The following is a 57,671-nucleotide window of genomic DNA, read 5'->3' on the forward strand; positions in this document are numbered from 1 at the left end:
GCAAGAGAGTCGTCCCGGCTGAAGAGCCCTCCGGTCCACTTGCCCAGGGCCACGACGCACGCCCCCGTGAGAGTTGCCATGTCGATGATGGCATCCGGCCTCATCTCGCTGGCCAGGGAGAGCGCATCCGCCAGGGCCAGGCGCCCCTCCGCGTCGGTGTTATTGATCTCGATCGTCTTGCCGTTACGGGCTCGGACGATATCGTCTGGACGGTACGCCGTGCCGGAGGGCATGTTCTCCGCAGCCGCGACGATGCCATGCACCTCCACCTCGGGAGCAAGCGCCGCTACCCCCTGCATGATACCCAGGACATTGCAGCCCCCGGACTTGTCGCCCTTCATGGTCGTCATGAAATCCGCCGGTTTGATGTCCAGCCCACCACTGTCAAAGGTCAGTCCCTTGCCGACGAAGACGACCTTTTTCTTCGCCCTTTTGGGCACATAGGAAAGACGAATCAGGCGCGGAGGGGTTGCCGATCCACGTCCCACGGCCAGAAGAGCGCCCATGCGTTCCTTCTCCAGACGTTTCTCGTTCCAGATCTCGCAGTCCAGGCCCGATGCCTCGGCGAGGGCCTCTGCCCGCCCAGCCAGAACGGGCGGGTTGATGACGTTGCCGGGCTCGTTAGCCAGCTCTCGCGTCATAATCTGCGCGGCCGCGAATTTCCGTCCCTCCGCAGCATCCTCCTCCGAGAGCTCCGTGACGAAGACCTCCCTGAGGCTGAAGTCCTTCTCGTCGTCCTCTTTTTGCTTGTACTTGTCAAAGACGTAGCCGCAGAGCTCCACAGCCTCCGCCATGAGGGAGGAACAGGAAAGGCCCCCCTCGTCGAACGCCAGTTTTCCGCCGCGCAGATGAGCGCAGGGGACGAGTGCCGTCCCGTTGTGCTGACGTCCCACAGTTCGCAGGGCGTAGGCCAGCATATCACGAACCAGAGCGGAACCACATTCCTTCTCTTTGCCCAGCCCCGCGAGGTAGAGGTTACGAACCGCCCCTCCGAAAAGAGGCACCTGAAGCAAGACCCCCTTCTTGCCCGTAAAATCCTTGCGCGAGACCAGCTCCTTGACGAGGTCCCCGCAGGGCAGAGTCGCCTCTCCTCCACAATCCTCCTCACGGAGGAGCAGAACCAGGGCATCGCCCTTCCATTGATTTGCAGAATCCTTGAATATCTTGATGTCGATCATCCGAGAGACCTCCTCATTTTACGCATCTCCGAAGGAAAGGGAGACAGGATATCTTCAGCTGCGTCATCACCATAGACAGCGCAGACCACGTCGTCGCCATCCAGGAACGGCATCTTGTACTACGCGTTGGCCAACGCGGTTCGTGCCGACGACACACGCATGAAGTTGATAGGATGGGCGACGTATCCGCCCTTCCCGTTACGTCGAACGTCGAAATAGCACAAAAACGAGACACGTTTCGAACCAGGGAAGCAATCGGCAAAGGCACCTCCATGGTTCGGCGCTCAGGCCTCGGTTGGTGCAGGCAGCAGGACACCAGGGCCGCAATACACCACTCGAATATGATAGAAAAGACAAAAACACCCGCCTCTCGGCGGGTCAGGTCTCCGTGGGGCTCGATATTTTTAAAAATGGAGCGGACAACGGGATTCGAACCCGCGACCCTTAGCTTGGGAAGCTAATGCTCTACCAACTGAGCTATGTCCGCCCGGCGACAAAAATTATAGACCGGGCGAGCCGGTTTGACAAGCCCTTCACAGGAGGTGCTGCGACAGTTTGTAGGTGTTCAATCATCTCACTCATTCACCTTGACATCAAACAGACCGTCTCCACATGGCAGGTCTGGGGAAAAAGGTCGAAGCTCCGCACTTGCCTCAGTTTCCATCCCTTGTCCATCATAATCCGAACGTCTCGGGCCAGGGTGGCCGGGTTACAGGAGACGTAGAGCAGCCGGAGGGCGGTGCTTTCGTCCACGGCATCCATGACCTCTGAGGCGCATCCGCTCCTGGGGGGATCGAGAACCACGGTCTGAGGTCGCTCCGCCGTGAGCTGAGGAAGAAGATCCTCCGCCCTGCCGCACAGAGCCCGTACGTTGTCCAGCCCATTTGCCTCCATGTTGAGGCTCAGACGCTCTACGGCTGGAAGCCATTCCTCCACGGCCAAGACCGATCGGGCCTGACGAGCGAGCAAAGACGTCAACGCCCCCACACCGGCGTAGAGCTCCACGACGGAACCGTCCAACTCGGCGGCCAGATGGGCCGCATACCGAAAGAGCGCCTCCACCTGATCCGGGTTCACCTGAAAGAACGCCGTCCCGTCATACTGAAGCATCGCCCCCGAAACGACCTCGGAGATCAGCCCATCTCCCCATATGGGAACGGTCTCGTCGCCCAGGATACGGTTTCCCTTTCGGGGATTGATGTTCCAAAGAGCTGAACCAACTCCCGAAAGCTCGGTCCGTACTCGGCGAAGTCCCTTCTCGATACGTAATCGCAAAACCCTGTCCCGAAGGGAGGTCACCACCGGCATAATCATCGACTGACCCGCTCGATTCCCCCGAAACACCACATGGCGAAGCATACCCCGATTCCGGCGCTCGTCGTAAAAAGCTCGGAACGAGCCGGACAAACTGGGGAGAAGTGTGGAGCGAAACGACCGATACAGGCCGTCGAGATGCGGCATAAGGACGGGACAACCATCGATGGGAACCAGCTCGTGGCTTCCGACTCGGAAAAAGCCGATCCGCCCACCCTTTCGGAACTGAACCGGAAAAGACGCCTTATTTCGATACCCCCATGCACTGGGACTCGGCTCACACACAATCGACTCCAGTTGAACCCCGGCGAGACGCTCCATCGCCGACCGAACGGCATTCTCCTTGATCCGAAGCTGAACATCGTAGCTCCCGTGCTGAAGCTGGCAGCCACCGCACCGACCGAACCAGGAACATCTTGGAGTCACCCGATGGGGCGATGGTTCCAGCAACTCGACCAGCCGTCCCACGCCATACCCCTTTTTCTCCGAGATGACGGCCAGACGCACCATCTCCCCGGGCAAAACGCCATCGACGAAATAGACCTTGCCGCCGTCATCGGGAACGAGAACCCCCTGCCCTCTGGAATTGACGTCTCGAACCGTCCCTATCATCACAACCCCCTGAAAAAAACCGAGTCAAGACGAGAAGATCTCGCCTCGACTCGGAGTTTTGCCCTCTCTGCTCTCGCTACATATGGATAGACTGGCTGTTTTTTAAAATTCTGTACCCTTCGTCAAAAGCCTTGCCGTTCATCTCCTCAGTCCCTTTGGGCACTCGTGCCAAAACGGCCTTTCGAACGGCCGCAGGATCCAGGACCTTCTCCAACTCCATTACCCGAGCAACCATGCCCAGAGAGACCATGTTCGTCACAAGCTCCCTGCCGATGACGTCCCGAGCTGTCCGAACGATCGGCAGATGATAGATATTCGCGTCTACCTGGGGAATATCCTGCACGTAGAAATCGTCCACGATGAGCCGGCCTCCCGGTTTGGTGTTCGTTGCGTATTTCTCACAGGCCTGAGTGGTGAGGATCACCTGAAGGTCAGGCTGAACTGGCATGGGGTAGTCGATGGGCTCACCGGAGATGACCACCTCGGCCTTTGAGCTTCCGCCACGGGCCTCAGGACCGTAGCTCTGGGTCTGAACAGCGTAGAGATCGTCGGCGTACAAGGACGCCGCCTCACCGACAACGACCGAGGCGAGAATCACACCCTGTCCACCCGATCCGGCAAAACGGATTTCAAAACGATCGTTCATCAGGCCTGCCTCACTCTCTCGACCATGGACATGTACTGGTCTGTATACTCGGGAGCCTCTTTGTTGACAAACTGGCCCACAACGATCTTTCCGAGGAGCTCCTCGGGCTCCATCTTCTGCGCTTTGGCCTGAGACACGGAGGCACCTTTGAGGAACTCGATGTTGGAGATAGGCGTCTTCCGCTTGTTCCTCCGGCCATACTGAGTATGACAGCTTGAGATAACCTCCACAACGGAGAAGCCTTTATGGGCGACTGCCTCGGCGATGAACTTCTCGGCCTGCTTCGGATTGGCGATAGTTGTTCTGGCGACGAACGTCGCACCGGCTCCCTCGGCCAGACGGCACAGATCAAACGTTCGGTCCACGACGCCGTAGGGGGCCGTGGTCGCCAGAGCACCGGCAGGGGTCGTGGGAGAGGCCTGGCCACCGGTCATGCCGTAGATGTTGTTGTTCATCACGATAGCCGTGATGTCGATGTTTCGACGACAGGCGTGGATAAAGTGGTTGCCTCCAATAGCCGAACAATCACCATCGCCCATGACGTCGATAACCGTCAGCTTCGGTCTGGAAAGCTTGATACCCGTGGCAAATCCCAGAGAACGGCCGTGTGTCGTGTGGAGTGTACAGGCGTCGATATACCCGGGCATCCGGCTGGAGCAGCCGATCCCCGAGGCGATAACCGTGTTTGTCGGATCCTTACCAGCTGCGACCAAGGCCCTGAGCAGGGCGTGAAGAATGATCCCGTGGCCACATCCGGGACACCACATATGAGGAAAAAATCGTGTCCGAAGCCAGCTGTGTACTTCCCTTGAGGGCATCCTAGCTCACCTCCTGCTCAATCTTGTCAAAAATGGTCTTAGGGTGGAACAGCTCACCGGTAACGAGCTCCATCTGAGCGATCCGTGCCTTGCCCTTCACCGCTCGTTCGACCTCAAAGAGCATCTGGCCACAGTTGAGCTCAGGAACAATGATGGTCTTCGCCTTGCGGGCCAGTTTTTCAAGCTCCTTGTCGGGAAACGGCCACAGGGTGATGGGACGGAAATGTCCGACCTTGATGCCCCTCGCCCTGGCGTCCTTGACAGCCCGAACGCTGGATCGGGCCACACTACCGTAGGAAACCACCAGGATCTCGGCATCCTCGGCAAAGACCATATCGTATCGGACGATATCATCCCGAAAACGAGCGACCTTTCTCATAAGGCGCTTCATCTTCTTCTCGATCTCCTCGCAGTCGTTGGTAGGGAACCCCCAGTCGTTATGGGTCAAACCGGTGACATGCCACCGATAGCCGTCTCCGAAAGCCGCCATGGGAGGAATATCGTCCTCGGGGTCCGCCTGATAGGGGACAAAAGACTCAGCCTCAACGGAAGGCCTTTTTCGATCCACTATCCGATACGTCCCCGGCTCTGGGATATGGATCTTCTCCCTCATGTGACCAATTTCCGCATCGCTCATCACGAGAACCGGCTGACGATAACGCTCAGCAGCGTTAAAGGCATCGATCGCCATGGTGTAACACTCTTCCACCGAGGACGGAGCAAAGGCGATCGTGGCGTGGTCGCCGTGAGTTCCCCACCGGGCCTGCATCACGTCCTGCTGAGCCGCCTTGGTGGGCACTCCCGTGGAGGGACCGCCTCTCATAACATCGACCAACACCATGGGCACCTCGGCCTCGTAGGCCAGACCAAGATTCTCCTGTTTCAGGGAGAAACCAGGCCCCGAAGTTGCCGTGAGAGATTTGAGACCGGCGATGGATCCCCCGATAGTGGCAGCGATGGCGGAAATCTCGTCCTCCATCTGTATAAACCTTCCGTTTACTTTTGGCAATTCTTCAGCCAACTTCTCAGCTATCTCGGTGGACGGTGTGATGGGGTATCCCGCAAAAAACCGACATCCGGCAGCCAAAGCCCCCAGGGCAAAGGCCTCGTTCCCCTGCAAAAAAGCGACGTTACTCATCAGCCTTCGCCTCCTTTTCCTTCACGGAGATGGCCAAATCGGGACAGATATTCTCACACTGACGACACCCAATGCACTGGTCCATCTTAAAGGGCTCGGATTTCTGCCGATCATCGAGAGCCAACACTTTTTTAGGGCAGATCTCAACACACAGAGAACACCCTTTGCACCAATTCTTTGTAATAAACACGTTAAAATTCTTCGCCAAAGACTCCACCTCCAGGCAACTCCAATCCCGTAAAAACGGGCCCCCCTCATCGAGACGAGCCATGAGCACCGAGGCCAGGGGCTCGATAGTATCGGGCCCGAAGGTTCTCGGGACTCGTGGCCGTCTCCCGGTGGCTCCAGGCCGTCGCAGCAACGGACAGGGCACCGATACAACACACTCTCTCAATGTCAACTGAATCGCCAAAAACACCGGGCTCGGGCAACGTTCGGTCCTCCGTGCAGCGAAGGAGGAGAGGCCCATCAAAACCCGAGAGCACGGAGCGCAACTCGTCAATGGAGCGTTCCCCCTCCTGAAGGACCAGGCTCAACTGCCCGGAGGCCCGACGAAAACCGGCACAGTAGACCTTCCCCTCTCCTGCCCTGATACAGGGGACGAGGAGTCCTCCATTCGGGCTGTCGGACCACACCAGAGCCGCCAGAGAACTCACCGGGATCACTGGCACGGACAGGCCGTCGGCCAGAGCCATACAGTACGCCATGGCGATACGAATACCCGTGAAATATCCGGGGCCCACCGTCACAGCCACGGCGGAGAGGTCCTCCAGAGACCAGTGGGCCTTCCGCAGGGCCTCCTGGACTATCAAAGGCAACCGTGCCGCCTGAGAGCGCCCCAAGTCCAGATTCGTCTCAACCACGAGAGCTCCGTCATCCATGATCCCCACGGACGTCCACCGGTTGGAGCAATCGACGGCCAGAATGCGTTCGCTCATTATGCTCCCCTCCACTGATCGGCATCATGAGCCGCAAGGCGCTCTTTGCTCTCGTCGTTCAAGGGCTCTACGGAGATCGTCCGACGATCGGGTTCCTCGTCAACCCCCTCCCCGTGAAAGCAGCGAAAGAGGACTCGAAACCCGCTACTCCGAGGGCAAACCGCAAGCCGCTCAGGCCATTCGACCATAAGCACCCATCCATCGTCCTCGTACTCATCAAGCCCCAGATCCCGAGAATCAGCCGTCTCCAAGCGATAGAGATCAGCATGAGCTACGGACAGACGCCCCTCGTACTGGTTCACCAGAGAAAATGACGGGCTCTTGACACTCCTCCCCCCCAGAGCCTCCGTCGCTCCCCTGACAAACGTGGTCTTTCCGGTTCCCAGATCCCCCTGAAGCAACACCCAGTCTCCCCCCCGAAGCACCTGAGCGAAGAAGCGACCAAAGGCCTCCGTCTCACTAGACGAGGCGGTCGTCACGGACCAACTCACCGGCGTCTCCGACGGAGCACGAAAATCACCAGAGCCAGGGCAAAGCCCACAGCGATGGCTGGCAGAAAAAAGCGAGAGACAGAGACATCCGGCTGATAGACCGATACTCCACCGATAACCGCTCCGGCAAAAATCAGGGACAGAGCCGATATTCCCCAGCCTCGACGCTGAATCCGTTTGGTCTTCTGAAGCTCCTTGTCCCAATCCACAGGCGGGCGGCGTCTCATGGAAGCCCTCCCATCACCGACGGGCAGACGGCGGCTATCTCCGACGCCAGGACTCCATCGACACCACGATGCTCCATCAGCTCCCCGGCGCGACCATGGACCCAGGCCGCAATCGCAGCGGCCTCAAAGGGCGCACACCCTCTCGTCATAAAGGCCCCCACAAGGCCGGAAAGGACATCCCCCGAACCCGGGACAGCCAAACTTTGGGAGCCTGCGGCGACCACCGCCTGATGAGTCCCGTCGCCGATAAGTGTTCCCTCGCCCTTCAACAGGGCGACCCCGTAGCGTCGGCCAAGCTCGTCCACCGCAGCCAACCGCTCAGTGGCGACCTCCCGAGAGGAGCACCCCAGCAAGCGACCGGCCTCCCCTTCGTGAGGGGTCAAGACTCGATCAGCCCGCCTCAAAGGATTCAGCTCACCGAGATAGAACAAGCCGTCTCCGTCGATCACGGAGGCCCCATCCCAGACCCCGAAAAAGGACGACGCCACCTCACGAGACCAATCGGAACGATCAAGGCCAGGTCCTAAAACAGCTACGGAACACCTGGGACGCCACCGCTCCACGACGGAGACCAGATCAGAGGGCGACTCCAGAGATTCAAAAATGCACTCGGGGATGGACGACAGGGACGAGCGCACCTCCGCGGGAGCTGCCACGACGCAGAGGCCGGCACCACCACGAAGAGCTCCCAGCGCACTCAAAGCGGCAGCGCCAGAATAGCGTGGCGAGCCAGCGATCAGGAACACCCCGCCACGGCTGGTTTTGTGAGCACATCGGGACGTCTGGGGAAAACGATCCGAGACGAACATCTCGTCGACCAATGACACAGCATCCTGGTCATCCAGGATGGCCGAGGATTCGACACCGATGTGGGTCACCGAGATATCACCACATCGCCAAAGCCCGGGGGATACCCGATGCCCGACCTTCTCAGCGATCATCGTGACAGTGGCATCGGCATCGATCGACGCTCCGGGAATCGTGCCGTCATCCAGATTGACACCGGTCGGGCCGTCGATGGCGAGGATACACGAGGCATCCTCAGCAGCGACGACGGCCCGAAGCACCGCCCCTTTGGGAGCCCCCGAGGCACCGGTGCCTAAAAGGGCGTCCACGACAAGAGAGGCCTGCGAAAGAGCATTCCGAAGAGCCTCGTCGGTCATATCATCAATGTGAGAGCAGGGAATCCGAAGGGAGGAGAGAATGTGGTAGTTCAGGGCAGCAGGGCCTCGAAGCCGTTCCGGTGAACCGGCCAAGATCACGGACGGCTCTCGTCCGAGGCGGGCCAGATGACGGGCCAAAACAAAACCATCTCCGCCGTTGCTCCCCACACCAGCGAGCACGACAACCCGATCGCCAGGCTTGGTCATGGAACAGGCCGCATCGGCACAGGCAATGCCAGCGTTCTCCATGAGGACCTCCGAAGGGATCCCCAAAAAGTCTACAGCACACCGATCAGCGGCTTGGACAGCCGCCGACCTATACAGTTTTTTACGGGCTTTCACGGTTTGGCCCCTCCTCCATCACCACAAAAGCAACGGCGTATTCCCCATCATGACTCAAAGAAAGATGAAATCGATGACCCTCAACAAGCTGACGAATCGACAAATCCATACACCCCAGCTTGATACTGGGCCCCCTGTCGGAGCGTCGAACCGAAACACCTCGAAACACAACCCGTGCCAGATTCACCCCAGACGCTTTGGAAAAAGCCTCTCGAGCGGCGAAGGACGCCGCAAGATGCCGAGCCGGATCGGGACGAGCCAGGGCATAGGCAATCTCCTCGTCGCTGAAGACCCTCTCAAGAAAATGACGGTCCGAGACGAGGCAAGACATCCGGGCGATTCGGCACATATCCACTCCGACGCCAAGGATCATGAGCACCCCTCCCTTGCTCGTTCAATACTATACTCCTTTTTTGCGAAATCACAAAGGGCGAAGAGCGAAAAAAACGAAAGACATACACTTTGAAAATGCAATATAATGATTTCCACTATATTATATATCCAATTCTTTTGGGCTACGTTGAAAAAACGAGGTCCAGCCCAAAAGGGTGGACCTCGAAAGACAAAATACATTAAAAATACTCAAAAAAGAGCTACCAATAGGTTGATCAACATAGCCCCAGATCGGCAATCGCATCTGTTCAGCTTAAACACCGACAGCAATCTGCCGAGGAGACTTCTGATCAAGGGAAACGAGCCAAACTGGTCATATTTCGACCAGCATTTCCTCAACTCCAAAGCTCCAGAGTCCTTGACACCCAAGCACCTTGGAGAATACATCGCCCAGGAACTGGGAGATACATAGTCGGTTTATTCCAGAAATTTCGGCCCGAGTTACAGTTTTTCGAAGGCACAGGTGAGGTCCTCTATAAGGTCTTCAGGCGCTTCAAGACCAACGGAGAGACGTATGAGCCCTTTGGAAATGCCAGCTGCCTTTTGTTCGTCGTCGGTGAGGGCTGCATGGGTCATGGAGGCCGGATGCTGGATGAGGGATTCGGTATCGCCCAGACTGACCGCGAGAGTCCACAGCTTAGTGCTGTTTATGAATTTTTTACCAGCGTCGTAGCCCCCCTTGAGTTCCATAGCGATCATGGCACCGTAGTAGGCCATCTGGCGATCAGCGAGTTCCTTTTGAGGATAGCTGTCCAGCCCCGGATACCGAACCTCAGCAACTTCGGGTCTGGTTTCCAAAAATCGTGCGATCTCAAGCGCCGATTCACAGTGACGGGGAACACGTATGTGAAGAGTTTTCATGCCTCGAAGCATGAGGTAGGCGTCAAAGGGCGAGAGAGTAGCTCCAGTAAGGTCTTTGAGCCCCTCGCCTTTGACCCGACTGATAAAATCCTGAGAGCCCACGACGACACCGGCGATGACATCCCCGTGACCGTTGAGGTATTTTGTGGCCGAGTGGACGACGACGTCGGCTCCAAGAGCGAGAGGACGCTGAATAACAGGCGTGCAGTAGGTGTTGTCCACAACGAGGATGGCTCCGGCGTCGTGAGCAACCTGTGCGAGGCCCGGGATGTCCATGAGGTCCATCGTAGGGTTGGCAGGAGACTCGCAATAGATCATTTTTGTGTTGGACTTGAGGGCCTTTTTGACCGTTTGGGGGTCTCGCAGATCAATAAAGGTAACGTCGATGCCGAAACGGGGGAATTGATGGGACATAAGGGAATAGGTGCATCCGTAGACCGACCGGGCGGCGATGACGTGGTCACCTCCCGAGAGGGCCGTCCACAGCAGAGAGGCAATGGCCCCCATACCTGAGGCTGCAACGGCCGCAGCTTCGCCGCCTTCTAAGATAGCGATTTTTTTCTCAACGGCAGTGTGGTTTGGATTGCCCAGTCTGGTGTAGACGTACCCGTCCTCCTCTCCTTTGAAGCGACGGGCCCCCTGGTCGGCGTCGATAAAAGCAAAAGTCGAGGTTTGATAGATGGGAGTGGAGAGGGCGCCGGTTTCGTGATCGGGATGGGTTCCGTGGTGCACACAGAGCGTGTCGAATCGATGTGACATAATATCTCCTCCTTATGTGACTGTCATATTCAAGAACTTTCTCTCTCATGCAACGCCGCAGCTCTTCCTCCCTCACATTTTATAGGCTACAATCGTTTTACACAAATATCGGATCCTTTCGAAGCGGGGACACAAAACGAAAGGGAGTATGAGATTTTATGGTACGACAAAACCACAGTCGATCAATCCAACAAACGATTACCGAGATGCTTCGGTCTGAGGGAGGGCGATTCATCTCGGGACAGGAAATATGCCAAGAACTCGGAGTGAGCCGAACGACAGTCTGGAAGCATGTGAACGAGCTCCGCGATCAGGGATACGTGATCAAGTCGATTCCCCGAAAGGGACACAAGCTGATCGCCGCTCCAGATACGTTGAGTGCTTGGGAACTGAACCCCTGGCTGACGACGGAGTTCCTGGGCCGAAGGGTTGAGCATTATTTTTCAGTAAAATCAACAAACTTGATAGCGAAGGACCTGGCTCGCCAAGGGGCCGCCGATGGAACGGTGGTAACGACAGAGCATCAGTCCGCCGGACGAGGACGCAGCAACCGCAGCTGGTTTTCCGAGGAGAGCGCTGGTATCCAGATGTCGCTGATCCTCCGCCCCTCCACTCCCCCGCATTCGGCCTCGGTGATCACTCAGATTGGCGCAGCAGCCGTCGCACTGGCTCTTGAGGCTCAGGGATTCGCCCCGGCGATCAAGTGGCCCAACGATGTGCTGCTCTCGGACAGAAAAGTCTGCGGCATTCTGACAGAGATGAGTTGCGAGCTGGATCGGATCGAGCATATCGTGGTCGGCATAGGGATAAACGTGCATACACGTCGGTTTCCCGATGATATTGCCGAAGTTGCGACCTCTCTCCTCCTTGAAGGGGGGGAAAATCTCAAGCGCCAGGCTTTAGCTGGGGCTGTGCTCAACGAGTTTGAACCTCTTTATACCCGGGGACTCCTCGGGGATGTGGAACCCGCCCTATCGGTATGTCGACGGTTGTCGTGGCTTCGAGGGAAGAACGTTTCTTTCGAGCAGGACGGAGTTATCAGAACCGGGACAGCCGGAGATGTCGACAGCAAAGGACGACTTGAGGTGGAGATCGATGATGGCCATCGAGAGCTGTTGCTGTCGGGTGAAGTTCATCTGGGTACAGGACCTGGACGCTGACCCCCCGCCCTGAGAGTATCTCACCCCCAGAGACGTCAGCACCTCGGACCTTGATGCCCCGTTTGCCAAAGTGCGGTCGGAGCCTTCTGGCCTCGACCGCACCTGCCTCTCAAAAATTATTTTCTCTTCTTCGATACCACGGTCACGTCGGTAGTATCGGGACCGGCGCTGTGGAGCACCAATCCCTGAACATCGTCGTTCCAGGCCATGCTCGACGTGTAGTTGAACAGGAAAAGCCACGGGGCGTCGTCGACAATCTGCTGCTCCGCCTTCCGATAGAGCTCCATCCGTCTCTCCCGGTTTGTCTCGGACCGAGCATCTTTCAGCAGCGTATCCACTTCTGCATTGACGTACCGAGCCCGATTGCCCTTGCCACCCAGGTTGGACGAGTGGAACAGGTCGTAGAGGAAGCTATCCGGGTCAGGAGATGCGATCCAGCCAAGCCGGAAGATATCGAACTCACCCCGGGCTAAGGTATCCAGATGAACTCCCCAGTCCACAACATTGATCTCCAGATCAATGCCCACCTCTTTCATCTGTGCCTGGACGGCCTCGGCTACGAGTTTGTGCCGCTGATTGTTATTCACCTGAAGAGTAGTCTTGAGTCCGTCGGGATACCCGGCTTCTTTGAGAAGCCTCTTTGCCTTTTCAGGATCATAGGAATACCCCTTGATTGGATCCTTATAGGGGAAGAGACCGGGAGGTGTGACTCCATTGGCCGGGATATAGCGGTTGTTGATGACCAGTTCATTGAGGGCCTTCCGGTTGATGGAATAGTTCAGGGCCTGACGGAGCTTGAGGTTCCCTTTAAAAGGAGGTTTTTTGTTGTTGAAACCATAGTAGTATACCCCCGTCCAGGGTTTTTCAATCATGAGTCCCTTCTCGCCGTATGTCGCTTTGATCTCCTCGTAAAAGGCGTCAGGCAGGTCGGGGAAGATATCCACGTTGCCCTTCCTGAACTCCATGTACGCAATGGCGTTGTCCGGAATAATGACGTATTCCAGCTTATCCAGATAGGGAAGGCGATTCCCAGAAGCATCGGAAGCCCAATAGTCGGGATTCCGCTTCATGACGTACAGGCTGTCGTGCTTCCAGCTCTCGAAACAGAAAGGACCGGTCCCGACGGGGTGGAAACAGAAATCCTTGCCCCACTTTTCGCAGTCCTCCTCGGGGACGATGACGAAATAGGCCAAAGTCAGGTTAATCATGAAAGGGACATAGGGCTTGCTCAGGACAAACTGGACGGTATGGTCGTCCAGCACCTGGACACCTTCCCAGGTGTCGGTTTTTTTGTCCAGAAAATCCTGGTACCCTTTGATCGATTCAAGCCGCCCCATACGAGGTGAGTTCATCCTCAGAAGACGCTCGAAAGAGTACTTGACGTCGGAGGCCACCATCTCCCGACCGCCGTTGGCCGTCAGCTCGCCGCCAGATTCTTTCTGAAACATGACACCTTTTCGGAGGTGGAACGTCCAGACCGTAGCGTCGTCGTTGACATCCCAGCTCTCGGCTAACCCCGGGATAATCTTCATCGTCTCTGGATCGCTCTTGAGCAGAGTTTCAGCGTATTTGAAGATAATCATGGTAGACGTCGTATCCGTAGCCTGGGCAGGATCGGGTTTAGGTGGATCGGCAACGATACGCCACCTCAACGTCCCACCGTATTCCGGCGTAGCTGCCTCCAGAGCTCCCGAGGGAACCAGAGCCAAAACACAGACTATCAGAGCAAAAAACAATCCTTTTTTCATGAACATAACCTCCCTTTGTCAGTGATTCTCCCCTCAATATGTGGCCGAACCGTCTCTATTATGGTATCACTGTCACGCGACGCATTCAATAATGATATACCTCCCGATCGGAGCTTCAAAATCCATACTCTCCCCCAGGAGACGGGATCAAGAAAAGAAGAAGGTCCATCTCCCTGTTTTGGAGCTCTCGATGCAGCACCTTTATCCGAGATCTTTCAGAAGCTTTCTCGAGATCGGTACTTTTGTCTTCCCTCCGCACGAGTCCTGTCGTATGATTGTGATCCAAAAGATCTCTGAGGGGGAGACAAATATCATGACCATGACAGTGAGGAAAATCCTTGAATTACCTCCCATGCAAGGATTGAAACTGATCGCTGGCGAGGGAGGTATTGATAAAAATCAGGTTCACAGTGTCACGGTTCTTGACGCACCCGACGCATGCTCCTGGGTTCGCAAAGGGGATTTCATTATGAGTTCCGGGTATCTTTTTCGAGATTCTCCCAAGAGCCTTGAGAAAACCCTTTCTGACCTGCATGCAAACCAGGCGGCCGGCCTGGGGATCAAGATCCACAGATTCATCAAAACCGTTCCCCAAAAGGTTCTCGATCTCGCTAACGAACTTGAATTTCCTCTGGTACACGTGCCCAATCATTTTGCCTTTGCGGATGTCATTCACCCTGTGCTCTCCGAGATCGTCAACTGTCAGGAACGTTTGCTTCGATATTCCGAGACGGTTCGCCGTTCTTTTTTTGACCTCTGCATCAACGCGGCAGATCTCCTGACGATTCTGGAGCATCTGAAAAACTTCATCCATAAACCCTTTGCCTTCGTGAACGTCCTCACTGGAGAGCGACATTTTTTCGGTCCCGCTGAATTTTTGCACCAACAGTTTGAAACTATGGCACTTCGGGATATCCTTTGTTCCATACCTTCGGATCCGGTAGCGCTCAACGGAAAAATCTACGGATACCTGGTCTTCGACTGTCCTCCAGAGGTCCTTATGGAAAAAAGCTTCGAGATCCCTATCACCCAGGCAAAGGGAGCCATTCTCCTCTACATGCAGCGACGGATCGCAGAAATTCAGGCAGAAAGCCGCTATCGAAACGAATTTGTCCAGGACATCCTTATTCACAATCTCCGATTTGAAGGCGAGGTCTGGAACCGGGCGAAGATGTTCGGATGGGATCTTCGAGGCCCTCAATGTGTTGCCGTCATAGACATAGATAACTACAAACACCACTTCGATGATACTTTTCAGGGTCGGGATCTGCTCCCTGTTCTCGAAGGAACGAAACGACGAATTTACGGTCTATGCACTGCCAGAATGAAAAATACCTATCCATCTCTCCCCTACACGGAGATGAGCGACTCCATCGCTTTTATCCTTCCGGTTCCTCTGGATTTTCCCGCCTTTAAAAAAAAGATCTCGCCGATTCTCAAAGAGATTCATGACATCGTACGGGAGGATACTCACTTTACCGTGACCACCGGCGTTGGCAACAGCACGGAGAGTGTCTTCGACTGCCATACGAGCTATGAAGAAGCCCGTAAAGCACTGGAAACCGTTCGTGCGGCAGCCGGTGGCGATCGTGTAGTCTTCTGGAAAGAGCTGGGAGTATATAAGCTTTTGGGCAATCTTAACGACACCGATTCCGGTCAGGCCTTCTACATGGAGTACATCGGTCCCCTGATCAAGCACGACCAGAGAAAAAAATCCGAGCTTCTGCGAACTCTCAAGGTTCTGATCCGTAATAACTGGCAGTTAAAAGCCGCAGCAGTCGATCTTTCGGTTCACTACAACACCATAAAGTATCGTTATGCAAAGATATGCGAGGTCCTGGAATGTACTCCCGACGACAGCGACCAGCGCCTCAACCTCGCACTCTCTCTCAAACTATACCTAATGGACCAAGATCTCGAGAAATACTGATTCTAAAAGACAAAAAAACAAAGGAGGCAGCAAAAAAATTGTCTCTCAAGACCGTTTTTTGATTTGTTTTTTGTCCACAAAAGACGTTGATCTCCCCTGTCAGGATACATTACGATTGATGTAATAAAGACTTCCGGGAGTCTATCATGAGGAGGGGATCATGATATGCCTGCAAACGTCATTAATATCGCAAACAGCGGCCCTGTCTGGGCCATCGCCATCGTGATCGTAGCGATTGCGTTGTTTCAATCGCTTTTGTACATTCGTCTCGCCTTCAAGGCCGCCGATCAGATAGGTTTTCCCAAATCCCAATGCGTAAAGGGGCTCCGTTCCGGTGTGATCTCGGCCATCGGCCCGTCCATCGCCGTTTTTATCGTCATGGTCGGGATGATGTCCGTCGTCGGTGCTCCCATCACCTGGCTGCGCCTTTCCATCATCGGCGCAGCTCCAACGGAGCTGACCGCTGCCACCGTTGGAGCCCAGGCATACGGCGTCGAATTCGGCTCAGCAGACTACGACCTCGGTGCTCTGGCAACGTCCTGGTGGACCATGACTATTAACGGTGTCGGATGGCTTCTGGTGGTCGGACTGTTTACCCACAAACTTGAAGACCTCAGGGAAAAGGTCGGTGGCGGAGACGTCCGCTGGTTAGCGATTCTTTCGGGGGCAGCATCGCTGGGATGCTTCGGTTTTCTGAACGCCAGAAACATCAAGGTAGGGATCGAACAGCTCCTTGCCCCGTCACCGATGGAGGGGGCAGGAGGTCCTCTCTATGCGGCGATTGGCGGGATGATAGGTATGGTAGTCCTCCTGAAAATCGCAGAACGATGCACTTGGCTGAAGGAGTATACCCTGGGAATCGCGATGCTTATAGGGATGGCTTGCGCGACCATGATGGTCTAGGAGGAAAACAAGATGAATACATCCGCTTCACAGCAGGAGTTTGAACATCTCTGGAGAGGCCCTGCGGTCAGGATTGGCGTTTCCACTGTTTTGATCTCGGCACTCCTTACCTTTCTTCCCTGCCTCTATCTGTACATCGTCCATGGAGTGTTCCCGTCAACCGCCGTCGCTCTTAAAAGCTGGGCCATGATCGCATCCATCTTCGGAGCCTTTTACATCGTCGAGCCCGTTTCGTACTATCCAATTCTCGGACTCACCGGGACGTATATTTCGTTTCTCACCGGCAATATCGGCAACCTTCGGGTTCCCTGTTCCGCTGTTGCACAGGATGTGGTCGGAGTCCAGCCAGGAACGCCAGAAGCTGAGATTATTTCCACCCTTGGGCTCGCAGGATCGGTGATGACGAACCTGTTTTTCGTGACCCTGGCTGCCTTGGCAGGGACAGCTCTTTTAGCAGCGTTTCCATCGTCTATCGCCCTGGCTTTCAAAAAATACACGGTTGCAGCGATTTTTGGAGCCGTTTTTGGGCAGTTTACCCTCAAGCTTCCTCAACTGGCGATTCCAGGCATTGCCATCCCTCTCGCTCTCTACTGGAGCGGCATTTCCTTCCTGAGCCAGACATGGGTGGTTATCGTGGCCTCTATTTTCGGCACCATGGCAGTGGGACGACTTCTCTACATCCGAAAGATTCTGTAACGAGTCCCTTCCCATCAAAGGAGGTTCATCATGAACACTCAGGAAAGCCTCGCAGCTGTCAGTCGTTTTATACAAGATCACAGAGATGAGGTCGTCAATTTTGCCTCTCGTCTGGTTCAGACACGATCGGTCAACCCCCCCGGCGATGAACGGGAAATTGCAGAGATGGTCTCACAGGAATTCACCCGCCTTGGACTCACTCCAAAGATTCTGGATCACGGGGAGAATTACCGAAGCGTCATCGCATCCGTCGGGCCACACACGCAGAGGCCAGCAGTGATCTTGAACGGTCATCTGGATACGGTACCACCGGGCGAGGTCGCATGGGAGCGTTCCCCCTTTTCTGGAACCGTTGAGGACGGTTTCCTCTACGGACGGGGAGCCTCGGACATGAAAGCTGGAGATGCCGCCATGACCTACGCCGCAGCTGCTTTGGCATCGCTTGGCGAAGACGCTCTTCAGGGGCAGCTTCGATTAACTCTCACGTCAAGCGAGGAAACCATCAGCAAGGGAGCAAAGGCTGTGGCTCAGTCCGATCTCGTCAAAGGAGCCGGCGTCGTCCTCATCGCCGAACCCACGAATCTCGATATCTACACCGCTGAAAAAGGCTGTTTTTGGATCACGGTCACAGCTCGAGGGAAAACAGCCCATGGCTCCATGCCTCACTGTGGGGTCAACGCCGTCCAGGGGCTGACCGATTTTCTCTGGAAACTCCGCTCCTACTGGCATAACCTGGCCGAAATACCCCACCCCAACCTAGGCCCCTCGACAGCCAGCGTCAACGTCATCTCCGGCGGAGTAGGGACCAACGTCATTCCCGATCTGGCGACGGCAAATGTGGATATTCGAACCATTCCTGGACAAACTCATGAGGAGCTTCTCAAAAAAATGAACATGTGGGCACAGGAGCTCAGCGAAAAACACCCCGGTCTTTCCATAGACATAACGATACTGAACGACCGAGCTCCCTACGAGATCGCCCAAGATCACAACGCCGTTATATCAATGGCCACATCTATCGAAAGAGCCACGGGAAAGTCCCCAGAGCGTAAAGCCGTGGCCTTTTACACCGATGCGTCCATCTTCGGCCCGACCTGCGGACTCCCTGTGGTGATCTTCGGTCCTGGGGATCCGACCCTGGCTCACCAACCGAACGAACGAGCCAGCACAATATCCATCGTCCAAGCCGCAGAGTCCATTGCACTTTGGGCAACCGGACTTTTGAGTTAAAAGGACTGAGCAAGAGACGAAAAGATGAGGGCTTAAAAAGCCCTCATCTTTTCGTCTCGACAAACAGTTCAAGGCCAACGTCCACTCTACAGAGAACGAATATACTCCAGGCAGGTTCGAACTCCAAAGGCACTGGCACCCTTACCATAGCATCCAAAAGGCTTCTCATAGAAATCGACAGCGGCGATATCCAAATGGGCCCAGGGAATATCAGGATTCACAAACTCCTTGAGGAACATTCCGGCGGTGATCATGCCACCTCCTGGCCCCCCCGAGTTCAGGAGATCTGCCACAGGAGAGTCGATCTGCTCCCGAAGTTTGTCATCGTCCATGGTGAAGTGGTGGAATCGCTCGCCGGCTCGACACCCAGCGTCCATAATGGCTCGACTCAGGTCGTCGTGGTCACAGAGGAGTCCGGCAGTATAGTTACCCAGCGCCGTGACGGCAGCACCCGTGAGCGTGGCCATATCCACGATGACATCGGGCTGGAGCTCGGAGGCAAAAGAGAGACTGTCGGCCAGGGTGACTCGTCCCTCGGCGTCGGTGTTGACGATTTCAATGGTCTTGCCATTTTTAGCCCGAACGATATCGTCGGGGCGGTAGGCAGCTCCGTCAGGCATGTTCTCAGCGGCACCGACGACACCATGGACCTCGATATCCGGCGTCAGAGCCGCTACGGCTTTCATGATGGCTAAAACATTGCAGCCACCGGTTTTATCACATTTCATGGTCCGGATACCAACCCTGTTCTTGATGCAGAGTCCCCCGCTGTCGAAGGTGATCCCCTTACCCACAAAGACAACTTTCTTTTTTGCTCTCTCTTTGGGACGGTAGATCATATGTATGAATCGAGGTGGCGTCTGGGAACCTTTACCCACATGCCAGAGTGCCGACATTCCCTCGGCCTGTATTTTTGTCTCATCCCAGATCTCACATTCAAGCCCCGTTTCCTCAGCAATTTTTTGAGCTCGCTCGGCCAAAGTTTGAGGGGTGATATCGTTCCCCGGCCTGTTAGCCAGATCTCGGGCTTCCGTCTGGGCTCGCCCCAGGATGACACCTCTGTCGACAGCGGACTGGTGCCCACCCATCAAAAATAAGGACTCCATGGGAACGGTCCGATCGCCTTCCTTGGGGGTACGGAACCGGTCGAATCGATAGTTCCCCAGAACGGCTCCCTCAGCGGCAGCAGCGCTCAGGTCTTCGTCAAGGCCATCAGGAAAGATCACGGCTGCTTGAGCGATCCCCAGGGCTCCCAGCCGACGAACTGTCTCGGCGACGCCGTCCCGGACAGCCCCCGTAGGCACGTCTTTTTTCTTTCCCAGCCCCACAAGAAATACCTCCGCCCCTCCATCAAGCGACGGGAAACGGAACCACTCGTTTTTCCTGCCGATGGCACCGAAATGACGGGCTGCCGTCTCGGCGGCTCCGCCCCAGATCTTGCTCATATCCTGCCCTTCATAATACAGTACGGCGACGGCAGGAACCACCGGAGCATCCCCGGAAAAAACCTCGACATTCATCATACGTGACAGACCTCCCATGTAATACTTCCTCGACTCTCTCGCCGAGGGCTCAAACTAAAAGGACCCCTCACCAGGAGGGGCCCGGTTATACAGGTACGTTACTTGGCAATCCAGATATCAGTCAGATCGGTAGTGTAATCGCCCATGGCAGGAAGGAAGACGTTTTTCACCTTCGGGCCGTGGACTAAGCTGGTCGTGTAGTGGAACAGGAAGATCCATGGTGCATCCCCCACGATCTGCTGCTCCGCTTTTTGGTACAATTCAACCCGTTTATCCCAATTCGTCTCAGCCCGAGCCTGGCGTAGCCAGGTATCGACCTGAGGGTTTTTGTACCGGGAGTAGTTTCCTTTGGAACCAAAGTTATCCGAGTCCAGCAGGACGTAGAGGAAGTTATCAGGATCAGGATAGTCCACGACCCAGGCCATACGGAACATCTCGAATTCTCCCCGGGAACAGGTGTCCAAGTGGGTTCCCCAATCCTGCGCCTTCAGTTTGAGTTTAATACCAAGATCAGCCACCTGCGCCTGGATGGCCTCAGCGATGGAGCGGTGTCTTGGGTTATTGTTGTATTGCAGGGTAAGCTCAACACCCTTTTCGTATCCCGCTTCCTTGAGAAGCGCTTTAGCTTTCTCAGGGTTGAACTCGTAGCCCTTCAGGTTCGGATTGTAGCCCGGCATACCAGGAGGCAGTACGCCCCGGGCCGGAGAATACCGTCCATTGATGACGAGCTCGCTGATAGCCTCCCGGTTGACGGCATAGTTCAAAGCTTGGCGAAGCTTGTGGTTACTCTTGAAAGGTTCCTGAGAGTTGTTGAAGCCATAGTAGTACGTTCCCATCCAGGGACGCTCCTGAAAACCACTCTCGCTGTACGTTTCCTTAACCTCTTGGTAGAACTCATCGGGGACATCTTGCAGGATGTCTATGTTACCTTTTTTGAACTCCAGATAGGCCACGCTGTTGTCCGGGATCACCCGGTAGACGATCTTGTCCAGATACGGCAGGGGACTGCCCTGGTCGTCCTTCTTCCAAAAGTCGGGGTTTTTGACCAACACGACCTGGTTATCGTGGTCCCACCCATCAAGCATAAAGGGGCCACTTCCCACGAGATGGAAATTGAAGTCCTTCCCCCACTTCTCCACATCCTCCTTAGGAACAACTGTGAAGGAGTTGTACGCCAGGATAAACAAAAACGGAGCAAAAGGACGATCAAGAGTGAACTGGATCGTGTAATCGTCCAGGACCTTAATGCCAGACCATTCATCGACCTTTTTATCGGTAAAATCCTTATATCCCTTGATCTGCTCCACAAAGTACGCTCTTGGAGAATTTTCCCTGACAAGACGCTCAAAACTGTATTTGAAATCCTCAGCTTTCACCTCACGGCCCCCGTTGGCCGTGGGTTTTCCCTCGACCGTCTTGTGGAATTTGACCCCCTTCCGAAGATGGAAAGTCCAGACGGTGGCATTGTCGTTGACATCCCAGCTTTTAGCGATCTCGGGCACGACACCTTTGCCATCGGGATCATACCCCACCAGACCTTGACAGACCATATTCAGAGCCCTGCTGGACGTGGTGTCCGTTGCCTGAGCGGGATCCATTTTCGGAGGATCGTTAACAAGCCGCCAGACCAACGTGCCACCCATGACCGGAGCATCGGACGCAAAGGCCACCCCCATACTCAAAAGACCGAACATAACACCGATAAGCAACGCTAAACTGAAATTTTTCATTCCCCTGTACACCTCCCCCAAAAAATCGCCTCGATACACAATCGAACCGAAACAAACGAACGAGGCATATCCGTCCCCTCCATATTATGATACCATCCTTGTCAATTCAGTGCCTTGCGACGTCGAAAAAAATCCGTTTCAGTGACAGAGGGCTGACGATGACGGTATAATAGGGAAGCAATGCGGCATTGTCCGTGAAATTCCGTCTTTATCGAGGAGGACTCCGAATGGATAGCATAACCAACGTTTTTTTCAACAATCCCTTTGTTCAGGGGCTTATTTTAGGCCTCGTCGTAGCCCTGTTCATCTGGATTCAGGGTATGATCAAAAACGGAAAGATTACCAAGGAACTGATGCGAATGAAGGAGGGCCTGAACGCCCAGATATCTACGTCGGCCCAGAATAACGCCCAGTATATTCGTGAGAACGAGGAAATGAGAAAAAAATTAGCATCCATGGAGATGACAATGGCGACTCTCTCTCAAAAACCCAAGAGAGCCGAGCTCAAGACCCTCTACGTCTACGACAAAGCGATACATCTGATGTACGCCCGCACTCCGGGATTTGCCACAGCATGGGAAAGTGTCCTGAAGGAGGCAGAGCAGGAGATCGCTAAGGCTGAATCAGGCCTTATCCCCCTGATGAAGAAGGTCTTCCACCCGTCCCTGTCAGCCCGAACCGAGACGGACGATGGCAGTGTAGAGACTGAGCCTGATCAGGCCGGAGATACCGCATAAGAGGCCGCCGAGTTGCTATGAAAAAGCCGATTCTGTGGGCTGCCGTTATCACAGTGGCTCTTGGATTGATTGGGGGGCATCCTGATTCGGGACAGGCTTTAGCCTTGCCGTGGGACAAAGAACACGGAGCCGCCCTTCGGGTCTTCCAGCTCCTGAATTACCTTGACTTTGGTCTGGCTCGAGCCGTGGAGACCCATGATGCCCTGCTCCTTGCCCGAGAGTACGACGTCCTGGCGGGAGAACTCAACCTGTCCGCCATTCAAGACGAACAGGTGATACAGATTATCGAGTCGCTGGGAGATATGGTAGATCGTTCCGAAGCCGATCGTCTCTGGAAGCAGGTTCAGAGTGTTTTCACCAGAAAGACGCACAGGGAGATATACGAAGGCCTCATGCGTTTCGACTCACCCCAGGCGGCGGCGTTGGCTGTGATCTCCCGACGAGGCGCTCCATGGTACGATTATGCCCGAAACAGGGAGACCTATCGGCAGGACCTCCGAGGCAAGGTAGACCTCACTGACGGCCAGATCCGTAAGCTCACGGAGCTCCGAAAGGACATGCTCCGTATATCCTGGGAGCTGGTGAGCAAATACGACTCGGGCATAAAGGTTCGACTGAGTGGCAAGGAGATGGACCATTTCGTGACCATTCTGACCGAGCACGATCCGGTGCGCCTGTCCCGACGCCTGAGACGTCTTCTTGAGGACCAGCCAGCCTTCGCAGAATTTCCCCCCCTGTGGTTCTATCTGGGAATGGCCGAGACCCAACGTCCCGACAGAAACACCGAAGGTGCCCTGTATTGTTTTAAACGATACGAGGGTACGTACAAGGGTATTTTCATTCGGGATCCCCTCCTTGTCCTGAGCGCCATGGAGAGCATCGCTCTTCTTTCCGAGGAGGAGCATACTCAGACGCTTCGATGCCTGGAGGTTTTGGAAGGTAACTGTACGGACGACGACTGGCAGTGTTTTCTGCTGAGTGCCATCGTTCAGGCTCGACTTGGCCTGATCCCACAGGCGAGGGAGAACCTTCAAAGAAACATGGACAACGGGCACTTGGTCTCGTTATGCGCCCGAGTTTTAGGGACAATCCTTCTGGACGCCGGTGACCTCCGAGGATTGAACGAGACGACAGAGCGAGCCGTGACCGATCCCAGGATACGCCGGGGAGATATTCTTTCGCTGGCAGCTCACTGTACATCCACAACCTGCATAAACTGGTTGAACAAAGAGGTCGCTCGGATGAGGCTCTCCCTGGCCAAAAGCGACAAAAGCTCAGTCAGACTGGAGCTCCCGTCAGACTGGATCGACGTTCCATGCTCTATGGACGTCCAGGTCACCTGGTCGCCAGAGAATCAAGGTTGGCGTACGTCTCTGTCCGCAACAGCGCTGGCGGTTCTTCCACAGGGTGATTTACCCGATCTCCAGCTGTTGGAAACACCACCCGAAGAGGCTCCCAGGCTGCCAAAGACCCTCACGGTCACCCTGACCCATCCCTTGTTTCGATTGGTCACCGATTGGGAGCTGATCCCCCCGGATGACAGCATGCTCAGAAGCCTGAAGCTCTCGGTAGCCCAGGCCCTTCCCTTTTATCGCCCCGAGGTAGGAAAATACAGAATAAAAAAAGAAAACAAGAAAAGCCCAAATGGGGTTCCCCTCTCGATGGATCAGAAGGATTAAGTTACTTAAACCACTTCTCGTAGAGGCCCCGTCGCTTCTCCACGATCACCTTATCCACAAGGGGCTTCAGATCCTGTGCGTCTTTTGGCATGACAACCCCGTAGCGTTCCGTAGTGATCATGCCATCCATCGCGACCAGGTCAGGGTCGTTCTTTGCTGCCAGATCAACGATTGTCGCATCCGAAAGGACAGCATCCACCTCTCCTGCCAGAAGAGCCTGGACCAAAGCCTCCGGACTATCCACAATTACCGTCTGAGCAGCCAGATCCGACTTAGCCGTCTCGTATCCCGTAGACCCCGCCAGAACCGCCACGGACTTTCCCTCCAGGTCCATGGCGGTCTCGAATCCTGCCCCCTTTCGAACAAGGAGTTTTTGTCCCGTGTAGAAGTAGCACTCGGAGAAGCTGCAGGCCCGAGACCTGCTCGGCCGGATGGTAATAGTGGCAATAGCCAGATCGTACTGTTTCCACGGATAACTACTGTACCAGGACAAAGCGATAAGGCCATCCCAGGAAAGCCGAATAAATCGAGGCTTCACACCGATCTCTTGGGCGATAAGCTTGCCCAGATCCACGTCCAGTCCCTGAAGCTGCCCATCCTCTTCAAAAAAAAACGGCCTGTTCTCGAAATCCGCCAGGGCAATTACCAGTTCACCCCGGCGCATGATGCCTTCAAGTCGCGACTCCCCCCAGGATACCCCGATGCCCAGAGCGAGAAGGCAGCAAACAACTGACACCAACCTCAGTTTTTTCATCATCATGGACACCCCCTTCTACAGGTACTCTACCATCGAAGCCCGGCAATGAAAATGACCAAGATACATATAGGAGCGATAATCTTTAAAATCCACAACCATACACGCTCTTTCATTCCAGGAGTACCCGAATTGACGACCCCATCCACCACTGCGTCGGGAATCCACCAACCGAGGAAAAGCACCGTGAAGAAGCCGCTCACAGGCATGAGAATGTTGGATGCGAAGAAATCGGCGGCATCCAAAAAGGAAAGTCCAAAGACAGTGATTTCCACAGCCCCCTGAGAAAGAGCCGAGGGGAGCCCCATCAAGGTGATCACGCCCCCCACCACGAGGGTGGCCTTCCGTCTGGACCAGCTCAGGGCATCGATAAAATACGATGCGACCACTTCAAGCAAGGATATGGACGACGTCAAAGCAGCGAAGAAGAACAGGACGAAAAAAGAAGCGGACCAAAAAACACTTCCTGGCATCTTGGCAAACACCACGGGCAAAGTGATGAAGGTAAGCCCCGCTCCGGCCCCGGGCTCCAGGCTAAAGGCAAACAGAGACGGAAATATAATGAGCCCGGCCATCAGAGAGACAAGAAAGGTGAGGAAACAGATCTGGGCACTGGCCCCAAGAATATTGGAATCATCAGGAAGATAGCTTCCGTAGATGATCATGACCCCGAGCGCCAAGGACAGAGAGAAAAAAGTCTGCCCCATGGCCGAGAGAAAAACCTTCCCCGTAATCTTTGAAAAATCTGGTTTCAAGAAGAAAGAGAGCCCTTCCATAGCTCCGGGAAGAGTGACTGATCGTCCGATAAGCAGGATCATAAGCAAAAACAACGCCGGCATGCAGAAGGTACAGAGTCGTTCAATGCCGCCACTGACCCCACGAAAGACCACGAAAACCGTGCCTGCCATGAACAACACCTGATACAGAACCACCTGCCAGCCATCGGAGATAAAGTCCTGGAAGATACGAGCCACATCTCCGGCAGCGGATACCCCCATAAGCCCAGTGAAAGATTTGAAGATGTACGCCACGGTCCAGCCACCGATAACGCCATAATAGGACAGGATGATGAACGATGCGATCACTCCGCCCCAACCGACCAAAGACCACCGGGAGCCACCAAGAGCTCGAAAAGAGCCCACGGCGTTAAGCCGCCCCTTTTTGCCGATCACGATCTCACCCATCATGAGAGATATACCTATGGTAAACACGAGAAGAAAATAGACAAGGACGAACGCCGCTCCGCCCGACTGTCCCGCTATGTACGGAAACCGCCAGATACTCCCCAGACCGATGGCAGACCCAGCCGCAGCAAGTATGAACCCTAATTTGCTACTCCACTCTCCACGACCCTTTGCTTCCTGCACAACAAACGCCCCCTTAATTTATTGAAGCGAATATCAACAACAAAACAATCATGTACGTCAAAAAAACAATACTACTAATTGGATCATAGGGCAAAAGAAAAAAATATCGGACTCATTAGGGTTTTCTGAGCAGAATACAAAGTTTTATAGGCATTTGATTTAGAGTCACAATCCACCAATAACAGTAGGGCACCTCTAAAAACTCAGAAACTCGCCTCAGGTCGTTTCGACGGAGCCCATTCGAGCTTCGTGTTTTTGACCTGCCGTCGTGAAGTATCGACTGGGGCGAGACAGGTCTCTGGCGGAACGACCTGAGGTTGGGAGACTTGGATGTAGGGTTTTAGAGATGCCCATGTGACAATATATCTCTGGCGATCTTTTTCGAGCCAGGTCAAAGAGGAAACTAAAAAAGATACGTGCAATACCGCAACACACCAGTTCATGGTGATAAGCTTCTAAGACGGATGGCTTAAACGAAACGGGGAACTACTTCAACCTATTTGGACGAGGTGTAAATCCATAACAGGACTACTCGTACTTAGAGATCCAACGTAGAGGCCCTTATTCAGGGTAATCGTTCTCGACTGGGGTGGCGGAAACAACCAATCAAGTGATCGTTCACCAAGCCAACGGACTGCATGAAAGAGTAGAGGATGACCGGCCCGACGAAGGAAAACCCCCGCCGCTTCATGTCCTTTGATATAGCTCTGGATATAGCGGTCTCAGAGGGAACCTGCTCCGGTCGTTCCCAACGATTTATCAAAGGAGAACCACCCACAAAGGACCAGAGATACACCCCGAAGCTTCCCCACTCATCCCTGATCTTCACGACTGCTCGAGCATTGCTTACCGCCGATTCCACCTTACGACGGTTCCGCACGATCCCGGGATCCCGAAGCAGGATTCCCACACGATCCGACCCATATCTGGCAACAGAGTCCACATCAAAACCATCGAAGGCCCGGTAATACGCCTGTCTTTTCCTCAGAATAGTGATCCAGCTCAACCCCGCCTGAGCTCCCTCCAGAATGAGCATTTCGAAAAGACGACTCTCGTCTCTAACGGGAGTTCCCCACTCATTATCGTGGTACAGAACGTACAACGGATCGCTCCCACACCAAGGACATCTCGTTTTTTCGTTCATTAAATATCCTCCTCATTACAGTTAGCAGGGAAACACATGCAACTCCTCTGTACAATTGACAGCAACGATTTTACAGCGAAACTGTATTATAAGGGGTTTGAGCAACATTTCAGCTAAGAGGTCGTCCCTGATCACAGCGGATGTCCCAAAAGACGCCTCAATAACAAACTCAGAAGCCTCTCGGGAGGGAACCAGCAAAAGGTACTCTTCGCTCGATGGCTTCTCATCGACCCGGAGATCTTCATTCTCGACGAGCCTATCCGAGGAATCGACGTGGGTGCCAAGTACGAGATATACAGAATCATGGCTCGACTGGCCGAACAAGGTAAGAGCATCATCATGATCTCGTCCGAGCTCCCCCTGAGCTGCCCGGAATGAGTGATCGAATCATGCTCATGAGCTAGGGGCGCCTCGCTGGTATCGTCGACGAGCCCCTCGCCACAGAGGAAAAGCTGATAAGACTGGCAAACCTCTACGTAACATGAGATACAGGTGGGTCTTGTTCAACAAGCCCCACCTGGGGATGAATATGTACGCCATCGGGGGAAACAGAAAAGCTGCCGTGGCGTTCGACATCCGAAAGTACGTGGCAAAAAAGTAAAACTTCGCTGTGAGATCGTACAAAACACGTTCAGGGGCAAGGCAAGCCGATTTCCTGACGCCGGAGATTGTACTGTGACGACATCAGCTCTCGTCGCTTGCCCGTGTCCAGGAGCAGGAGGACACGATCTTTCAGATCCAACGGGACAGGACGATAGTCCAGGGTAGCGCAGTTCAGGGAGAGGCCATATCCTCGTCGACTGAGAGCCACAGCGAACTGATCCATAATGCCCGACTGAAGGCCCATAAAGCGGTTCTCCGCCTCCTGGCAGATTCCCCCAATAGATGGCGTCCACCCCCGAAGGGAGACGAATATTCCGCTCAGCCAGGGCCCAGATGCTGGATTTAGGGTAGTTGACCCAGCGATGATCTGGCACGTAGACCAGCTCGGATAGATCAAAGCTCGCCGAGTCCTCCTGGGGAAAGTTATTGGACCAGACTCGAACCAGGGAATCCGTCCGACGACGACCGATAACCCAGGTCCCCTGATCTACAGCACAGGGGAGGACAAAGCCACCGTAACAGTCGGTATGTTCGCCCAGGAGATTCACCCGACCGGGGGCAAAGAAGACCCCGGTTCCGCCACGGTCACCGTAGAGGGTCTCCCATAAGGTGTATAATCTATCCTTCATTGCTATTCTCTTTTCGCTCAAAAAGGTGCTCCATCGAACAGCATATATACAGGAGGTCCCATGACGATACAACAGCCCAGTCACTGGATACAGGTATTGGTAACATATGCCCTCCGAGAGGGCCTGGCGGAGGAGCTGGACCGACCGGTCCTGACCAACTCACTCCATGGGATATTGGACATCGCCCCCCCTCCTGCCCCACCCGCCGACGGTAATGAAATGGAGGCCATCTATGGCCTCCTGGATCACCTTCGACAGACAGGACATCCCTGGGGCCACCTCTCACCGGAGGCCTGTACCGGCCGCATTATGAGCATCCTGACGCCTTCGAACAGCCACGTGGCCCGGACATTCCGAGAGCAACTGGAAGATAATGGTCCCGAGGCAGCGACCCAGTGGTTCTATCGATTTTCCGGGGCAACCAAGGACGTTCGACTCGACCTGGCATCCAGGGATCTGCGGTGGATAACGCAAACAATTTACGGAGACCTTCAAATCAGCGTGAATCGCTCCAAGCCGGAGAAGGACCCTCGGGACATCGCTGCACCCAAGTCAGAAACGGGATACCCCAGATGCCTTCTCTGCCCGGAGAACGCCGGGTTCTGGAGCCAGCCCGGGCACCCCGAGCGATCCAATCATCGGATCGTCCCCCTGAATCTGGGAGGAGAGCCCTGGTTCTTCCAGTACTCACCCTACGTATACTACCACCAGCACTGTATCGTCTTTTCCAAGAAGCATCGCCCCATGGTCATCAGTCCGGAGACGGTCGTTCGGATTCTGGATTTCCTCGATATTTTCCCCCACTTCTTCCTGGGCTCGAACGCTGCATTGCCCATCGTTGGCGGGTCTATTCTGGATCATGATCACTTCCAGGGAGGGTGTTGGGATTTCCCTATTCAAAAGGCCACGGTGCGTCGATCATGGACAACCGGTAACACAACGGTTGAGGCCCTTCACTGGCCTTTGACCACGATCAGACTCCGAACGGATGACCGCTCGGAGATGGAGGCCCTGGCCTCGGTCATCATCCAAACGTGGCAGGCATACGAGGACAGGGAGTCCGGCATCATCCCCACGTCAACGAAGGACGGACACATTGTGAGGCACAACTCGCTCAGCATCATAGGGCGAAAAGCACAAGACGCCTACGAGATGGATTTAGCTCTCAGAAATAATCGGATCAACGAGGACCATCCCCACGGCGTCTTTCACATCCGCCCCGAACGACACCATATCAAAAAGGAAAATATCGGCCTCATGGAGGTCATGGGGCTCGCCATCCTTCCGGGGCGGCTTCTCCCCGGTCTGGAACCCATTCGAGCGGCCCTTATGGGGTGCCATGACAAGCTTCCCCCAGAATCACCTCACACGCTTTGGGGTCAGAAACTTGTGAAAGAACATGGACATAACCTGACGGAGGACCAAGCCAACTCGGTCCTCCGTCAGGAGATCGGAACTGTTTTTCTGAAAGCTCTGCAGGACTGCGGCGTTTACGAAGACAACGCCCCTGGCTGGAGGCACCTGGACCGGTTTGTCGACAAAATCCTGAAAGGGCTATAGGCCACCGGCCAGGGAGACCATAGCAGCCGCCACGATCTTGGTACTCGTTATGATATTATCCACGGCCCAGCATTCATTCGCCTCGTGGATATTGGAGGGCTCACCAGGCATGGTTGGCCCAAAAGCCAGCACGTTGGGCATGGCCTTGGCGTAGGTTCCTCCTCCAATGGACATGGGCCTGTCGTCAGTTCGACCGGTCTCTCGACGGTACACGTCCATGAGTTTAGCTACAAGCTCCGAATCCTCGGGCATGTACAGGGGAGGATGGGTGTGGATCGAGAGAACCTGAAGATCCTCGTCGTCGAAAGCTCTTTGCAGATCGGGGAGCACCTCTTCCAACTTGAAGCTGACGGGGAATCGGACGTTCAGTGAGAACCGCACGGCATCCCCATCGCTCTTCATGGTCCCCCAGCAGACCGATGTGTATCGAGAGACATCGTCATAGCGGCAAACCCCCAAGCTCTCTCCGTAACACTCTGTTCCTACGAGACGATCCAACAAGGCAAGAGTCTTTCCCTGTTCGCCACTGACGCCAAGGAGCCGAAGAACCTTTACGAGCCAAGCTACAGCGTTAACTCCCTTTTGAGGCAAACTACCGTGGGCCGGAACACCGGTCATACAGAGACAGAATCGGCGATCTCCACAGTCCTCCACGGTGAGTGAGGTACCCTGAGGTCCTTTCCAGAAGGATGCGGTAAACAAGAGACGCTCCTCCATACCGGGCTCGACCATAACATGAGCGACAGCCCGGGCGGGAACCGAGTTGAAGGCAACCCCGCCATCGAAGGACAGAACCTGGATCGGCCCAACTGCGGCGAAAGGAGCAGAGAGCTCAACTGTTGCCGATCCCTTCTCGCCGTTGATCAGGGGATACTCCGCGTCGGGGGTGAACCCGGCCACCGGTAGATCCTGACCGGCCTCCACGTATCGAGCCACGGCCTTGCTGCCGGTTTCCTCGTTTGTCCCGACCATGACTCGAATCCGCCGTTTGAGGGGAATTTTCAGATCGGCGATAGCCTTCAAAGCAAAGAGGGCCCCCACGATGGGGCCTTTATCATCCATGACGCCCCGGCCATAGAGCATCCCGTCCTCGATCTTGCCCTTGTAGGGGTCGCAGGACCAACCATCGCCCTCGGGAACGACGTCCACGTGGCCTAAAATTGTCACCAGCTCGGCCTGGGGATCTCCCAGCTCAGCCCAGGCAACCATGTTCTCGAAAACACCGGTCCGGAAGCCCAGTCTCTCGGCGATGGCGACAAAATTATCCATAGCGGCCTTGGGACCGGATCCAAACGGCGCACCAGGTTCGGGCTCCCCCTCCACACTCTTAATGGCCACATTCTCTCTGATGGCGGCCACTAGATCGTCTTTCATGGCATCGATTTGTTCTCTCAACGTATCCATGACTATACCTCCTTTGCCCATGCTGTCAAAATTACCTGATACATTATAAGGGGATCTCGACCGAGATAACAGTGAATACGCTAAAGAGATCGCTTATGAACCTATTCATCGGCTCGCCGGGCCATAACCGTGTATATGGAAACCGAGATAACGATAATCAATCCGTGGACCAGCCTCGTCCAGAATCCGGCCAGACCGGCGCTGATGATCCCAGCCTCGATAATTCCGATGATTACCGAGCCGATCAGAGAGCCATAGATAGTTCCTCGTCCTCCATAGGCCGATGTCCCCCCGACAAACACCGACGCAAAGACCAAAAGCATGTACCCCTCGCCCTGAGTGGGCCACCAGTTGGTGAGTTCCACGGTGGACATCAAACCGGCAAGGGCAGCCAATACCCCCATGAGAACGAACGCCCGAACCCGAACCGACCGAACCGGGATACCCATCATGGCCGCCGCTTTACGGTTATCTCCAATAAAAAGCAGAGCGTCTCCAAAGGGATGGCGGTTCAGGAGGAGAGCCAACCCCAGGGCTATGGCTACCCCCCAGAGGGCCTGAGCAGGTATTTCACCAGCCACACGCCCCACGAGTACGGTATGAAAGCTCCCGCCCCGAAGGGAGGCCAGACTCCGAGCCACACCGTCGGATAAAAGAAGAATAAGTCCCCGCCAAAAGAACTGAGTTCCGATGGTAGCGATGATGGACGGCACGCCGATACGAACCACGATGAGACCATTAACCCAGCCCATAACTCCGCCAGCGACCAAAGCAAGTAAAGCGGCCAACCACGACGAGCCCGTCCCCAGGTAGACCTCTGCGAAGAGGAACGCCGAAGCAGCAGAGACTGATGGGAAGCTCAGGTCCATCTCTCCCACGACCACGAGAAGGGTCATACCTATGGCGAGGACGGCGGTCACCGGGATAGTGGACATAAAAGAACGGTATATCCGCATGCCCAGGAAGGTCTGTGGGCTCGCGACAGCAAAGACCGATAGGAGGAGTCCCAAAGCCAGGGTGACGAGGAGTTGTGGGCGATAAGATCGGGAGATGTTCAGCATGACGGGGCCTCAAGAAGATGCACCATGCGGGCCATAAGCTCTTCGGCAGAGATGTCCGCTTTCTCGTACACCCCTTCGATCCGGCCTCGATCCATGATTGCGAATCGATCAGCCACACGGTAGACGTGCCCCAAATCATGGCTGATCACCACACATCCTCGCCCATCAGCTCCGATAGAACGGATGAAGGACAGGACCTTCTCCACCTCGCTCAGAGCCAGGGCCGTGGTAGGTTCGTCCAGAACGATGATCTCGGCACCGAAGTGCATGGCCCGGGCTATAGCCAATCCCTGACGTTCGCCACCTGACAGTGTAGATACACTGGCATTTGCGGAGAGTCCCGCTCCTCTAAACCCCAAAACCGACGAGAGCAAGGCCATGGTCTCTTTTTTCTCACGCCTCACGTCGATAAAGCCCCATCGATTCGTCCGATGACGCCCAATAAAGACGTTTCGCCATAGGGGTTGACGCTCGCCCAGGGAGCGTTCCTGATAGACCGTCTCCACCCCCAGAGCTCGGGCCTGAGCCACACCGTACCGACGAAAATCCACCGCATGTCCGGCGACGGACATTGTCCCGGAATCAGGGCGATACACCCCCGAAAGGATCTTGATCAGTGTTGATTTGCCCGCTCCGTTGTCTCCCAAGAGGGCGACAACTTCGCCCCTCCGAAGCTCAAAATCCACGCCCCGCAGGGCTTCCACCGATCCAAAGGATTTGACGAGCCCCCTCATCTCCACCAAGTTGTCCACCCACTCACCTGCTTTCCGAATACGACCGGAGCGTCCCTTCAGCCAAACGGGGGCCGAAAGCGTTCGCCTTCGTCCCCCGTCCACTGTATATTTTTTCGCCCCGTGATGAGGATATCAGCGAATCCCCTGAGCTGCCAGAGGCGCGACGGTCTTTACGTTCTCGGCGGAGATGAATCCGCCGCCGGTATCCACCACCAGACCGCCAAAGCCGTATCTTTTGGTCTGAACAACTTGAAGGACCGAGAGATACCCCAGCAGATAGGGCTGATGCTCCGAGACCAGAGTCAGATACCCTTCGTCGATGGCCTGAGCCGTGGCCGGGGACAGGCTGAAACCAGCCACAAAAATCTCTCCGGGCTTCACGCCCGCCGCCCGCAGAAAATTCCCCACCTGGGACGTGAGGGCACCATGATCCATGATCATTATTTTGCAATCAGGATGGCTTGAGAGATAGCCCGTAACGATAGGGGTTCCCAAAGCGGTGTCCTTGTTAACCTCAGGAGATATCTCCATATAGTCCACAACCAGTCCGGCATCCTCAAAGGTCTTGAGGATTCCCCGGGCCCGTTCGCCTCGGTTTTTCAGTCGCTTGAGCCCCCAGACGAAAGCCCGGTCGCCCTTTTTAAATTTGCCCCTACGGAGGACCTCCTTGGCCAAGTCCTCGCCCTGCTTCCATCCGTTGGGCCCCACAAATCCGAACCCTCTGGACTGATACATGGGCTGAAGTCTCGGCAGAGACGCGTCGATAGCAGTCACGACGATGCCTTTATCGAAAGCCTCTTGTATCAGGGGCTCGTAGGCGTCGTCTCCGGGAGCACCGTAGACGATCATACCATCGGGAAGGGTCGCCAGACCGTTTTTGAAGTTCTCCAGCATCTTCTCGGGGCTCCAGTCCGAATAGACCAGGGCCAGCTCACACCCCATATCCCGAGCTGCCTGCCTGGCCCCATTGGCAACGATGGTGTTATAGGGCCCGCCTACAGGTCCGCCTGTATCGAACCACACCCGAAGCCCCTCCCCACTGGGAGCAAGTTCAGCCCCTACAGCGGAAGCCGTCATCAAACAAACAGCAACTACGATAACGGCTCCTAAATTTTTATTCATTTTCATGAGGTGATGCCTCCTCTCTCGCCTGCCCAATAAACCCTCTGGGGGTATTATACCACGAGCCCACAGGCACAGCACAAATTCTCAGTGAGAGTCAGAGACGTCCTCTGTTACAGCACCATTCTCGGGAAACCCCTGTATCTGGACGGTACCGTTGACAGAGACAGCCAGGACCTCAGGACGTTCCCGTAAAGCCGCAGTCAGATCTTCAGCTGAAATGTCCGATTCGAACAGGGCAAAGACAGTTCCTCCTGCCTGAGAAAGCTCCTGATAGACACTCACTACTCGAGCCCCCACGCTCCATGCGACCTTGGCTACATAGAAGCGTCCAGCCACCCCATTGAGGGCCTGAATTGTCAGAGGCTCGTCAAAGGGGTTTTTCAGCACCACCAAGACCTGACCATCAGAAGCCCCGGAGGACCAGGCCATCGAGGCCAGGAGAGTCACCAAAAAAACGGCGGAGATAACCCATTTGAGCCTGTCCATATTCCTCTCCCTCCTACCGTCGTTTTCTCAGAAAAACCATTCCCGAGACCAAAAACACGACTGCGAGACCGATCCCGGAGTGCCCCACCATACAGCCCCCGCCGCCACCGGAAGAGGACTTTCTGGAGAGATAGCCCATAGCTTCGTTCACATTGAGATAGCCAAAGGCCGAGAGAGGCGCGGCTCTAACGTTGGTGAACGCCGTCGCTGTCGGGTTTCGTTCCTGGTCTGCACCCTGGAGCAGCGCATCCTTGAGTTGAGAGGCAGTATACTCAGGAGTACAACTCGCCAGCAGGGCCGCAGCACCGGCAACGAAGGGAGTTGCCATGGATGTGCCGCTCATGGAGCCGTAGTACGTTCCGTAGGTTGTCCCCTCGCCTTTTGGTGCGTCTGGAAATACGGTACTCACGATATCGAAACCAGGTGCCACAAGGTCAACAGCCGTGGGACTCCAGTTCGAAAAAGGCGCCGCCGAACCGTTAGAGACAGCCGCTCCGACAACGATCATGTTCTTCAGGCCCACAAAGGACGCGGGGTACGCAAAAGCCCCTTTGCAATACAGGGCAGGTTCCCATGGATCATCGAGAGGGGCCGGTTGCCCCACCTCAAGTCCTTCGTTACCGGCAGCTACAACGATGAGAGTCCTGTCTGTGTCGTTCAGAAGCTTGTACGCAAGCCATTCGGGCATCGTCTTCATATCCTCGGGCGTCGTGCTGTCATATCCTCCCAGAGAGAGGTTCACCGCCGGGAGCTTCATATCTGGATGCTCCCGGAGAAGCCCCAACAGGTAGTTGATGGCATCAATCTCCCAGCTTATGGCTCCTACTCCATTATCGTCCAGGACCCTCAGGGTGATGATACGGACTTTCCAGTTGACCCCCACGACACCCAGTTTGTTGTTCCCCACTGCGCCGATGATGCCTGAGACGTGGGTACCATGGCCATTGCCATCCTCGTAGTCCGAGAACACGGGGGAGCTCTGCCCTTCCTCCACCACGAAGTTTCGGCTGAACGTACGATCAAGGTTGGCAGCCAGGTCCTCGTGGGAGATACAAACCCCCGAGTCCATAACGGCAACGTAGATATCGTCGCTGCCGGTGATCACATCCCAGGCCCAGGGAGCACTGATGGCTTGCAGCCCCCAGAGGTTGTCTCCGCTAAACCCAGGATCGTCGGGATCCCGTGTGGCATGCACTATAAAGTTGGGCGAGGCTGCCAGCACGTCAGGACGTTTTTGGAGTTCCCGAACGAGCTCCTCAGTGCTTCGGGTTTCAGATCTGATGAGGGCAAATATCTGGTCTCCCGCCTGGGACAGTTCCCCGTAGGTTCGGACCACCCGAGCTCCCACAGACGCCGCCATGGCTTCCGCCCGAGCCCTAAAAGGGCCTCGTGTAACCGACGAGGCCGTTACCGACCTGCTCGACATATTGGCAAAGACAGCCAAGGCCTCACCAGGGACGAAAGACTCTGCCCAAGCAAGTCTCGTCAAGGCGAGAAGCGAAATAACACAAAACAACGCAGCTTTTTTTTTCATTCTTTCTTTCCCCTTATAAATATTTTCGAAGCAGATGTACCTTTCTGCACACGAAACCAACGATCGAGTTTCCCCAATCGTGACTCACACCTACACATCCAGGTTACGCACCTCGTGAGCGTGAGCCTGGATAAATTCCCGACGAGGCTCCACTTTATCGCCCATAAGGATGCTGAAATACTCGTCGGCCGCCAGAGCGTCGTCCACCTCGATGCGTTTCATAACCCTGTTCTGGGGATCCATGGTGGTCTCCCAGAGCTGGTCAGGGTTCATCTCGCCCAGTCCTTTATACCGCTGAACTGATATCTTTTTTTCCGTCTCCTGGTGGCTCACCATAAATGCCCGAAGCTCCTTATCGCTGAAGAGGTACTCTCCTCGCTTGCCTATCTGGGTCCGATACAGAGGGGGTTGTGCCAGATAGATATATCCGCCCTCTACCAGTTCTCTCATGTATCGATAGAAAAACGTGAGAAGCAACGTACTGATATGAGCTCCATCCACGTCAGCGTCGGTCATGATGATGATTTTATGATACCGGAGTTTGGACAGGTCGAAGTCCTCTCCGATGCCACAGCCAAGGGCCTGGATGATGGTTCGGATCTCCTTACTGCTCAGAATCCGGTCCAGGCGAGCCTTCTCGACATTCAGGATCTTGCCCCGAAGGGGAAGGATAGCCTGAAACCCCCTGTCCCGGCCCTGTTTGGCGCTGCCTCCAGCACTATCGCCCTCGACGATGTAGAGCTCACAGCTAGTGGGATCCTTTCCCGAGCAGTCGGCCAACTTTCCTGGCAGGTTCAGGCCGGTCATAGCCGTCTTACGAACCAGCTCACGGGCCTTTTTGGCCGCCTCTCGGGCCTGACGAGCCTTGATGGCCTTTTCCACGACGGGACGAAGCACCGTTGGATCGTCGTCCAGCGCTGCCAGGAGCCCCTCGTAAACAACCGAGTCCACGATCCCCTTGACCTCGCTGTTTCCAAGCTTGGTCTTGGTTTGTCCCTCAAACTGGGGATCTCCCAGCTTGACGGAGATCACACAGGTGAGCCCTTCCTTGAGGTCCTCCCCGGTGAGGTTGGCGTCTTTATCCTTCAAAACCTTGTTACGACGGGCGCTCTCGTTGATCGCCCGGGTAAGCGCTGACCGAAGACCTGCAACGTGAGTTCCGCCCTCCATGGTGTGGATAAGATTTGCAAAGGAAAAGAGCCGCTCATGATAACCGTCGTTGTACTGGAATCCCATCTCAACCGAGACCCCGTCTCTCTCCCCGGAGACGACCCTGGGCAGGGGGAAGAGAGAGGACTTGTCCCGGTTCAGGTACTCCACAAAGGACGCGATCCCCCCCTCGTAGTGGAAAGTCCACTCCTTTTCCTCCCGCTGATCCACCAAGACGATCTTAAGCCCCGGATTCAGGAAGGCCATCTCTCGGAATCGGTTACTCAGCAGCTCCGAGGAAAAAAGCACATCCTCGAATATCTCATCGTCGGGCATAAAATGGACCGTGGTTCCCCGCTCATTCGTGTCGTATCCGCCCTCCAGGTCAGTGACAGGGATACCCCGTTCAAAACGCTGGGCCCAGGCGTGACCACTCCGACGGATGTCCAGCTCAAGCCAGGACGAGAGGGCATTCACCACCGATACTCCGACGCCATGAAGTCCGCCGGAGACCTTGTACGTATCGTTGTCGAATTTGCCCCCGGCGTGAAGAACCGTCAGGACAACCTCGCAGGCGGGACGGCCACTGGAGGGATGGGGATCCACAGGAATACCTCGGCCATCATCGGCCACGGAAACGCTTCCGTCGGTGTGAATGGTGACGGTGATCCTGGAGCAATACCCCGCAAGAGCCTCATCAACGGCGTTGTCCACAACCTCGTAGACACAATGATGAAGACCTCGGCTCCCTGTATCGCCGATATACATGCCCGGACGTTTTCGTACCGCCTCCAGCCCCTCAAGTATCTGAATGCTCTGGGCTGTATATTGGGACTGGGCCACACTGTCGCTCATATGGAAAAATCTCCTTCCGTACCGGCTTGCTGGACTAAGCACCTGGGAAACAGTCGTCGCCTCAAGGTCTCAGGACGAAAAACCGAGCTCCGTCGAGAGCCATCGTCAGTCACGACGGTCGTTCCCAGGTCATTCTTGATCAGAGCAACGACTCGCTCCAGGGCTATTACGTCTTGGGATTCCAGCAGAATAAACATGAATCAGCTCTCCACCGAACAAAGCGCATACTCTGACCGTGCCAACCAACCGGAAGAGATAACATCACGAGAGAATCCCCTCAGAATCGAATTTAGTCTTAAACCACTCCCGAACCTCCCGAGGGAGCACCCGAAAGCCGTAGCGTTCCTTGGTAAGCCACAGAGAATAATCGTTGGAGAAGGACAAGGCCAGGCTTTTAATGGACTTGCCGCGATTTTCCTTGAGAAGCTCGTAGGTATTCTTGAACTCTCGATCCTCGTCGGCATCCCACCTGAACGTCGCCAAAGCATAGGTCACAGTCCTTTCAACGCTGTGATGAGGGAACAAAGGCAACAAAAGGGTGTTGTCGGTCCAGTCGTACGTGCCATACCCACATCCCGGCGTCACAACCACCTTGGGGATACCGTGCATACGTACCCGGGGAACTCGAAGCATAGCCTCGTCCAGAGGGACCAAGCGATTCAGCAGCTCGGAGATCTGGGCAAAGGACAGGGGAGCCTGACAGGCGTTCTGGCAGAGAGGAGAGGTATCCAGTCTCGCTATACAGGCCATCTGCCCGACCAGCTCTCGCTTGTTCTTGAGAGCTTCATCGATTTGAACCAATCGCTCCCCGTCCGTCTCGGCCTCGTACTTAGCGGCGTTTCGGGCCCTGTTTCGATCCCAGCGCTCAAGTTCGTTCCGACAATGAATGGCCACAGTCCCGATAAAGACCATCTCGCCCAAGATCCTCCTGATCCTCTTCCGTTCGTTCTCTCCAAATCCCTCTACGTACCGAACTGCCTGCCGGAGCAGGGATTCAATTTCCTTCATTGCGAAAGAGAAAGCATTAGCCCGATCGACGGTCTCATCGTGTTCCTTCTTTTTCATCTCCCGAAAATGTCGAGTTCGCATATACCGTTCCAGGAAAGGAGCCAGGTTTTTATCCAGTTTGGAGATGAGGTCATCGGCCTTCTCCTTAGGACAGTCGGGGATCTGAGGAAGTAAGGCCCGTAAAGTGATAAGAACCCGACGGCACGTCCCGTGCAGCCGATCGCGATATACCTGAAGCTGAGGGGCAAAGCGGTCTTCCCCGGTTCGGCAATCCTTGTTGTACAAAACACCGTATTTCTCCGCCCAAAAGTCGGAGAGGCTCAGGTATTGAAACATATCGTCGGGAACAGGTTGATTCAGCCACGGCGTAAGAGCCTCGTTAAACGGCGTAACGGATGGCGAGAGAAAGCCGCAGTCTAAAAGAAGCCTCTCCTCGGGGCTAAAAGTGAGGGCATCAGGAGCTTCCTTGATCATACTTACCACGATCTCCCGGAATAACTGCCAGTATCGATCAGACATGGAAATCCAGATCTTTCGACTCTGGATTCGGTCCTCTCGTTCCTGGGAGCCCAGAAGCTCTTTGTACGTTGAGACATCCTTCGAGAACTCGGAACACAGGAGGTGAATGAGCTCATTCTTCTTCCACCGCCTCAACACGGCATTCAGGACCCTCTCTGGAGCCAAGGGGATCTCCCCCTTCATCTGTAGGTATTTTTGATGCACATTCTTATTGTATCGCAAGAGAGTCCTTTCAGGCCATATTTTGTGAGCACAGCCGTTGCCCAGGCTCTCAAGAGACCACGCCCCTTATAAGGAAAAATCCAGACACTCCAGCATTCGATCCAGCTCAGCGTCCGAGATGTTCAGAGCCGGAAGGAAGCGGACCACGTCACCGGTGACGTTCAACAGAACCTTTCGACGAAATGCAGCCTCACGAACAGCCAAAGCGTCGTCGGTACAGGCCGCTACCATAAGCCCCCGTCCCCGAACCGACCGAACCCAGGGAAGCCCTCCAAGCCCCTCCATAAGCCTCTGTCCCTTTCGGGTGACCTCCGCCAGGAACTCCGGTCTCAAGGCCCGAAGAACCGGCACCCCCGCCGCCAGAGCAAGAGGATTGGGAGCAAAAGTCGAGCCGTGACTCCCAGGGGAAAAGGGGGCGTGACCAAAGATCATCAGCCCCCCCAAAGGCAAACCACCCCCAAGTGCCTTCCCCAACGCCACCAGATCGGGGCTCAGGCCAAAAAGTTGATAGCCGAATCCCCGTCCGCTCCGTCCCAGTCCGCATTGGATTTCGTCAGCCACCAACAGGAACCGACCCTCAACATGAAGGCGCTCCAGCTCCGAGGCCAGTTCGTCGGAACAGGGAACCACACCGCCATGCCCTTGAACGGCCTCCAGAAAGACCGCCGCCACCTTGTGCTCCTGACAGAACGCCCGAAGGGCTTTCCCCTCGGGCGGCAAAAACGTCACGTCGGGAAGAAGGGCCCCAAAGGGCTCACGAAGCCCGGGACTCCAGGTAAGGGAAAGGGCCCCGCAGGTCCGACCGTGAAAGTTACCGCGGAAGGCCACTATAGCTCCTTTTCTCAGGCACTTCACCGCCTTGATCGCGGCCTCGATGGCCTCAGAACCCGAATTGGCAAAGAGCACCTGGCCGTCTCGTCCGTCCAGCTCTAAAACCATCCGGGCCAGGAGCAAAGCATCCTGATCCTGAAAGTAATTGCTCAGGTGTAAGTGACGCTCGGCCTTTTTCTGGAGAGCCTCCAGCGTCGGGCCGTAGGAATGTCCCATAGCCATGACGCCGATACCGGCGTAGCAGTCCAGGTACGTCCCCTGATCGGTCTCAATCCAGATTCCGTGAGCCCGAGTCACACGTAAAGGGAGGAAATTATACAGGGGCACCAGCATCGTCAGTCCCGTTGCCCCCGGTCGAACTCGGCGACCAAGGCCCGAGCCGCCTCTCCGGCACGATCCCTTGGTACGAGCACGGATATTTTGATCTCCGAGGTCGTGGTTCCCAGAACGGGGACGCCAGCACGGTCCAAAGCGGAGTAGAATCGAGATGCGACGCCAAAACTGGTCTTCATGCCTACCCCCACAGCGGAGACCTTGGCGACGGTCTCATCGTCAGACAGGGACCACCCGTCAATTCCGCTCAGTCCTTGGCGAACTGATGAACGAACAAGGCCGATATGCCCCGAGACCACGGAAAAGGTGATCGCGTTTTTTCCGTCAGCGGAGACCGTGGATATCATATCCACGTTCACACCGTCCTCGGCCAGCCCTCCGAACAGGCGACTCAGGACCTCCACGCCATCGTCAAGGCCCTGGATCGTGACCTTCATCTGGTCCATGTCCACCGCAATGCCAGTAACCACTGGCTGTTCCATCCACTCAGGAAGCGCCTTCACCACCCTGGTTCCCTCCCTTTCGGTAAAGCTGGAACCGCAATAGATCTCCACACCGTATTTTTTAGCGATCTCCACTCCCCTGGCGTGAAGGACCTTTGCACCGAGAGCGGCCATCTCCAGCATCTCATCGTATACCACATACGGAAGCTTGAGCGCGTCTGGAGCAATTCGGGGATCGCAGGAGTAAATTCCCTCAACGTCACTGTATATCTCGCAGGGAACCTGGAGCTTCGCCGCTACAGCGATCGCCGACGTGTCCGAGCCCCCTCTCCCCAAGGTCGTCAAATCGCCCTGTGGAGAGAGCCCCTGAAAGCCGGTGATCACCACAACCTGAACCGTTTCGTGGGCTTCCTGAAGACGGCTGAGGTCCAGATCAACCACCCGAGCATCGCAATGGCGCTCCGTAGTCTGCAATCCCAACTGGAAAGCGTTCAGAGAGACAGCCGAAAACCCAAGATCCTGAAGAGCCATGCTCAGAAGAGCCGCCGAAGCCTGCTCCCCCGTCGCCAACAGGGCATCCATCTCCCGAGGAGACGGAGCCGCGCAAACCGAGTTGGCCATGGCGATCAAGGCATCTGTGGTCTTGCCCATAGCAGAGACCACCACCGCGAGGCGATCCCCCTGAACGACACGATCGGCCACCCGACGAGCCACCTGACGGATGTGGTCAGCAGTAGCCACCGAAGATCCGCCATATTTCTGAACCACCAACCCCATGACTACAGCTCCCGAAGATCGGCGACGATCCGGGTTTTATCAGCCGTTCTGTCGTCAACGTCCTTGACAACCTTAGCCGGGATACCCGCCACCACCACACCAGGGGGGACGTCCTTCGTCACGATAGCCCCAGCCGCAACTACGGCACCGGCTCCCACCCGAACGCCCTCGAAAATCACGGCGTTGGCACCGACGAGCACGTTGTCCTCAATCACGACGGGCAAAGCGCTTGGAGGTTCAATAACACCAGCCAGGACGGCACCGGCTCCAATATGGCAATTGGCCCCCACCGTGGCCCGACCGCCAAGGACGGCGTTCATGTCGATCATGGTGCCGGCACCGATAACGGCACCGATATTGATGACCGCCCCCATCATCACGACCGCCCCTCGGCCGATCTCCACCATATCCCGGATAACGGCCCCTGGCTCGATTCGAGCGTCATATCGATTGAGATCGGCCAGGGGAATCGCCGAATTCCTAGCACAGACCTCCATTTCGAAGTCGTCTACAAAGGCAGCATTGGCATCCAAAGCGGCCATCACAGCGGATCTATCGCCCTTGAGCACCCCAAAATCCCGTCCCCCGACGAAGCGAAGTCCTCCCCAGTCGATCCCGCCCAGACGACCGGAGAGATAGACGGTCACGGGGGTTCGTTTGACCGAATCTCGGATAAGGCCTATGACCTCTTCAGTGCGCATGCGACGACCTCCTCAAAACAGTAGAACCCAGGATCCTGTTCCAGGGCAAACGCAGCGGCCTTAAGAGCCCCAAGAGCGAAGACCCCCCGGGAGACAGCCCGATGGCTGAAGGAAAGCACTTCCCCCTGATTGGCAAAAATCACCGAATGATCTCCTGGCACCCCACCCAGACGAAGGGAGTGGGTCGGACACTCACGCCCTACGGCCTCTCCAAGACGGATAGCCGTCCCAGACGGAGCATCAACCTTATGGACGTGATGGGCCTCCACGACCTCCGCATCCCACTCTGACAAGGCGGGAGCGTACTGACGAAGGATCTCCCGAAGAATCCCGATACCCATCGAAAAATTATATCCCTGAACTACGGGAACCCAACGAGCCAGCTCCTGAAGCATCTCAAAATGCTTCTCATCCAAAGCGGTGGTTCCAACCACCAAGGCAGCGCCGTATCGCTCACACAGCTCGACGGATCGAGCCAAGGCCTGAGGCCGGGAAAAATCCAGCATGACCTGAGGCTCTCCTCGAACATCCTCGCCCTCAAGAGAGACAGAGAGGACACAGTTCTCGGGACCGAAAACCTTCAGCAGTTCCTTCCCCATGCGCCCTGAGGCACCCATGATCCCGTACTTCACGACAGAAGCCTCAAATCGGCCAGACATGAATCCACTCGATCTCGAGTTCCCTGAGAGGCCTGAACCAGGGGAAGACGAATCTCTGGACCGCAGAGCCCAAGTGCGAAGACAGCATACTTCACCGGAATGGGATTGGTCTCCACGAAAAGAGCCTTCATCAGGGGGAACAGCCTCATGTGAGCGTCCCGGGCAGCGGCCAGCTCCCCGGCGAGACACGCGTTCATCATGGAGACCGTCTCCCTGGGGACCACGTTGGACAACACCGATATAACCCCGTCGCCGCCGCTACACCCCACGTGAAAAGCCTGATCATCGTTGCCTGAGTAGACCAAAAAGTCCGGGCGCAGAGCCTTGAGGCGCCGGATAAGTTCATCAACCTGAGACAAATCGCCGGAAGCCTCCTTGATTCCCACCACGTTTTCGATCTCAGCGAGGCGAGCTACCGTCTCGGGAAGGATAGTACACCCGGTTCGCCCGGGCACGTTATACACGATTATGGGGATCGGAACCGCCCTGGCGACCGTCTCGAAATGGCGAAACAGCCCCTCCTGAGTTGGCTTGTTATAGTAGGGAGTAACAACTAAGATACCGTCGGCGCCAAGATCGCAGGCCCGTCGACTCAGCTCTACAGTGTGTTCCGTACTGTTGGCTCCGGTTCCCACGATCACCGGAATCCGACCGGCAGAGGCTCTCACAGAGAAGGAGACAATCTCGTCTCGTTCCTTATCCGTGACCGTGGGAGCCTCCCCCGTAGTGCCAAGGACAATGAGCCCCTGAACACCGCTATCGATCTGTACATCGATCAATCGCTGAAACACCTTATAATCCACACCCTTTTCAGCAAAAGGGGTAACAAGCGCCGTGCCGGTGCCTCTGAACATGCTCTTGAGTCCTCCTTATGGGCACCCCTAAAAAAACCACATTCGAGTCTCCCAGCCTCAGGTCGTTCCGCCAGAGCCCTGTCTCGCCCAAACGACCTGAGGCGAGTTTCTGAGTTTTTAGAGGTTCCCTTAAATAGTTTGGATACTTCGACACTATCATGATACATCGAACCGACGAAAAAAACCCGCACCTCACGTTAGAGGACGGGTTTGAAGCTGCGTTTCTACCGTGATTGGACACCTTGACAGTGTCCGAACCTCTTGTTGTTCGTCTCCATCCTGTTCGGGGGCTTCCGATTCAACACGTCCTGCGTTATGCTTGTGTACTCTGTATCAGGCCCTGTGTATTGCGCAAAAATTATAGATCAAGACTTTTACAGCGTCAACGTACCTTAAGGATTGAGGTGATGAGGAGTGGACATTCTGAAAGAGGCCCTGGAGTTAGAATCATGGATCGTGAACATCCGCAGAAAAATTCACCGCCGCCCTGAGCTGGACTTCGACCTCGACGAAACCGTCGCTCTGGTCGAAAACGAGTTGACGGCGATGAACATCCCCCACAGACGATGTGCCGGAAGCGGGATTGCCGCATGGATCGACGGATCAAGATCAGGCCCAATCGTGCTCCTTCGAGCCGATATGGACGGATTGCCCATTCATGAAGAAACAGCTCACCCCTATTCGTCGGAAATCCCGGGACGTATGCACGGCTGTGGTCACGATGGTCATGTAGCTTGCCTCCTGGGAGCCGCGAGAATGTTGACCCGTCAGCGGGAGAATTTTAACGGGCGAGCTCTCTTGGCTTTCCAACCAGCGGAGGAGACAACCGGGGGAGCTCAGCCAATGATAGACGACGATCTCTGGGGGGAGAGAGCTCCCTCAGCGGCTTTAGCCCTTCATGTCAACCCAGATCTTCCTGCAGGAACCATCGGCGTCAATAGAGGAACGGCAATGGCCGCCTCGGATACCTTCGACCTCACTATCCGGGGAATCGGCTGCCATGGAGCCGAACCCCACAAGGGAATCGACACCATCGCCGTAGCCTGTCAGACCGTAACGGCACTTCAACACATCGTGAGCCGTCGAACCGATCCTACAGACTCAGCCGTGGTAACCGTGGGCTCCTTTCATGGGGGAACTGGAAGAAACGTTGTTGCTGAGGAAGTTCGGCTGGAAGGGATCATCAGGAGCGTCGGTGGAGAGTTGAGGGAACGGATCAAAGAGCAGGTTCGGACGACAGCGACAGCCATACCAAAAGCTCTTGGGGCATCGGCAAATATTCAGTTTGCCCGAAGCTATCCCACTCTGGATAACAACCCCCAGGTATGCGCCGTCGTCGAGGGGTGCGCACGGGAGATCTTGGGAACACAGAACGTCGTGCCAGTGGATCGGCCATCCATGGGAGTGGACGACTTCGCCTACTTCGCCCAAATCATCCCGTCATGTTACTTCACCCTTGGGATTCGAAACGAAGCCCAGGGGATCACAGCTCCCCTTCACAGTCCACGATTTGACCTGGACGAATCAGCACTTCCTCTGGGAGCCAGCATACTGGCGAAAGCCACCCTTCGCCTTATTTCCGGGAGAACTCCTGGCGGTAGGCCTTTGAAAAAGCCTTAACGAAATGGTTTTTCCATTCATGATGTACGAGCCATTCACGAGGATTCGGCCATGGAGTCATCGGGACGAACCCCTTTTTACGCTCTTGCACCATCCTTAAGACGATGCCCGATACGCTGGAGGCCCCGAAGAGGACCTCATCAAGTGAGAATTTAAAAAGATCCCCGAGATATCGATCCTTTCGGAGCGCTGTCATGGCCAAAACCCGAGCCCAGGGCTCACCAGCCGTCGTTCGGCGATTGGAGCGACCGGATCGGGTGACGATACAGATGTCACCAGAATGGAAAAGCACAAAACATCCGGGTGGGAACGGCACCACCAGCTGCTCTAACAGAGAGAAAGCTATGGGGTCGAGCATACTCCCGACATTCTCAGCCATAACCCGAAGAACCTCCCACGGACCCAATCCTGGACGATAGGGACGGTCTGATGCCAAAGCATCGTACATATCGGCAACAGTCACCAAGCGAACGACTCTGGGAATATCCTCACCAGAGAGGATATTCCCCTTGTTCCTGGGCCCGTAGCCCGTCCCGTCCATCCGCTGATGGTGATGGAGCACGATCCCCCGAACCATCGGCATGATATTGGGGTGAGAGCGAAGCAGCTCCGCTCCATACCAAGAATGTAGCCTCATCTCCTCCCATTCAGCCTCGTTTAGAGGTCCGGTCTTGTTCAGAATATCAGGAGAGATGCAGAGCTTGCCAATATCGTGAAGAACGGCCCCCAACCCCACGTTAACGGCATCCTGAAAGTTTCCAACAGGAAGCCAGGCAGCCTCCACAGCCTCCTGATACAAAGCCAGAGACAAAACCGCCACAGACCAACAATGGTCATAGGTTACCTTGTCCATGTTGGAAATGGCTTCCAGGCTTCCCAGAAGCTTCTCGTTATTTTGCTCTAAATCCCTCACAACAGCAGAAACTAAGTGAAGGAGGGACTCCAAATCCTGATCTGAGAGCCTCATGTGTTTCAAAACGTTTGAGAAAACTCGATCGACCTTACGACGACCTTCCTGTTTTCTCTCCTCAGACACAAGCAAGATAGGAGCATCGCTCTTTCTATTCGATGTCTCTCTGATCATGACCTGAGTGATACCGTGTTTTCGGAGAGAAGCGATCAGATCCCAGGACAAAACCGTACCCTCAACGACCAAGGGAGTCGTCCCCGAGTTAAAGACCGCCTGACCGATAGCCATACCAGGCTCTAACGCATCCACTGTCGCCACATATAACGCCACCAATACACCTCCACGGCAGGGAATTGTGATAAACCCCAGGCCAGACAAGTTCGTGGCATTCAGCCCAAAAAACGAGAATTGTCTCATTCCCTGATCTAATCTTATTTTTAATTCGATAAACTTACGATTGAGGTGTTTAGATCCACACAAGTGGACAAGCATACCAGTTTTTTGCTGCCAGCATCGTCGCTGTTATCTCTTGGAGAGTAAAATTACCTTAAAATGCCCCGGAATCGCTCTATGAGAGCTATATCACCTTATGAATTTAAAAACAAAATTCTTGATTCGCATGTTACGCTCTGACACATCGACCTTGGAACGTCTTCGTCAAGCTTGAAAGTCTCCTCGAATTCACAGCTGAACCGCGTTCTCAATGCGCTGCACCTGAACGAACTCGACGCTCCGAAATTCTCTGAGGTGTTTTTATTCTGCTTTCGAGGCTTCTGTACGGAACTTCGTCTTTCATCAGAGTGAAAACCAGGACAAAAATCTCTATGGCACTGGTGATCTCCGTGTATTCAACACCTCCGAACGATACGAAAGCCTCTCGAACATGTCGTTCTCAGGAGTTTCGCGGTCTCAAAATACTCCTACGAGAACCATACTCGAATCGCCTTCGTCACCCGATCCTGATCCTCAGGAGACAACCCCACGTAGATCGGCAGGGAAATCTCCATCGACGAAAATCGTTCGGCCTTGGGAAAATCGCCGGGGCGATACCCGAAACGTCTTTGGTAATAGGGATGGAGATGAACGGGTGCATAATGGACCTGAACCCAGATACCCAGCTCCCGAAGATGGATGAAGAGCTCCTTTCGAGCCTCTGGCGGAACTCGAAAGGAATACAGGTGATAACCATGGCCAGGATGAGCCTGCGGCAAAACGCATCCCGGCAGGGCCGACAAATCACGGTCATACCGATATGCCACAGCCCGGCGCTCCTCCAAAAACCGATCCAGCTTAGACAACTGGCTGAGCCCCAAGGCGCACTGAATATCACTGAGACGGTAATTGTATCCCAGATCCATCATCTGATTAGCCCACGGACCGTCGGGATTCTCCATAACCACAGGATCTTTGGTGATCCCGTGAGAGCGAAACAACCGAAGCCTCTCTGCCAACGAAGGATCGTCGGTCACGACTGCCCCCCCCTCGCCGGTGGTGATGTGCTTCACCGGGTGGAAACTGAAGACCGTCATATCGGCCTCCTGCCCAACCGCACGTCCTCCGCGCCGAGCTCCCAGAGCGTGGCATCCATCCTCAACGACCAAAGCCCCCACGGACCGGGCCATCTCAATGAAAGGCACTATATCGACGGGAAAACCGCTGTAACTCACGGGAGCGATCACCTTCACCGCCGAGGAGAGTTTCGCAAAAACCTCGTCGGGATCAAGACATCCCGTATCGGCGTCCACATCGGCAAAAACCGGTCGTCCTCCCTGATACAGAGCGGCATTCGCCGTCGCGGCAAACGTCAGAGGCGTCGTGATAACCTCGTCTCCCGTGCCAACCCCGGCAGCGTACATAGCCCCATGAAGGGCGGCTGTCCCGCTGGAAAAAGCCACGACATGTCGAGCCCCTGTGGCGTTACACAGCCCCGCCTCAAAAGCCTCCACCGCAGGCCCCTGAGTGAGCCACTCGCCCCTCAAAACAGCCGTCACAGCAGCGATATCGTCGTCGTCGACACACTGATGTCCGTAGGGAATCAAAGCCCAGTCCTCCTCGTCGAAATTTGCGACAAACCGGCCAAAGCCGACAACTCCTCGATTGCCCTACGAGCCCCGTCGACGGGGACACATCCCGGAGGTGGCGGAACCGCCCTTTCGAGGGCCCCCAAAAGACCTTTTGCAGACACGTCACTCCACCATCCAAGGCTTTGTCCCCAACCAAGATCGCTCAAGGACATACCGATAGCCCTCTGGTTCTCCGCAACCTGAAAAACGACCACAGGCTTGTTCAACGCCAGAGCCTCATAACACGTCACGCTCGACGTACAGACCACCGCTGACGCCCGAGCCATGAGCACCTCAAAATTATCAGGCGCCACAAGAACCGACAAGCCTGGCTTATCCGCGGCAGTCTCGCGAATGGAATCGATCATCACCCCCGAGACGAAAGGTCCCACCACCACTGTCACAGGCGGCCAGTCCGAGCCATACCACGAAACAAGGCCTGACGTAGCCCCAGCAATATCGGACGCACCAGCCACAAAAAAGACGAAACCGTCATCTCGGGGCGAAGCATCCCGAAAAGAAGGCCGAAGTGGGACATAGCCTGGCCCCAGCAACAACGACGCCCCGAGCCCATAGGGGATATTTTCAGCCCCCAGGTTGTAGTTCAGGACCGCCGAGGCCCACCGTTCCACAGGAAGATGGCGGTAATCGTCGACGACCGTCAGAAAATACCGTTCTCCCAGCCACGCCAAGGCATCGGCGGAGAAACGATAGCCGTCAGCGATCACCAGATTTCCACGATCGACATACAGCTGCTCCAAAGCAGGCTCGAGCTCCGATACGGAAAAGGACTCCACGGCCCGAAAGACATCCCCGTTCCTCATCGACGAGGAGACCTCAGTGGGAACAACCCATCGAACAGTCATATCCATATCCCGAGCAGCACAAGCCAGAGATCGACACCGACTCAGGTGCCCCCCCCCCACCTCGGGACCGCCGTCAGCGAGAATGATACCCCTCATGACACCTCGTTTTCTTTCTTCTGGCTTCAGAGAAACCTCAACTAAAACTCTGTGCCTCGGAAGACATATTAGGAAGCACAACCCCACTCCACCTCCCTGCTAAAAGCAGGGACGATGCTTTCTCAAGCCGAGCATACAGAGATTCCCACGTGTCCTATGGTACAACCTCAACAGCTCTCTTCCGTACCCAAAATCACGGAGGCATTGGGGAAAACGTCAAGCTTCTTCCTTTTAGGACCCTTACATTTTAACACGAAGGAACAGATTGTTCGGTTCACGTCCTCTTTTCCTTCGAGAAACACAACTGCACAAAAGACCGTGCCTGTTATTGGCTACGTGTACAAGCTTTGGTACGACACCACTCAGATCGCAACATGCCGAGCCAATACAAGTCCACAGTTTTCCCGCTGTCGGAGCGAATCAAATGCTCACGCCAACACCCCTCCAGACGAAAACCTCGACGAAGATACTGAACGAAAGCCCTCTCGTTGGTTGAGAGAACTGACGTATAGAGGCGACGAAGTCTCAGTTCATCAAACCCCCAACGAATAACCTCATCAACCATAGCACCCGAGTACCCCTGGCCTCGAAAAGCAGACTCCCCGATATACATGCTCCATGAAGCGCTGCCTGCGTGAATGTCGATGGAAGACAGAGCGATGATTCCCATGGGGATACCGTTCACGTGAGCGACCCGAACATCAGAAAAAACCTCTTTGTTTCGCAGACGATCCAGCCATTGTCGGTGTTCTTCTTCGGAAATCTCCTTATCGTTCACCATCTGGGAACGAACATCATCTCGATTACGCCATATTCGAAGTAAACTTCTGGTCTCAGTAGACACCGCTGGAGACCACAGATCAAAAAACTCCATCTTTCACCTCACAGACCGCAGGAGGACAAACCCCTCAGCGGCATCACCGCCGATAACAGAGCCCCTTCCACGAGCCTCATGTTCTATGGCCGGTAACGACCGAGGGTGAGGCCATTCCCGAAGTTCTCCTGTATAGGCGGCCATGGCCTGTTTTTTTCTCTCCAGGGTTGTGGAAATGTCGTAAAACACCTGTGGTGCATAGACAGAGGCTCCAAAATTCCACTCGGTGGACGAGAGGACAGAGAAAGAAAGGACCTCGACAACAGGACAACCTCTCATCGGGCGTGTCGCCGTCTTCACGGCCCGAACCGTCACCCGATGATCCACATTCAGGTCTCCCTCGTAATGAGTAAAAACCATAGTGGGACAGCGATCATCCACGCATCTCTCAACGATCTTGACCACATCCAGCAAAGGAACGATATCGAAGCGATTGTCCGGCAGGTCGCCAAAGAGGACATCCCGAACCCCTAAAACGCTGTTGGCCCTTTGAGCCGTCTCCTTCAACATCTCCAGATCTTGAACGTGTTTCTGAGCGTCTCGGATACCATCACGGGACGTTATTCCCTCGCCCAGGATCAGCACATCCACATCCCAGCCATCATCGGCCAAACGAGCCATAGTTCCCCCACAGCCCAAAACCTCATCATCGGGGTGAGCGGCGACCACCAACGCAGATCTATTCATGATCATCCTCCCTTATGGAAAAAAAGACGTCAGAAACGACCTGGTGCGTTTCCTGTCTGGCTCTGGAAAATCGCAACCGAAAGGGGCCACAATCGGCGAAAGCCCGAGGGTAGCCCTCTCCATCGAGCATGCGAATCCAATCGTGAAGCTGTTCAAGCGATGACAGCTGAGAGATGTCGCCATCGGAGTCGGTCCGCCTCGGGAAGACCTCTCCGGTTCCCTCTTGCGGCTGGGGAACCGGAAAAGACGAGAGCATCCATGGAATGATCTCTTCAAATATTTTCGACATGACAGCGGATAAAATCTCATCGACAGTCCCACACCGAAGGGACATCGGCCACTTTCCATACACAGGGCCAGTGTCGAGACCACCATTCATACGCAGAGCCGTCAAAAAAGTGTCATAGAGACCTCTCGCAATATGGTTTTGGATAGGACTCCCGCCTCGTCCGTCGGGAACATCTCCCAGATGAAAGACGACACACTCGTACTCGGACCAGATATCCTCGGGGACGAGCCAGCTCCAATGTGGAAAAAATACGTACCTGGGACTCACCTCCCGAAGAAAGGAGATTGTCAGATCCTCAGGTTTATTAATCAAAAACCAATGTCTCCCGTCGGCCCATGGTCCGACGGTAAAACGGCGGAACGCCTCACGTGCGCCCTCCCCCTTCGAACAGACCACAAAAGACGACACCTACACCATCTCCCAGGTTATCCACTGATCCGCTTCGATATCGACGGCGGCAGTTCGTCCCACCACGAGATTCCGATGCTTGGGTGCGATACCATACCCCGGCCTCTTGCAGACGATCATCTCCCTGGTGATAGTCGTCCCCCTGGGGATATCCGCAGCAGCGTGCAGACTACGCCGAGCCTTGAGATAAAACTCCATCTCCTCCTGAGAAGGACCGAGCTTTCGGCCATCGCCCATGGCCGATTCTACGTCCCGAATCTGGCGAACCAGCTCCAAGAGCTCATCGGGCTCGATGGCAAAAGGATGATCCGGCCCCTCCATGGTTCGATCCAACGTAAAATGCTTCTCCACCACCGACGCCCCCATGGCGACGGCAGCCACCGACACGTGAACCCCTGGCGTGTGATCCGACAGGCCAACCAAAGTACCGAAAGCCCTGCGAATGGTCTCCATACTGCGGAGGTTCATGATGTGGGGAGGTGCTGGATAAGCCGAAGCACATTGAAGAAAAACCACCTGCTCGTTTCCGGCTTTCCTGCAGGCTCGGTAGACATCCTCGATCTCGGCCATGGTCGCCAGACCGGTGGAAACGATCATGGGCTTGCCCTTGGACGCACAGTGCTCGATTAAATCCAGGTCCACCAGTTCAAAAGAGGCGATCTTGAAAAAATCGCTCACCTCGTCCAACTCCTCAATAGCCTGGTGGTCAAACGGCGTAGCAAAAAAAAGAATTCCCTTCTCCTGACAGTAGGCAGCCAAGCCTGGGAGCCAATCTCTGGGGGTCTCTATCTCCGATATGAGAGTGTGAAGGTCTTTGTCATACCCTGAGTGCATGGGTGTCTTTTTGGAGTACATCGTATCCGCCGAGTAGATCTGAAACTTGACAGCGTCGGCTCCAGCCGTCACAGCGGCGTCGATGTGACGGAGGGCCAACTCGTAGGAGCGGTTGTGATTGGCCCCCACCTCGGCGATGATAAAACATGGATGGCCATCGCCGATTCGTCTGCTGCCGGACAGCTCGATGGTCACGATATCATCACTCCTTACTGTTCAAAAAGCACACCGCCATCACGTCAAACGCTTAAAACCAACGGACGCCGGTTTGCCCCGAAGCCGTCGGCGACAATCCTTGAGCGAAAGGCACAACGCAATCTCCGAGAAAACCTCATCCACAGCAGCCAGGTACTCCGTCACATCGTCCATGGTATGGGCGCTCATGGCATAGAAAAGATTAGAAGCCAGATACCCCCTATCCAACATAAGCTGAACAAACAGGGCCTTTGTCGTCTGAGGTTCGGGAGTCTCGAAATCCACGTGACTCATGGGATACATTCCGCCGACATGGCCGGGGATGCCGTGTTTGTTCAACAGACGGTCCCAGCCTTCCTGAACGGTCCTTCCAAGGACCACCAGGTGCTCGCCCACATTCTCTCTTCTGTGCTTTCGTATGGTCGCCAGGGCCGCAGCCGGACCGGTTCGCTCGGTCCAGCACGTGCTGGAGACGAAGGTCTCCTGAGCCGAGGACATCACAGCACCCTTGCCGATAACCGTGCCGATAGGGTAGCCGTTGCCCAGAGCTTTTGAAAAGACGGCCATGTCGGGTTCATAGCCAAACAGACGGTGAGCACCACCGGTGTTCATACGGAAACCGGCTGATATCTCGTCCACGATGAGCACCGCTCCGCAGTGATCGGCAAATTCCCGGACTGCCCTGACAAAATCCTCTGTGGGCGGATCGTTTCGAATGGGCTCGAGAATAACCGCAGCCAGGTTCTTTCCGTAACGATTTACGATGCCTTCCAACTCATCGGGGCGATTGAAGCGGAAGGGAAAGGCCGTTCCCTTCAATGCCTTCGGCACACCGCTGGGGCTCAACCCCGACAGCAGGTGTTCCCCCAGAGCGTTTTCCGTTCCCACGTTTGCGGCGATATACCAGTCGTGCCACCCATGATAGCCGCAAAAAGCCACGATATCCTTGCCCGTACGGGCCCTAGCGATGCGAACCGCAACGGCCATAGCCTCGCCTCCAGAGCGGGTATACCGCGCCATATCGGCCCATGGATGAAGCTCACACAGCAGATCAGCCAACGCCACCTCTTCGGGACAGTTAAGCGACGAGGAGCTTCCCTGACGAATGGCCTCTATAACCGCCGCATCCACGTCGTCGTCACAATACCCGAGAACGTTGGCCCCGATGCCCGAGATGCTCATATCGACATACCGATTGCCGTCTAAATCCCAGACAAGGCATCCTTTGGCCTTCTGATAATACCCAGGCCAGACACCCAGCGAGAACATATCCGGTCGTTTTGACAGAAGCTGCGTCATCCCGGGGATACGCCGTTTAGCCCGATCCTGCATGGCCAGGCTCTTTTCTATGGTCATGCTCGCTCACCGCCTTTGTGGTTTTGTCGATGTACAAACGCCTGATCCTCCAAAAGAGATCGAGTGTACCCCTCGTTGCGTTCAAAACCGTCGTTCAGACTCTCCAGATCGGGACGCTTTCGCAACAGCTCCAGGACATCATCGGTGGAAAAGGTCGGATTAGCGGGATACAGAGAATCGTATACCGCCTTGACGAACGCGTAATCCTCGGGTTCGTCCACGGTCCACCGCATGGATGACAGGTCTTCCCCGTCTCTGAGCAGAGAACCACATCGAAACCGCTCAGGCCTGGTATGGACAAAAGAGGTGACGTGTTCCCGCTCCGATGGCAGCTCGGCATATCGCCAGGCCTCCTCCAAAACGGAGAAACGGAGGACCTCCACGTCTAACCCGTCGGGATAGGTAGGAGCTATCGTGTTGCTGGTGTACTCGTTGTCTTCTCGTACATGGAGCTCCATCACCCGGTCGATAACGTCCGGATCGATCAGAGGACAGTCGCCTGTCAACCGAACGACATGGTCTGGGTGAACTCCCTCCGCCGCCCTGTAGAATCGGTCCAGAACATCGTTGAGACTCCCCCGAAAACAGACGACCCCATTTTTTTCACACAGAGACGCCAGTACGTCGTCGGAAACGTCGGTGCTGGTGGCGATCATCAAGCCATCCAGACAGCGGGCCCGCTCAACCCGTTCCACCTGACGAAGGATCATGGGGGCTCCCGCCAGGGGCTTCAAGACCTTGCCGGGCAAACGACTGGATGAGACTCTGGCCTGTACGATGCCGAGGATCACCGGAGGCACTCCATCATAATCTGGTCGACAAAAGCACCTTTAAAGAAACGATGCTGTCTCAACACCCCCGCCTGCCGATACCCCGCCTTTTCAAATGCCCGCCGGGACGGCTCGTTGGGGGCGTAGATCCCGGCAAAGAGTTTATTGAGGTTCAGATCGCAGAAGGCGTATTGGGTTGCCAAAACGATAGCTTTGGTGCCAATCCCCCGCCCTCTCACCCCGGGCTCACCAACCAGGATCCCGAGATCGCCAAATCGGTGAACCGGATCGATCCCGCCGATCTTCACGTTGCCCACGTGACCGTCCTGCCGTGTGAATATCCCAAAAAGGATATCTCGAGAACTGGCATTGACCGCCTCAACATACCCTCGAAGAGATTGTAAAGAGAAAGACGCAAAACGAGACTCCAGATACAGAAGGACATCTGGATCGCTCATCCACCGCAGATACCGTTCGGAGACGTCATCTGACGCCAGTATCCGTAAAAACACGTCGTTACAATCCATGTCTGGTGTCAGCCTCCTTTGGCCAATACACGGGCTCCACCACTGCCGGATCGTCGACGGCGAAGGACGATAGACCATGGCCCCACCTCTCAGGCCTCTGAGACAGAACCTGCCCGATCTCTTTAAGATGTTCCAGACCGTTCACCCCGACCACCAGCCGATCCACCTCGGGAACGGCCAGACAAAATCCCAGGGCCATCGCTAAAGGAGAAAGCCCACGATCTTGCCCAATATCCCGCAACGATCGCAGCAGGGGCCGAACGGCGTCAAAATACGAGGATGGCTCGTCGGGCTCCATCAGCAAGAGCCCCTGCAAAAAACAGGAACGAACGTGAAGCTCAAGGCCCCGGCGTTTCATACGCCCGAGAAGATCGTTTTGAAGAAATCTCTGATCCAAAATATTCATGGGGAACTGAACCAGATCCACGTCGTATCTTTCCAGAACGGCCTCGGCTTCCTGAGGACGATAGAGAGAAACCCCGATCTTTTGGGTCAGCCCCTCCTCCCTGCAACGACACAGCTCACACCAGAGGGACTCTTCCTGAGAACCAAGCAGGTCCTGCGCGTTATGGACCAATACCCCATATAAAGAGGGAACTCCCAGAGATCTCAGGGTTCGGGACACCCCCTCCAGGGGAGAAGAACCCCCGGAAGGGACCTTGCTCACCACCAAAAACTCATGCCCCTCAGGCATGGTCCGACCTAGAACCGACTCGGCGTTGCCGTACACCGGAGCCGTATCGAGACATCGAAGCCCCCGGTCATGACCGTATCGCAAAATGGCTGCGACCTCATCGGGCTCGGTGCATCCCCTTCTGTTGGAGATACCGTATGAGAGCCCAAACTGCGCAGTCCCCAGCCCCAGCCGGTCAAACAATCTCTCCTGAATCATCCCTGTTCTATCAATTGCAGGATCTCGTCGTGAGATAACACCTGAGGATTAGCCCCCGAACTATACTCAAACCCCTCCGACACCGGCACCCCCTTCTCGCCCAAAGGATTTGAGGCATACTCAACCGGTTTAAGAAAACTGACAGACGGAGTGATAACAAAATGATCGTGAAACTCCAGAGTGCGTTTCGAGTCGTCGGCAGGACACATCACCTCGTGAAGCTTCTCCCCTGGGCGACTTCCCACGATCTTTTGGGGCAACCCGGGAGCCATCACCTCGGCGAGATCGACGATCCGAAGAGAGGGGATCTTCGGGA

Annotated in this window: 55 protein-coding genes, 1 tRNA gene and 1 pseudogene (1 of these 57 running past the window's edge); 11 read left to right on the forward strand and 46 right to left on the reverse strand. The window is 55.3% G+C overall.

Annotation, left to right across the window (positions count from 1 at the left end):
• From CSA35_04465 to acpS, 12 genes are all read right to left on the reverse strand, one after another.
• Positions 1–1,178 (reverse strand): aminopeptidase (locus tag CSA35_04465; protein ID PIE54631.1); only part of this gene is annotated, 1,178 nt, incomplete at its 3' end.
• A gap of 411 nt (positions 1,179–1,589) precedes the next feature.
• A tRNA-Gly gene (locus CSA35_04470) sits at positions 1,590–1,665 on the reverse strand.
• Positions 1,666–1,760: 95 nt separating this feature from the next.
• The gene (locus tag CSA35_04475; GenBank protein PIE54632.1) at positions 1,761–3,104 is read right to left on the reverse strand and encodes a 23S rRNA (uracil(1939)-C(5))-methyltransferase RlmD; all 1,344 of its coding nucleotides are present in this window, start codon (positions 3,102–3,104) and stop codon (positions 1,761–1,763) included.
• 76 nt (positions 3,105–3,180) lie between these two features.
• On the reverse strand, positions 3,181–3,750 hold the full coding sequence (locus tag CSA35_04480; protein PIE54633.1) for a 2-oxoglutarate ferredoxin oxidoreductase subunit gamma: 570 nt from the start codon (positions 3,748–3,750) through the stop codon (positions 3,181–3,183).
• Positions 3,750–4,568 carry a 2-oxoacid:ferredoxin oxidoreductase subunit beta gene (locus CSA35_04485; GenBank protein ID PIE54634.1) on the reverse strand — a complete coding sequence of 273 codons (819 nt, stop codon included), beginning with the start codon at positions 4,566–4,568 and terminating at the stop codon, positions 3,750–3,752. Before CSA35_04485 ends, CSA35_04480 begins: the two co-directional genes overlap by 1 nt.
• A 1-nt stretch (position 4,569) precedes the next feature.
• The gene (locus CSA35_04490; protein PIE54635.1) at positions 4,570–5,706 is read right to left on the reverse strand and encodes a 2-oxoglutarate synthase subunit alpha; all 1,137 of its coding nucleotides are present in this window, start codon (positions 5,704–5,706) and stop codon (positions 4,570–4,572) included.
• Positions 5,699–5,914 (reverse strand): ferredoxin, encoded by a 216-nt coding sequence (locus CSA35_04495; GenBank protein PIE54636.1) that lies wholly within the window; start codon positions 5,912–5,914, stop codon positions 5,699–5,701. The genes CSA35_04490 and CSA35_04495 overlap by 8 nt, the downstream gene beginning before the upstream one ends.
• A gap of 46 nt (positions 5,915–5,960) precedes the next feature.
• Entirely contained in the window at positions 5,961–6,644 is a 684-nt protein-coding gene (gene tsaB / locus CSA35_04500) for a tRNA (adenosine(37)-N6)-threonylcarbamoyltransferase complex dimerization subunit type 1 TsaB (protein PIE54637.1), read from the reverse strand.
• Positions 6,644–7,135: a tRNA (adenosine(37)-N6)-threonylcarbamoyltransferase complex ATPase subunit type 1 TsaE gene (locus CSA35_04505; protein ID PIE54638.1), complete on the reverse strand. Its 492-nt coding sequence runs from the start codon at positions 7,133–7,135 to the stop codon at positions 6,644–6,646. The genes tsaB and CSA35_04505 overlap by 1 nt, the downstream gene beginning before the upstream one ends.
• Positions 7,132–7,362, reverse strand: a complete 231-nt coding sequence (locus CSA35_04510) for a hypothetical protein (GenBank protein ID PIE54639.1) — start codon at positions 7,360–7,362, stop codon at positions 7,132–7,134. The genes CSA35_04505 and CSA35_04510 overlap by 4 nt, the downstream gene beginning before the upstream one ends.
• Positions 7,359–8,867: a bifunctional ADP-dependent NAD(P)H-hydrate dehydratase/NAD(P)H-hydrate epimerase gene (locus tag CSA35_04515; GenBank protein ID PIE54640.1), complete on the reverse strand. Its 1,509-nt coding sequence runs from the start codon at positions 8,865–8,867 to the stop codon at positions 7,359–7,361. Before CSA35_04515 ends, CSA35_04510 begins: the two co-directional genes overlap by 4 nt.
• Positions 8,854–9,240, reverse strand: coding sequence for a holo-[acyl-carrier-protein] synthase (acpS, locus tag CSA35_04520; protein PIE54641.1), 387 nt, complete (start codon positions 9,238–9,240; stop codon positions 8,854–8,856). Before acpS ends, CSA35_04515 begins: the two co-directional genes overlap by 14 nt.
• Before the next feature lie 105 nt (positions 9,241–9,345).
• Here acpS and CSA35_04525 point away from each other — a divergent pair, with 105 nt between their 5' ends.
• Positions 9,346–9,672: a hypothetical protein gene (locus CSA35_04525; protein ID PIE54642.1), complete on the forward strand. Its 327-nt coding sequence runs from the start codon at positions 9,346–9,348 to the stop codon at positions 9,670–9,672.
• A gap of 29 nt (positions 9,673–9,701) precedes the next feature.
• Here the strand turns inward: CSA35_04525 and CSA35_04530 are convergent, their stop codons facing one another.
• Positions 9,702–10,880, reverse strand: coding sequence for a methionine gamma-lyase (locus CSA35_04530; protein ID PIE54643.1), 1,179 nt, complete (start codon positions 10,878–10,880; stop codon positions 9,702–9,704).
• Between the two features lie 158 nt (positions 10,881–11,038).
• Here CSA35_04530 and CSA35_04535 point away from each other — a divergent pair, with 158 nt between their 5' ends.
• Positions 11,039–12,040 (forward strand): biotin--[acetyl-CoA-carboxylase] ligase, encoded by a 1,002-nt coding sequence (locus CSA35_04535; GenBank protein ID PIE54644.1) that lies wholly within the window; start codon positions 11,039–11,041, stop codon positions 12,038–12,040.
• Between the two features lie 116 nt (positions 12,041–12,156).
• On the opposite strand, the gene CSA35_04540 is transcribed toward CSA35_04535, so the two are convergent.
• Positions 12,157–13,788: a peptide ABC transporter substrate-binding protein gene (locus tag CSA35_04540; protein ID PIE54645.1), complete on the reverse strand. Its 1,632-nt coding sequence runs from the start codon at positions 13,786–13,788 to the stop codon at positions 12,157–12,159.
• 91 nt (positions 13,789–13,879) lie between these two features.
• Here CSA35_04540 and CSA35_04545 point away from each other — a divergent pair, with 91 nt between their 5' ends.
• The 4 genes from CSA35_04545 (at position 13,880) to CSA35_04560 (ending at position 18,547) form a co-directional block, all read left to right on the forward strand.
• Positions 13,880–15,718, forward strand: coding sequence for a hypothetical protein (locus CSA35_04545; protein ID PIE54646.1), 1,839 nt, complete (start codon positions 13,880–13,882; stop codon positions 15,716–15,718).
• Positions 15,719–15,883: 165 nt separating this feature from the next.
• Positions 15,884–16,621, forward strand: coding sequence for a DUF5058 domain-containing protein (locus CSA35_04550; GenBank protein ID PIE54647.1), 738 nt, complete (start codon positions 15,884–15,886; stop codon positions 16,619–16,621).
• A 12-nt stretch (positions 16,622–16,633) separates the two neighbouring features.
• Complete coding sequence (locus CSA35_04555; GenBank protein ID PIE54648.1) at positions 16,634–17,317, forward strand: hypothetical protein; 684 nt, start codon at positions 16,634–16,636, stop codon at positions 17,315–17,317.
• Between the two features lie 30 nt (positions 17,318–17,347).
• Complete coding sequence (locus tag CSA35_04560; GenBank protein PIE54649.1) at positions 17,348–18,547, forward strand: hypothetical protein; 1,200 nt, start codon at positions 17,348–17,350, stop codon at positions 18,545–18,547.
• Between the two features lie 86 nt (positions 18,548–18,633).
• On the opposite strand, the gene CSA35_04565 is transcribed toward CSA35_04560, so the two are convergent.
• A complete protein-coding gene (locus CSA35_04565; protein PIE54736.1) occupies positions 18,634–20,067 on the reverse strand; it encodes an aminopeptidase in 1,434 nt (477 codons plus the stop codon).
• A gap of 101 nt (positions 20,068–20,168) precedes the next feature.
• The gene (locus CSA35_04570; GenBank protein ID PIE54650.1) at positions 20,169–21,800 is read right to left on the reverse strand and encodes a peptide ABC transporter substrate-binding protein; all 1,632 of its coding nucleotides are present in this window, start codon (positions 21,798–21,800) and stop codon (positions 20,169–20,171) included.
• A gap of 227 nt (positions 21,801–22,027) precedes the next feature.
• Between CSA35_04570 and CSA35_04575 the strand changes: the two genes are divergently transcribed.
• Both CSA35_04575 and CSA35_04580 read left to right on the forward strand, forming a co-directional pair.
• Positions 22,028–22,537: a hypothetical protein gene (locus CSA35_04575; GenBank protein ID PIE54651.1), complete on the forward strand. Its 510-nt coding sequence runs from the start codon at positions 22,028–22,030 to the stop codon at positions 22,535–22,537.
• 17 nt (positions 22,538–22,554) lie between these two features.
• The gene (locus CSA35_04580; protein PIE54652.1) at positions 22,555–24,216 is read left to right on the forward strand and encodes a hypothetical protein; all 1,662 of its coding nucleotides are present in this window, start codon (positions 22,555–22,557) and stop codon (positions 24,214–24,216) included.
• A 1-nt stretch (position 24,217) separates the two neighbouring features.
• Here CSA35_04580 and CSA35_04585 read toward each other — a convergent pair whose 3' ends face one another.
• The 3 genes from CSA35_04585 to CSA35_04595 form a co-directional block, all read right to left on the reverse strand.
• On the reverse strand, positions 24,218–24,976 hold the full coding sequence (locus CSA35_04585; GenBank protein PIE54653.1) for a hypothetical protein: 759 nt from the start codon (positions 24,974–24,976) through the stop codon (positions 24,218–24,220).
• 23 nt (positions 24,977–24,999) lie between these two features.
• Entirely contained in the window at positions 25,000–26,337 is a 1,338-nt protein-coding gene (locus CSA35_04590; GenBank protein ID PIE54654.1) for a sodium-dependent transporter, read from the reverse strand.
• 565 nt (positions 26,338–26,902) lie between these two features.
• A complete protein-coding gene (locus CSA35_04595; GenBank protein ID PIE54655.1) occupies positions 26,903–27,481 on the reverse strand; it encodes a DNA-3-methyladenine glycosylase I in 579 nt (192 codons plus the stop codon).
• Between the two features lie 156 nt (positions 27,482–27,637).
• Between CSA35_04595 and CSA35_04600 the strand changes: the two are divergent.
• Positions 27,638–27,966 (forward strand): annotated as a pseudogene (locus tag CSA35_04600) (sugar ABC transporter ATP-binding protein).
• Positions 27,967–27,984: 18 nt separating this feature from the next.
• Here the strand turns inward: CSA35_04600 and CSA35_04605 are convergent.
• Positions 27,985–28,713 (reverse strand): hypothetical protein, encoded by a 729-nt coding sequence (locus CSA35_04605; protein ID PIE54656.1) that lies wholly within the window; start codon positions 28,711–28,713, stop codon positions 27,985–27,987.
• A gap of 60 nt (positions 28,714–28,773) precedes the next feature.
• Here CSA35_04605 and CSA35_04610 point away from each other — a divergent pair, with 60 nt between their 5' ends.
• Positions 28,774–30,273 (forward strand): galactose-1-phosphate uridylyltransferase, encoded by a 1,500-nt coding sequence (locus CSA35_04610; GenBank protein PIE54657.1) that lies wholly within the window; start codon positions 28,774–28,776, stop codon positions 30,271–30,273.
• On the opposite strand, the gene CSA35_04615 is transcribed toward CSA35_04610, so the two are convergent.
• The 14 genes from CSA35_04615 to CSA35_04680 form a co-directional block, all read right to left on the reverse strand.
• Entirely contained in the window at positions 30,268–31,677 is a 1,410-nt protein-coding gene (locus CSA35_04615) for a peptidase M20 (protein ID PIE54658.1), read from the reverse strand. The two genes, CSA35_04610 and CSA35_04615, sit on opposite strands and share 6 nt — an antisense overlap.
• A gap of 101 nt (positions 31,678–31,778) precedes the next feature.
• The gene (locus CSA35_04620; protein ID PIE54659.1) at positions 31,779–32,738 is read right to left on the reverse strand and encodes a sugar ABC transporter permease; all 960 of its coding nucleotides are present in this window, start codon (positions 32,736–32,738) and stop codon (positions 31,779–31,781) included.
• Positions 32,732–33,490: an ABC transporter ATP-binding protein gene (locus CSA35_04625; GenBank protein PIE54737.1), complete on the reverse strand. Its 759-nt coding sequence runs from the start codon at positions 33,488–33,490 to the stop codon at positions 32,732–32,734. The genes CSA35_04620 and CSA35_04625 overlap by 7 nt, the downstream gene beginning before the upstream one ends.
• A gap of 114 nt (positions 33,491–33,604) precedes the next feature.
• Positions 33,605–34,600: a hypothetical protein gene (locus CSA35_04630; protein PIE54660.1), complete on the reverse strand. Its 996-nt coding sequence runs from the start codon at positions 34,598–34,600 to the stop codon at positions 33,605–33,607.
• An 81-nt stretch (positions 34,601–34,681) separates the two neighbouring features.
• Positions 34,682–35,083, reverse strand: a complete 402-nt coding sequence (locus tag CSA35_04635) for a hypothetical protein (GenBank protein ID PIE54661.1) — start codon at positions 35,081–35,083, stop codon at positions 34,682–34,684.
• A 13-nt stretch (positions 35,084–35,096) separates the two neighbouring features.
• Positions 35,097–36,617, reverse strand: coding sequence for a hypothetical protein (locus CSA35_04640; protein PIE54662.1), 1,521 nt, complete (start codon positions 36,615–36,617; stop codon positions 35,097–35,099).
• A gap of 90 nt (positions 36,618–36,707) precedes the next feature.
• On the reverse strand, positions 36,708–38,621 hold the full coding sequence (gene gyrB, locus CSA35_04645; protein PIE54663.1) for a DNA topoisomerase (ATP-hydrolyzing) subunit B: 1,914 nt from the start codon (positions 38,619–38,621) through the stop codon (positions 36,708–36,710).
• The gene (locus tag CSA35_04650; protein PIE54664.1) at positions 38,618–38,818 is read right to left on the reverse strand and encodes a hypothetical protein; all 201 of its coding nucleotides are present in this window, start codon (positions 38,816–38,818) and stop codon (positions 38,618–38,620) included. The genes gyrB and CSA35_04650 overlap by 4 nt, the downstream gene beginning before the upstream one ends.
• 64 nt (positions 38,819–38,882) lie before the next feature.
• On the reverse strand, positions 38,883–40,313 hold the full coding sequence (locus CSA35_04655; GenBank protein PIE54665.1) for a hypothetical protein: 1,431 nt from the start codon (positions 40,311–40,313) through the stop codon (positions 38,883–38,885).
• 123 nt (positions 40,314–40,436) lie between these two features.
• A complete protein-coding gene (locus CSA35_04660) occupies positions 40,437–41,534 on the reverse strand; it encodes an aspartate aminotransferase family protein (GenBank protein ID PIE54666.1) in 1,098 nt (365 codons plus the stop codon).
• A 2-nt stretch (positions 41,535–41,536) separates the two neighbouring features.
• Positions 41,537–42,754 (reverse strand): aspartate kinase, encoded by a 1,218-nt coding sequence (locus tag CSA35_04665; protein ID PIE54667.1) that lies wholly within the window; start codon positions 42,752–42,754, stop codon positions 41,537–41,539.
• 2 nt (positions 42,755–42,756) lie between these two features.
• Positions 42,757–43,455, reverse strand: coding sequence for a 2,3,4,5-tetrahydropyridine-2,6-dicarboxylate N-acetyltransferase (dapD, locus tag CSA35_04670; protein PIE54668.1), 699 nt, complete (start codon positions 43,453–43,455; stop codon positions 42,757–42,759).
• Positions 43,434–44,087: a 4-hydroxy-tetrahydrodipicolinate reductase gene (locus CSA35_04675; protein PIE54669.1), complete on the reverse strand. Its 654-nt coding sequence runs from the start codon at positions 44,085–44,087 to the stop codon at positions 43,434–43,436. The genes dapD and CSA35_04675 overlap by 22 nt, the downstream gene beginning before the upstream one ends.
• Positions 44,084–44,968, reverse strand: a complete 885-nt coding sequence (locus tag CSA35_04680; protein ID PIE54670.1) for a 4-hydroxy-tetrahydrodipicolinate synthase — start codon at positions 44,966–44,968, stop codon at positions 44,084–44,086. The genes CSA35_04675 and CSA35_04680 overlap by 4 nt, the downstream gene beginning before the upstream one ends.
• 414 nt (positions 44,969–45,382) lie before the next feature.
• On the opposite strand from CSA35_04680, the gene CSA35_04685 reads away from it, so the two are divergent.
• Positions 45,383–46,588, forward strand: coding sequence for a peptidase M20 (locus tag CSA35_04685; GenBank protein PIE54671.1), 1,206 nt, complete (start codon positions 45,383–45,385; stop codon positions 46,586–46,588).
• Here the strand turns inward: CSA35_04685 and CSA35_04690 are convergent.
• The 12 genes from CSA35_04690 to pseB all read right to left on the reverse strand — a co-directional run.
• A complete protein-coding gene (locus CSA35_04690; protein ID PIE54672.1) occupies positions 46,542–47,990 on the reverse strand; it encodes a hypothetical protein in 1,449 nt (482 codons plus the stop codon). The genes CSA35_04685 and CSA35_04690 overlap by 47 nt on opposite strands.
• 428 nt (positions 47,991–48,418) lie before the next feature.
• Positions 48,419–49,537: a UDP-4-amino-4,6-dideoxy-N-acetyl-beta-L-altrosamine transaminase gene (gene pseC, locus CSA35_04695; GenBank protein PIE54673.1), complete on the reverse strand. Its 1,119-nt coding sequence runs from the start codon at positions 49,535–49,537 to the stop codon at positions 48,419–48,421.
• The gene (locus tag CSA35_04700) at positions 49,534–50,523 is read right to left on the reverse strand and encodes a hypothetical protein (protein ID PIE54674.1); all 990 of its coding nucleotides are present in this window, start codon (positions 50,521–50,523) and stop codon (positions 49,534–49,536) included. The genes pseC and CSA35_04700 overlap by 4 nt, the downstream gene beginning before the upstream one ends.
• Positions 50,524–50,848: 325 nt before the next feature.
• A complete protein-coding gene (gene pseH / locus CSA35_04705) occupies positions 50,849–51,397 on the reverse strand; it encodes a UDP-4-amino-4,6-dideoxy-N-acetyl-beta-L-altrosamine N-acetyltransferase (protein ID PIE54675.1) in 549 nt (182 codons plus the stop codon).
• 3 nt (positions 51,398–51,400) lie between these two features.
• Positions 51,401–52,084 carry a GlcNAc-PI de-N-acetylase gene (locus CSA35_04710; GenBank protein PIE54676.1) on the reverse strand — a complete coding sequence of 228 codons (684 nt, stop codon included), beginning with the start codon at positions 52,082–52,084 and terminating at the stop codon, positions 51,401–51,403.
• The gene (locus tag CSA35_04715) at positions 52,077–52,781 is read right to left on the reverse strand and encodes a methionyl-tRNA formyltransferase (protein ID PIE54677.1); all 705 of its coding nucleotides are present in this window, start codon (positions 52,779–52,781) and stop codon (positions 52,077–52,079) included. The genes CSA35_04710 and CSA35_04715 overlap by 8 nt, the downstream gene beginning before the upstream one ends.
• Positions 52,782–53,810, reverse strand: a complete 1,029-nt coding sequence (locus tag CSA35_04720) for an N-acetylneuraminate synthase (GenBank protein ID PIE54678.1) — start codon at positions 53,808–53,810, stop codon at positions 52,782–52,784.
• 39 nt (positions 53,811–53,849) lie between these two features.
• A complete protein-coding gene (locus CSA35_04725) occupies positions 53,850–55,166 on the reverse strand; it encodes an aminotransferase class III (protein PIE54679.1) in 1,317 nt (438 codons plus the stop codon).
• Positions 55,163–55,876 carry a spore coat protein gene (locus CSA35_04730; protein ID PIE54738.1) on the reverse strand — a complete coding sequence of 238 codons (714 nt, stop codon included), beginning with the start codon at positions 55,874–55,876 and terminating at the stop codon, positions 55,163–55,165. Before CSA35_04730 ends, CSA35_04725 begins: the two co-directional genes overlap by 4 nt.
• Positions 55,877–55,953: 77 nt before the next feature.
• Positions 55,954–56,463 (reverse strand): GNAT family N-acetyltransferase, encoded by a 510-nt coding sequence (locus CSA35_04735; protein ID PIE54680.1) that lies wholly within the window; start codon positions 56,461–56,463, stop codon positions 55,954–55,956.
• The gene (locus CSA35_04740) at positions 56,453–57,355 is read right to left on the reverse strand and encodes an aryl-alcohol dehydrogenase (GenBank protein ID PIE54681.1); all 903 of its coding nucleotides are present in this window, start codon (positions 57,353–57,355) and stop codon (positions 56,453–56,455) included. The genes CSA35_04735 and CSA35_04740 overlap by 11 nt, the downstream gene beginning before the upstream one ends.
• A protein-coding gene (gene pseB / locus CSA35_04745; GenBank protein PIE54739.1) for a UDP-N-acetylglucosamine 4,6-dehydratase (inverting) crosses the window boundary here: on the reverse strand, positions 57,352–57,671 show its 3' end. The gene runs 679 nt beyond the window's last position; 320 of the gene's 999 nt are visible here — the last part of the coding sequence; its start codon lies beyond the right edge, outside the window; it ends in the stop codon at positions 57,352–57,354. Before pseB ends, CSA35_04740 begins: the two co-directional genes overlap by 4 nt.

Origin of the sequence: Dethiosulfovibrio peptidovorans (assembly GCA_002748665.1) — a bacterium.
In the GTDB taxonomy this organism is placed as follows: domain Bacteria; phylum Synergistota; class Synergistia; order Synergistales; family Dethiosulfovibrionaceae; genus Dethiosulfovibrio; species Dethiosulfovibrio peptidovorans_A.

Excerpts from the sequence above, each read along its gene's own strand:
- gyrB (PIE54663.1), bottom strand. The coding sequence starts at position 38,621 with ATGAGCGACAGTGTGGCCCAGTCCCAATATACAGCCCAGAGCATTCAG.
- CSA35_04640 (PIE54662.1), bottom strand. The coding sequence starts at position 36,617 with ATGAAAAAAAAAGCTGCGTTGTTTTGTGTTATTTCGCTTCTCGCCTTG.
- CSA35_04560 (PIE54649.1), top strand. The coding sequence starts at position 17,348 with ATGAACACTCAGGAAAGCCTCGCAGCTGTCAGTCGTTTTATACAAGAT.
- CSA35_04660 (PIE54666.1), bottom strand. The coding sequence starts at position 41,534 with ATGCTGGTGCCCCTGTATAATTTCCTCCCTTTACGTGTGACTCGGGCT.
- CSA35_04740 (PIE54681.1), bottom strand. The coding sequence starts at position 57,355 with ATGATTCAGGAGAGATTGTTTGACCGGCTGGGGCTGGGGACTGCGCAG.
- CSA35_04630 (PIE54660.1), bottom strand. The coding sequence starts at position 34,600 with ATGAAAATGAATAAAAATTTAGGAGCCGTTATCGTAGTTGCTGTTTGT.
- CSA35_04525 (PIE54642.1), top strand. The coding sequence starts at position 9,346 with ATGATTTCCACTATATTATATATCCAATTCTTTTGGGCTACGTTGAAA.
- CSA35_04595 (PIE54655.1), bottom strand. The coding sequence starts at position 27,481 with ATGAACGAAAAAACGAGATGTCCTTGGTGTGGGAGCGATCCGTTGTAC.
- CSA35_04530 (PIE54643.1), bottom strand. The coding sequence starts at position 10,880 with ATGTCACATCGATTCGACACGCTCTGTGTGCACCACGGAACCCATCCC.
- CSA35_04635 (PIE54661.1), bottom strand. The coding sequence starts at position 35,083 with ATGGACAGGCTCAAATGGGTTATCTCCGCCGTTTTTTTGGTGACTCTC.
- CSA35_04620 (PIE54659.1), bottom strand. The coding sequence starts at position 32,738 with ATGCTGAACATCTCCCGATCTTATCGCCCACAACTCCTCGTCACCCTG.
- CSA35_04700 (PIE54674.1), bottom strand. The coding sequence starts at position 50,523 with ATGAGGGGTATCATTCTCGCTGACGGCGGTCCCGAGGTGGGGGGGGGG.
- CSA35_04575 (PIE54651.1), top strand. The coding sequence starts at position 22,028 with ATGGATAGCATAACCAACGTTTTTTTCAACAATCCCTTTGTTCAGGGG.
- CSA35_04725 (PIE54679.1), bottom strand. The coding sequence starts at position 55,166 with ATGACCATAGAAAAGAGCCTGGCCATGCAGGATCGGGCTAAACGGCGT.
- pseH (PIE54675.1), bottom strand. The coding sequence starts at position 51,397 with ATGGAGTTTTTTGATCTGTGGTCTCCAGCGGTGTCTACTGAGACCAGA.
- CSA35_04580 (PIE54652.1), top strand. The coding sequence starts at position 22,555 with ATGAAAAAGCCGATTCTGTGGGCTGCCGTTATCACAGTGGCTCTTGGA.
- CSA35_04545 (PIE54646.1), top strand. The coding sequence starts at position 13,880 with ATGATATACCTCCCGATCGGAGCTTCAAAATCCATACTCTCCCCCAGG.
- CSA35_04510 (PIE54639.1), bottom strand. The coding sequence starts at position 7,362 with ATGAGACGCCGCCCGCCTGTGGATTGGGACAAGGAGCTTCAGAAGACC.
- CSA35_04555 (PIE54648.1), top strand. The coding sequence starts at position 16,634 with ATGAATACATCCGCTTCACAGCAGGAGTTTGAACATCTCTGGAGAGGC.
- CSA35_04730 (PIE54738.1), bottom strand. The coding sequence starts at position 55,876 with ATGATCCTTCGTCAGGTGGAACGGGTTGAGCGGGCCCGCTGTCTGGAT.
- CSA35_04680 (PIE54670.1), bottom strand. The coding sequence starts at position 44,968 with ATGTTCAGAGGCACCGGCACGGCGCTTGTTACCCCTTTTGCTGAAAAG.
- CSA35_04610 (PIE54657.1), top strand. The coding sequence starts at position 28,774 with ATGACGATACAACAGCCCAGTCACTGGATACAGGTATTGGTAACATAT.
- CSA35_04475 (PIE54632.1), bottom strand. The coding sequence starts at position 3,104 with ATGATAGGGACGGTTCGAGACGTCAATTCCAGAGGGCAGGGGGTTCTC.
- CSA35_04570 (PIE54650.1), bottom strand. The coding sequence starts at position 21,800 with ATGAAAAATTTCAGTTTAGCGTTGCTTATCGGTGTTATGTTCGGTCTT.
- CSA35_04490 (PIE54635.1), bottom strand. The coding sequence starts at position 5,706 with ATGAGTAACGTCGCTTTTTTGCAGGGGAACGAGGCCTTTGCCCTGGGG.
- dapD (PIE54668.1), bottom strand. The coding sequence starts at position 43,455 with ATGCGCACTGAAGAGGTCATAGGCCTTATCCGAGATTCGGTCAAACGA.
- CSA35_04540 (PIE54645.1), bottom strand. The coding sequence starts at position 13,788 with ATGAAAAAAGGATTGTTTTTTGCTCTGATAGTCTGTGTTTTGGCTCTG.
- CSA35_04480 (PIE54633.1), bottom strand. The coding sequence starts at position 3,750 with ATGAACGATCGTTTTGAAATCCGTTTTGCCGGATCGGGTGGACAGGGT.
- CSA35_04650 (PIE54664.1), bottom strand. The coding sequence starts at position 38,818 with ATGTTTATTCTGCTGGAATCCCAAGACGTAATAGCCCTGGAGCGAGTC.
- CSA35_04735 (PIE54680.1), bottom strand. The coding sequence starts at position 56,463 with ATGGATTGTAACGACGTGTTTTTACGGATACTGGCGTCAGATGACGTC.
- CSA35_04605 (PIE54656.1), bottom strand. The coding sequence starts at position 28,713 with ATGAAGGATAGATTATACACCTTATGGGAGACCCTCTACGGTGACCGT.
- CSA35_04565 (PIE54736.1), bottom strand. The coding sequence starts at position 20,067 with ATGAATGTCGAGGTTTTTTCCGGGGATGCTCCGGTGGTTCCTGCCGTC.
- CSA35_04690 (PIE54672.1), bottom strand. The coding sequence starts at position 47,990 with ATGCTTGTCCACTTGTGTGGATCTAAACACCTCAATCGTAAGTTTATC.
- CSA35_04535 (PIE54644.1), top strand. The coding sequence starts at position 11,039 with ATGGTACGACAAAACCACAGTCGATCAATCCAACAAACGATTACCGAG.
- CSA35_04665 (PIE54667.1), bottom strand. The coding sequence starts at position 42,754 with ATGGGGTTGGTGGTTCAGAAATATGGCGGATCTTCGGTGGCTACTGCT.
- CSA35_04585 (PIE54653.1), bottom strand. The coding sequence starts at position 24,976 with ATGATGATGAAAAAACTGAGGTTGGTGTCAGTTGTTTGCTGCCTTCTC.
- CSA35_04710 (PIE54676.1), bottom strand. The coding sequence starts at position 52,084 with ATGAATAGATCTGCGTTGGTGGTCGCCGCTCACCCCGATGATGAGGTT.
- CSA35_04550 (PIE54647.1), top strand. The coding sequence starts at position 15,884 with ATGCCTGCAAACGTCATTAATATCGCAAACAGCGGCCCTGTCTGGGCC.
- tsaB (PIE54637.1), bottom strand. The coding sequence starts at position 6,644 with ATGAGCGAACGCATTCTGGCCGTCGATTGCTCCAACCGGTGGACGTCC.
- acpS (PIE54641.1), bottom strand. The coding sequence starts at position 9,240 with ATGATCCTTGGCGTCGGAGTGGATATGTGCCGAATCGCCCGGATGTCT.
- CSA35_04615 (PIE54658.1), bottom strand. The coding sequence starts at position 31,677 with ATGGATACGTTGAGAGAACAAATCGATGCCATGAAAGACGATCTAGTG.
- CSA35_04485 (PIE54634.1), bottom strand. The coding sequence starts at position 4,568 with ATGCCCTCAAGGGAAGTACACAGCTGGCTTCGGACACGATTTTTTCCT.